Annotated in this window: 51 protein-coding genes and 2 tRNA genes (2 of these 53 only partly in view); 39 read left to right on the top strand and 14 right to left on the bottom strand. The window is 71.3% G+C overall.

What is annotated here, in order from left to right; all coding sequences use genetic code 11:
* The 3 genes in view from ABEA46_RS07110 to ABEA46_RS07100 are tightly spaced (at most 38 nt apart) and all read right to left on the bottom strand, a layout consistent with a single transcriptional unit that may run on beyond the window.
* On the bottom strand, positions 1-275 hold the 5' portion of the coding sequence (locus ABEA46_RS07110; RefSeq protein ID WP_345543680.1) for a YaeQ family protein. 265 nt of this gene lie to the left of the window's left edge; 275 of the gene's 540 nt are visible here — the first part of the coding sequence; the start codon lies at positions 273-275; the stop codon falls past the left edge of the window.
* Between the two features lie 3 nt (positions 276-278).
* Positions 279-854 (bottom strand): hypothetical protein, encoded by a 576-nt coding sequence (locus tag ABEA46_RS07105; protein ID WP_345543679.1) that lies wholly within the window; start codon positions 852-854, stop codon positions 279-281.
* A gap of 38 nt (positions 855-892) precedes the next feature.
* Positions 893-1,720: an inositol monophosphatase family protein gene (locus tag ABEA46_RS07100; protein ID WP_345543678.1), complete on the bottom strand. Its 828-nt coding sequence runs from the start codon at positions 1,718-1,720 to the stop codon at positions 893-895.
* A gap of 93 nt (positions 1,721-1,813) precedes the next feature.
* Between ABEA46_RS07100 and ABEA46_RS07095 the strand changes: the two genes are divergently transcribed.
* Positions 1,814-1,889, top strand: a tRNA-Lys gene (locus tag ABEA46_RS07095).
* A gap of 53 nt (positions 1,890-1,942) precedes the next feature.
* Here the strand turns inward: ABEA46_RS07095 and ABEA46_RS07090 are convergent.
* The 3 genes from ABEA46_RS07090 to ABEA46_RS07080 form a co-directional block, all read right to left on the bottom strand.
* Positions 1,943-3,088, bottom strand: coding sequence for a flavin-containing monooxygenase (locus tag ABEA46_RS07090; RefSeq protein WP_345543676.1), 1,146 nt, complete (start codon positions 3,086-3,088; stop codon positions 1,943-1,945).
* 81 nt (positions 3,089-3,169) lie between these two features.
* Positions 3,170-4,402 (bottom strand): MFS transporter, encoded by a 1,233-nt coding sequence (locus ABEA46_RS07085; protein ID WP_345543675.1) that lies wholly within the window; start codon positions 4,400-4,402, stop codon positions 3,170-3,172.
* Complete coding sequence (locus ABEA46_RS07080; RefSeq protein WP_345543674.1) at positions 4,399-4,845, bottom strand: MarR family winged helix-turn-helix transcriptional regulator; 447 nt, start codon at positions 4,843-4,845, stop codon at positions 4,399-4,401. The genes ABEA46_RS07085 and ABEA46_RS07080 overlap by 4 nt, the downstream gene beginning before the upstream one ends.
* A 197-nt stretch (positions 4,846-5,042) precedes the next feature.
* Here ABEA46_RS07080 and ABEA46_RS07075 point away from each other — a divergent pair, with 197 nt between their 5' ends.
* The 9 genes from ABEA46_RS07075 to ABEA46_RS07035 are packed head-to-tail and all read left to right on the top strand — an operon-like array spanning position 5,043 to position 13,754.
* The gene (locus tag ABEA46_RS07075) at positions 5,043-6,248 is read left to right on the top strand and encodes a substrate-binding domain-containing protein (protein ID WP_345543673.1); all 1,206 of its coding nucleotides are present in this window, start codon (positions 5,043-5,045) and stop codon (positions 6,246-6,248) included.
* Positions 6,249-6,267: 19 nt separating this feature from the next.
* Positions 6,268-7,080 carry an ABC transporter ATP-binding protein gene (locus ABEA46_RS07070; protein ID WP_345543672.1) on the top strand — a complete coding sequence of 271 codons (813 nt, stop codon included), beginning with the start codon at positions 6,268-6,270 and terminating at the stop codon, positions 7,078-7,080.
* Positions 7,077-7,832: an ABC transporter ATP-binding protein gene (locus ABEA46_RS07065; protein WP_345543671.1), complete on the top strand. Its 756-nt coding sequence runs from the start codon at positions 7,077-7,079 to the stop codon at positions 7,830-7,832. The genes ABEA46_RS07070 and ABEA46_RS07065 overlap by 4 nt, the downstream gene beginning before the upstream one ends.
* Positions 7,829-8,704: a branched-chain amino acid ABC transporter permease gene (locus ABEA46_RS07060; protein ID WP_345543670.1), complete on the top strand. Its 876-nt coding sequence runs from the start codon at positions 7,829-7,831 to the stop codon at positions 8,702-8,704. The genes ABEA46_RS07065 and ABEA46_RS07060 overlap by 4 nt, the downstream gene beginning before the upstream one ends.
* Positions 8,704-9,795, top strand: coding sequence for a branched-chain amino acid ABC transporter permease (locus ABEA46_RS07055; protein ID WP_345543669.1), 1,092 nt, complete (start codon positions 8,704-8,706; stop codon positions 9,793-9,795). Before ABEA46_RS07060 ends, ABEA46_RS07055 begins: the two co-directional genes overlap by 1 nt.
* The gene (locus ABEA46_RS07050) at positions 9,792-11,396 is read left to right on the top strand and encodes a class I adenylate-forming enzyme family protein (protein ID WP_345543668.1); all 1,605 of its coding nucleotides are present in this window, start codon (positions 9,792-9,794) and stop codon (positions 11,394-11,396) included. Before ABEA46_RS07055 ends, ABEA46_RS07050 begins: the two co-directional genes overlap by 4 nt.
* Positions 11,393-12,091, top strand: a complete 699-nt coding sequence (locus ABEA46_RS07045) for a TetR/AcrR family transcriptional regulator (RefSeq protein WP_425563165.1) — start codon at positions 11,393-11,395, stop codon at positions 12,089-12,091. The genes ABEA46_RS07050 and ABEA46_RS07045 overlap by 4 nt, the downstream gene beginning before the upstream one ends.
* Positions 12,088-12,840, top strand: a complete 753-nt coding sequence (locus tag ABEA46_RS07040; RefSeq protein ID WP_345543667.1) for a 3-hydroxybutyrate dehydrogenase — start codon at positions 12,088-12,090, stop codon at positions 12,838-12,840. Before ABEA46_RS07045 ends, ABEA46_RS07040 begins: the two co-directional genes overlap by 4 nt.
* Positions 12,837-13,754: an alpha/beta fold hydrolase gene (locus tag ABEA46_RS07035; protein WP_345543666.1), complete on the top strand. Its 918-nt coding sequence runs from the start codon at positions 12,837-12,839 to the stop codon at positions 13,752-13,754. Before ABEA46_RS07040 ends, ABEA46_RS07035 begins: the two co-directional genes overlap by 4 nt.
* 98 nt (positions 13,755-13,852) lie before the next feature.
* On the opposite strand, the gene ABEA46_RS07030 is transcribed toward ABEA46_RS07035, so the two are convergent.
* A complete protein-coding gene (locus tag ABEA46_RS07030) occupies positions 13,853-14,638 on the bottom strand; it encodes an IclR family transcriptional regulator (RefSeq protein WP_345543665.1) in 786 nt (261 codons plus the stop codon).
* 102 nt (positions 14,639-14,740) lie between these two features.
* Between ABEA46_RS07030 and ABEA46_RS07025 the strand changes: the two genes are divergently transcribed.
* From ABEA46_RS07025 to ABEA46_RS07015, 3 genes are read left to right on the top strand one after another with little or no spacing between them, the layout of a single operon-like run.
* Positions 14,741-15,526 (top strand): CoA transferase subunit A, encoded by a 786-nt coding sequence (locus ABEA46_RS07025; RefSeq protein ID WP_345543664.1) that lies wholly within the window; start codon positions 14,741-14,743, stop codon positions 15,524-15,526.
* A 1-nt stretch (position 15,527) separates the two neighbouring features.
* On the top strand, positions 15,528-16,193 hold the full coding sequence (locus tag ABEA46_RS07020; RefSeq protein WP_345543663.1) for a 3-oxoacid CoA-transferase subunit B: 666 nt from the start codon (positions 15,528-15,530) through the stop codon (positions 16,191-16,193).
* Entirely contained in the window at positions 16,190-17,374 is a 1,185-nt protein-coding gene (locus ABEA46_RS07015) for an acetyl-CoA C-acetyltransferase (RefSeq protein ID WP_345543662.1), read from the top strand. Before ABEA46_RS07020 ends, ABEA46_RS07015 begins: the two co-directional genes overlap by 4 nt.
* A 73-nt stretch (positions 17,375-17,447) precedes the next feature.
* Here ABEA46_RS07015 and ABEA46_RS07010 read toward each other — a convergent pair whose 3' ends face one another.
* A complete protein-coding gene (locus ABEA46_RS07010) occupies positions 17,448-17,699 on the bottom strand; it encodes a hypothetical protein (RefSeq protein WP_345543661.1) in 252 nt (83 codons plus the stop codon).
* Positions 17,700-17,784: 85 nt separating this feature from the next.
* On the opposite strand from ABEA46_RS07010, the gene ABEA46_RS07005 reads away from it, so the two are divergent.
* From ABEA46_RS07005 to ABEA46_RS06975, 7 genes are all read left to right on the top strand, one after another.
* Positions 17,785-19,224: an alpha,alpha-trehalose-phosphate synthase (UDP-forming) gene (locus ABEA46_RS07005; protein ID WP_345543659.1), complete on the top strand. Its 1,440-nt coding sequence runs from the start codon at positions 17,785-17,787 to the stop codon at positions 19,222-19,224.
* A complete protein-coding gene (otsB, locus tag ABEA46_RS07000; RefSeq protein WP_345543658.1) occupies positions 19,221-20,012 on the top strand; it encodes a trehalose-phosphatase in 792 nt (263 codons plus the stop codon). The genes ABEA46_RS07005 and otsB overlap by 4 nt, the downstream gene beginning before the upstream one ends.
* Positions 20,013-20,060: 48 nt before the next feature.
* Complete coding sequence (ilvD, locus tag ABEA46_RS06995; RefSeq protein WP_345543657.1) at positions 20,061-21,782, top strand: dihydroxy-acid dehydratase; 1,722 nt, start codon at positions 20,061-20,063, stop codon at positions 21,780-21,782.
* A 47-nt stretch (positions 21,783-21,829) separates the two neighbouring features.
* Positions 21,830-23,632: an acetolactate synthase large subunit gene (locus ABEA46_RS06990; RefSeq protein ID WP_345543656.1), complete on the top strand. Its 1,803-nt coding sequence runs from the start codon at positions 21,830-21,832 to the stop codon at positions 23,630-23,632.
* Positions 23,633-23,635: 3 nt separating this feature from the next.
* Complete coding sequence (gene ilvN / locus ABEA46_RS06985) at positions 23,636-24,145, top strand: acetolactate synthase small subunit (RefSeq protein WP_345543655.1); 510 nt, start codon at positions 23,636-23,638, stop codon at positions 24,143-24,145.
* Positions 24,146-24,196: 51 nt separating this feature from the next.
* Complete coding sequence (gene ilvC, locus ABEA46_RS06980; protein WP_345543654.1) at positions 24,197-25,222, top strand: ketol-acid reductoisomerase; 1,026 nt, start codon at positions 24,197-24,199, stop codon at positions 25,220-25,222.
* A gap of 148 nt (positions 25,223-25,370) precedes the next feature.
* Positions 25,371-27,206 carry a bifunctional metallophosphatase/5'-nucleotidase gene (locus ABEA46_RS06975; RefSeq protein ID WP_345543653.1) on the top strand — a complete coding sequence of 612 codons (1,836 nt, stop codon included), beginning with the start codon at positions 25,371-25,373 and terminating at the stop codon, positions 27,204-27,206.
* Between the two features lie 54 nt (positions 27,207-27,260).
* Here ABEA46_RS06975 and ABEA46_RS06970 read toward each other — a convergent pair whose 3' ends face one another.
* A complete protein-coding gene (locus ABEA46_RS06970; protein ID WP_345543652.1) occupies positions 27,261-31,544 on the bottom strand; it encodes an nSTAND1 domain-containing NTPase in 4,284 nt (1,427 codons plus the stop codon).
* A gap of 214 nt (positions 31,545-31,758) precedes the next feature.
* Here ABEA46_RS06970 and ABEA46_RS06965 point away from each other — a divergent pair, with 214 nt between their 5' ends.
* The 8 genes from ABEA46_RS06965 to ABEA46_RS06930 all read left to right on the top strand — a co-directional run bounded on the left by ABEA46_RS06965 (position 31,759) and on the right by ABEA46_RS06930 (position 40,238).
* Entirely contained in the window at positions 31,759-31,962 is a 204-nt protein-coding gene (locus ABEA46_RS06965) for a hypothetical protein (protein ID WP_345543651.1), read from the top strand.
* A 105-nt stretch (positions 31,963-32,067) separates the two neighbouring features.
* The gene (locus tag ABEA46_RS06960; protein WP_345543650.1) at positions 32,068-32,787 is read left to right on the top strand and encodes a copper homeostasis protein CutC; all 720 of its coding nucleotides are present in this window, start codon (positions 32,068-32,070) and stop codon (positions 32,785-32,787) included.
* Between the two features lie 113 nt (positions 32,788-32,900).
* Entirely contained in the window at positions 32,901-33,737 is an 837-nt protein-coding gene (locus ABEA46_RS06955; RefSeq protein WP_345543649.1) for a peptidoglycan-binding domain-containing protein, read from the top strand.
* A gap of 104 nt (positions 33,738-33,841) precedes the next feature.
* Positions 33,842-37,093 (top strand): lamin tail domain-containing protein, encoded by a 3,252-nt coding sequence (locus ABEA46_RS06950; RefSeq protein ID WP_345543648.1) that lies wholly within the window; start codon positions 33,842-33,844, stop codon positions 37,091-37,093.
* A 26-nt stretch (positions 37,094-37,119) separates the two neighbouring features.
* Positions 37,120-37,668, top strand: a complete 549-nt coding sequence (locus ABEA46_RS06945; protein WP_345543647.1) for a DNA polymerase III subunit gamma/tau — start codon at positions 37,120-37,122, stop codon at positions 37,666-37,668.
* Complete coding sequence (locus ABEA46_RS06940) at positions 37,665-38,030, top strand: bacitracin resistance protein (RefSeq protein ID WP_345543646.1); 366 nt, start codon at positions 37,665-37,667, stop codon at positions 38,028-38,030. Before ABEA46_RS06945 ends, ABEA46_RS06940 begins: the two co-directional genes overlap by 4 nt.
* A gap of 130 nt (positions 38,031-38,160) precedes the next feature.
* Positions 38,161-39,765 carry a phosphoglycerate dehydrogenase gene (serA, locus tag ABEA46_RS06935; protein WP_345543645.1) on the top strand — a complete coding sequence of 535 codons (1,605 nt, stop codon included), beginning with the start codon at positions 38,161-38,163 and terminating at the stop codon, positions 39,763-39,765.
* A 173-nt stretch (positions 39,766-39,938) separates the two neighbouring features.
* Complete coding sequence (locus ABEA46_RS06930; protein WP_345543644.1) at positions 39,939-40,238, top strand: hypothetical protein; 300 nt, start codon at positions 39,939-39,941, stop codon at positions 40,236-40,238.
* Positions 40,239-40,283: 45 nt separating this feature from the next.
* Here the strand turns inward: ABEA46_RS06930 and ABEA46_RS06925 are convergent, their stop codons facing one another.
* Positions 40,284-40,829, bottom strand: a complete 546-nt coding sequence (locus ABEA46_RS06925; RefSeq protein WP_345543643.1) for a TetR/AcrR family transcriptional regulator — start codon at positions 40,827-40,829, stop codon at positions 40,284-40,286.
* Positions 40,830-40,895: 66 nt separating this feature from the next.
* On the opposite strand from ABEA46_RS06925, the gene ABEA46_RS06920 reads away from it, so the two are divergent.
* The 6 genes from ABEA46_RS06920 (at position 40,896) to ABEA46_RS06895 (ending at position 47,589) form a co-directional block, all read left to right on the top strand.
* Positions 40,896-42,434: an MFS transporter gene (locus ABEA46_RS06920; RefSeq protein WP_345543642.1), complete on the top strand. Its 1,539-nt coding sequence runs from the start codon at positions 40,896-40,898 to the stop codon at positions 42,432-42,434.
* Positions 42,435-42,441: 7 nt separating this feature from the next.
* Positions 42,442-43,494 (top strand): 3-isopropylmalate dehydrogenase, encoded by a 1,053-nt coding sequence (locus ABEA46_RS06915; RefSeq protein WP_345543641.1) that lies wholly within the window; start codon positions 42,442-42,444, stop codon positions 43,492-43,494.
* Positions 43,495-43,530: 36 nt separating this feature from the next.
* Positions 43,531-44,643, top strand: coding sequence for a branched-chain amino acid aminotransferase (locus ABEA46_RS06910; protein ID WP_345543640.1), 1,113 nt, complete (start codon positions 43,531-43,533; stop codon positions 44,641-44,643).
* Between the two features lie 75 nt (positions 44,644-44,718).
* Positions 44,719-45,486 (top strand): fumarylacetoacetate hydrolase family protein, encoded by a 768-nt coding sequence (locus tag ABEA46_RS06905; RefSeq protein ID WP_345543639.1) that lies wholly within the window; start codon positions 44,719-44,721, stop codon positions 45,484-45,486.
* 14 nt (positions 45,487-45,500) lie between these two features.
* The gene (locus tag ABEA46_RS06900) at positions 45,501-46,811 is read left to right on the top strand and encodes an MFS transporter (RefSeq protein WP_345543638.1); all 1,311 of its coding nucleotides are present in this window, start codon (positions 45,501-45,503) and stop codon (positions 46,809-46,811) included.
* Positions 46,804-47,589: a class I SAM-dependent methyltransferase gene (locus ABEA46_RS06895; protein WP_345543637.1), complete on the top strand. Its 786-nt coding sequence runs from the start codon at positions 46,804-46,806 to the stop codon at positions 47,587-47,589. The genes ABEA46_RS06900 and ABEA46_RS06895 overlap by 8 nt, the downstream gene beginning before the upstream one ends.
* A gap of 21 nt (positions 47,590-47,610) precedes the next feature.
* On the opposite strand, the gene ABEA46_RS06890 is transcribed toward ABEA46_RS06895, so the two are convergent.
* The 4 genes from ABEA46_RS06890 to ABEA46_RS06875 form a co-directional block, all read right to left on the bottom strand.
* Positions 47,611-48,876 carry an alanine racemase gene (locus ABEA46_RS06890; RefSeq protein ID WP_345543636.1) on the bottom strand — a complete coding sequence of 422 codons (1,266 nt, stop codon included), beginning with the start codon at positions 48,874-48,876 and terminating at the stop codon, positions 47,611-47,613.
* A gap of 5 nt (positions 48,877-48,881) precedes the next feature.
* The gene (locus ABEA46_RS06885) at positions 48,882-49,268 is read right to left on the bottom strand and encodes a RidA family protein (RefSeq protein ID WP_345543635.1); all 387 of its coding nucleotides are present in this window, start codon (positions 49,266-49,268) and stop codon (positions 48,882-48,884) included.
* Positions 49,265-50,902 carry an N-acyl-D-amino-acid deacylase family protein gene (locus ABEA46_RS06880; protein ID WP_345543634.1) on the bottom strand — a complete coding sequence of 546 codons (1,638 nt, stop codon included), beginning with the start codon at positions 50,900-50,902 and terminating at the stop codon, positions 49,265-49,267. Before ABEA46_RS06880 ends, ABEA46_RS06885 begins: the two co-directional genes overlap by 4 nt.
* A gap of 76 nt (positions 50,903-50,978) precedes the next feature.
* Positions 50,979-52,049 (bottom strand): aminotransferase class V-fold PLP-dependent enzyme, encoded by a 1,071-nt coding sequence (locus ABEA46_RS06875; protein WP_345543633.1) that lies wholly within the window; start codon positions 52,047-52,049, stop codon positions 50,979-50,981.
* An 82-nt stretch (positions 52,050-52,131) separates the two neighbouring features.
* Between ABEA46_RS06875 and ABEA46_RS06870 the strand changes: the two genes are divergently transcribed.
* The 5 genes from ABEA46_RS06870 to ABEA46_RS06850 form a co-directional block, all read left to right on the top strand.
* Positions 52,132-53,136: a LysR family transcriptional regulator gene (locus tag ABEA46_RS06870; protein WP_345543632.1), complete on the top strand. Its 1,005-nt coding sequence runs from the start codon at positions 52,132-52,134 to the stop codon at positions 53,134-53,136.
* Positions 53,137-53,147: 11 nt separating this feature from the next.
* A complete protein-coding gene (gltX, locus tag ABEA46_RS06865; RefSeq protein WP_345543631.1) occupies positions 53,148-54,689 on the top strand; it encodes a glutamate--tRNA ligase in 1,542 nt (513 codons plus the stop codon).
* 70 nt (positions 54,690-54,759) lie between these two features.
* Positions 54,760-54,831 (top strand) — tRNA-Gln (locus tag ABEA46_RS06860).
* 255 nt (positions 54,832-55,086) lie between these two features.
* Positions 55,087-56,535, top strand: a complete 1,449-nt coding sequence (locus ABEA46_RS06855; protein WP_345543630.1) for an aldehyde dehydrogenase family protein — start codon at positions 55,087-55,089, stop codon at positions 56,533-56,535.
* Between the two features lie 188 nt (positions 56,536-56,723).
* Positions 56,724-57,152, top strand: the beginning of a protein-coding gene (locus ABEA46_RS06850) for an FAD-dependent monooxygenase (protein WP_345543629.1). It continues 1,452 nt past the right edge of the window; only the first 429 of its 1,881 coding nucleotides appear in the window; its start codon is at positions 56,724-56,726; its stop codon lies beyond the right edge, outside the window.

The raw sequence follows: 57,152 nt of genomic DNA, 5'->3' as shown, positions 1-57,152 counted from the left end.
AGGCGTGCGGCATCCGGAGCGCCCACCTCGATCCACGCGGTCAGTGCGCCGGTCAGGTCGCGCACAAGCACCGCGGGCTCGTCGGTCGCCGAGATGCCCTCGCTGAACGCGATGCCCTCCTCGTACTCCAGCAGGTAGGCCAGCACTCGCGTCATCATGAATGCGTCGGTCTCGGAGGGATGCCGCGCCACACGCAGCGACAGGTCCTCGTAGACGCCGCGGTCGACGTCGGCCAGCTGAACCGCGAACGTGTGCATCGTGGCGCCGGTGGCCACGGCTCAGCCCTTCGGCCACTCGATGAGGAGCAGCCCCTGCTTGGTGTCGGCCACCGTCACCTGTCCGTCGGTGAACAGGTACGTCATGCCGTAGCCGTCGTCGTCCGTGACGAGCGCCGTGTCGGGGCTCTCGGTGACGTAGACGCCGCCGTCGGTCTCTTCGAGCACCCAGCCCTCGTCGACCAGTTCGTCCTGCGCGTCCTTCGCCGCATCCTTGGTCAGCTTCGCCCAGCCGTAGATCTGGCCGGAGTCGCTCGCGGGCTGGTCGTAGTTCGCCCACATGCACAGCAGGCCGCCCTTGACCTCGGTGCTGCCGATGTACATCGGCGACTCCCGGGAGGTGACGCCGATGCTCTCGTAGCTGGCCACGACGTCGGCCGTGATGAGGGTCTCGCAGGTCGGGTCGGCATCCGCGGTGGGAGTGGGCTTCGCGGATGCCGTCGGTTCCGCGGCGACCTGGGTCGGTGCCGACGACGTCGTCGGATCGGGGGTCGTCTCGGGCGTGCCCGTGCAGGCCGACAGCGCCATTGCGGACAAGGCGAGGGCAGCAGCGGCGCCGAGAAGGCGGGGTGCGGTCATCGGGGGTTCTCCGTGGGGGATGGGAGGGGCGGGGTGGTTCAGGTCTGGTGGAGCAGATCGAGGTAGGCGTCGTGGAGCACGCGGTTGGTGGCCAGCGATGAGCGCTCCGACACGGAGTCGTTGCCGTCGAAGGAGGTGAAGCGTCCGCCGGCCTCGGTCACGATCGGGACGAGAGCCGCGATGTCGTACTCCTTGACGTCGAACTCGGCGACGAACTCGAGGCGGCCTTCCGCGAGCAGCATGTACGGCCAGGCGTCGCCGTACCCGCGGTCGCGCCACACCGAGGAGGTCAGGCGTTCCAGCGCGTCGAGCTTGCCGGCATCCCGCCATTGCCCGATGCTCTGGAAGCTCACGCTCGACGCGCCGATCGTGTCGACGGTCGAGACCGCGAGGCGCTTCGGCTCGCCGTCGGGTCCGTCCGTCCACGCACCGAGTCCGCTCGCCGCCCACCAGCGGCGGCCGATCGCGGGCTGACTGGCGACGCCCACACGGGGCACGCCGTCGATCGAGAGCGCGATGAGGGTCGTCCACATCGGGATGCCCTTGAGGTAGTTGGCAGTGCCGTCGATCGGGTCGATGATCCACTGCCGCGACGAGTCGCCGGTGACGCCGAACTCCTCGCCGAACACGCCGTCGCCGGGGCGCTCGGCCTCCAGCAGCGTGCGGATCGCGCGCTCGGTCGCGAGATCCGCCTCGGTGACGTGCGTCGCGTCCGCCTTCAGGCTCACATCGAGGTCGTCGGCGTCGAAGCGGGACATGGATGCCGCGTCCGCCGCGTCGGCCAGACGCATGGCGAGTTCGAGATCAGGCCGGAGGTCCCCGTCGTACGGCGCGTCGAACGTCGGGGCGGAGGATCGGGTGGTCACGGGACCAGGATACCGGGGCCTCTTCCGTCTCGATTTCATCTCCGGCGAATCCTCATGTAATGTGGTCCCTCGTGTTCGGGTCATCCGAACCGAGCGCCTCTAGCTCAATCGGCAGAGCAATTGACTCTTAATCAATGGGTTCAGGGTTCAAGTCCCTGGGGGCGCACCACCTGAGAAGGGCGGTCCGGAAGGACCGCCCTTTCTCGTATCCCGGACCGGCGCTCAGCGGCCGTTGCGCCGCTCGCGCGCGATCGCCCGTGCAGCGGATCGCGCATCGAGATTGATCTGCAGGAGGAGTCCCTTCAACGGGCTCCGGATGCCGACGAATCTCAGTCCGGGTGCCTCAGGATGCGCGCGGCCGCCCGTGAAGACCGGCGCACCACGGCCGTCGAGGACACCGAGATCGCCCACGAGCGGCGCCAGCCCTGTGGAGTATCCCGTCGCGGCGATCACCGCGTCCGGAGCGAGCCGCGTCCCGTCCGCGAGGATCGCGGAAGACCCTTCGAACCGCTCGAGGGCCGCCGCCGGCGTGACGGTGCCGGCGCGCAGCGCCGCGACGAGGCCGACGTCGATCGTCGGAGTGACGGCTGTCGCCCGTGCCTGCGCGACGACGCCGGCGCGTGCGGGCGGCATCCCGTACCGGGTGAGATCGCCGATCACCGCGCGCTGCAGCAAGCGGTTCACCGGATCGGTGCTCCACGCGGGGAGGAAGTCCATCGGGACCGCGAGCAGCGTCGCCGGGAACGGGCCGACTTGCCGGGGGATGATGTTGGGCGGTGTCCGGATCGCCAGACGCACCTCGGCCGCCCCCTGCTCGGCGAGATCCGCAGCGATCTCGGCGCCGGAGTTGCCCGCACCGACCACGAGCACCCGGCGCCCGACGAACGGCGCCGCGTCGCGGTATCGCGACGCGTGCAGGACCTGTCCGGTGTAAGTCTCCTGCCCCGGCCATCGCGGCTCGATCGGGCGGCTGCTGAACCCCGTGGCGAGGACCACCTGGTCGGCAGCGATCGTGCCGTCATCGGTGCGGACGCGCCAGCCCGTCCCGTCGGGCTCGACGCGGCGCACGGTCACGCCGAACCGGGGGCGGAGGTCGTGCACGTGCGCGTAGACCCGCAGGTAGTGCGCCATGTCGTCCTTGGCCACCCAGCGTCCGAAGCGGCGGGGCATCCGCAGGCCGGGGAGTGCGGACTGGATGCGCGGCGTATGAAGGTGCAGGCGCTCGTAGCGCCGCTGCCAGGTCTCGCCGACCGTCTGGCCGTCGTCGACGATCATCGCCGCGACGCCGCGACGTCGCAGGCACGCGCCGACGGCCAGCCCCGCAGGGCCGGCTCCGATAACAAGCACCTCGGTGTGCTGATCCGCCACGACTCAGACGCTAGTGAGCGCGGGGCCAAGACGCGAGTGCCCCGGGCCGACGACCGGGTCCGGGGCACTCGCGGGGGCGGCTCAGGCGGCGTCGCCGACGAGCACGGCGGCGGCCTCTTCGGCGGCATCCGCCTCCCGCAGGTCGATCCGGGCGAGTGCACGCTTGCCGATGGCGATCGTCGCGGTCGCGATGAGGATGGATGCCGCGGCGAACAGGTACGGCGCTGTCGCCCCGTAGGCGTGCCACAGCCACGCGGCCAGGGGCGGGGCGGCCGCGCCGCCGAGGAAGCGCACCGCGGAGTACGACGACGACGCGACCGAACGCGGCAGGTCGGTGGCCTCCATGACGGACTCGGTCAGCACGGTGTTCATCACGCCGAGGAGCAGTCCGCCGACGATGATGCACACCACGAGGGCGGCCGGGTTCTCGACGAGGATGCCGGCGATCACGAGGTCGATCGCCAGGAGCGGCAGCGTGAACAGCATGACCGTCGTGCGCGCGAAGAACCTCAGCAGGAACGGCGCCACCCACACGCTGGTGACGGCGAGGGCGACGCCCCAGCCGAAGAACGTGAAGCCGATGCCCATCGCGCCGAAGCCGAGCGGGAACGGCGAGAACGCCAGCAGCACGAAGAAGCCGATGTTGTAGAACAGCGCCGCCACCGCGAGCACGGCGAGCGAGGGGATGCGCAGCGCCTTGAACGGTGCCGACAGCGGCACGGGCACCGGCTTCTCGCTCGGTCCGCGCAGGAGCGCCAGCACCGCGACGAACGCGATCGCCATGAGCACCACGACGCCGAAGAACGGGCCCCGCCAGCTCAGCTCACCGAGAAGGCCGCCCAGGAGCGGCCCGACCGCGATGCCGAGGCCGAGTGCGGCCTCATAGAGCACGATGGCCGCACCGCTGCCGCCCGAGGCGGCGCCGACGATGGTCGCGAGCGCGGTCGAGATGAACAGGGCGTTGCCCAGACCCCAGCCGGCGCGGAATCCGATGATGGCGTCGACGCTGCCGCTCAGCGAGCACGCAAGGGCGAACACGACGATGAGGCCGAGGCCGATCAGCAGTGTCGCCTTCGCTCCGATCCGACTGGAGATCCAGCTCGTGATGAGCATCGCGAGCCCAGTGACGAGCAGGTAGCTCGTGAACAGCAGCTCGGTCTGCACCGGGGTGGCCTTCAGCGACTCGGCGATCGCGGGGAGGATCGGGTCCACCAGGCCGATGCCCATGAAGGCGACGACGCAGGCGAACGCGACAGCCCACACCTGCGCGGGCTGACGCCAGACCGAGACCTTCGCGGAGCCGTGCGCGCTCATCGGGCGGCCTCCGCCGTCGTGGCGGTGGCGCGGTCGAGGTTGCGCGTGAGCACCCGCGCGGTGGTGCGCAGCGCGTCCCACTCGTGCTCGGTCAGGTCGGAGAAGTGCGGCGCGAGCGCCGAGGTCAGATGGAGCAGCCACGTGTGCAGCGCCTCGACGCCGAGCGGCGTCACGTCGACCACCGTTGCGCGGGAGTCGGCGGAATCCGTCGTGCGCGTCAGCAGTCCCTGCTCGACCATCTGGCCGACCAGCCGGGTCATGCCGGGCTGGGTCACGCGGCTGAGCCGTGCGAGCTCGCCGATGCGGAGGGCACCGTGGTCGCGCAGGATCGTCAGCGTCCGCCACTGGGCGGCGGGGGTCTCGTTGGCTGTCTCGAGCGCCGCGAGTCGCGTGAGCGTGTGCGCGGCGACGATGAGGGTCTCGATGTCCTGATCGTGGGTCACGTCGCACAAGTATACCAGCGATATATAACACCGGTATCTAATTCTCGGATGCCCATGGCAGTCGTATCGCGATTCGATAACGCCGCCCCGCCGAAGTTGACCGCGCGTTGCGTTTGTTCCTAGATTGCAAATACCTGAATCGGATTTCATGTTTGGGTCCGATGCACCAGATCCTTCCAATGGGGAAAGGCACGCACATGCGGGTTACGAAGAAGTTGCTCCTGGGTTCCGTGGTCGTCACGGCAGCGCTCGCCATCGCGGCGTGCGCACCGACCGCCGAGACGCCCTCCGGCGAGGCGACCGACGGCGGCGGGCCCGCCGAGGTCACCGTCGGCATCGTCACAAGCGAGTCCGGTCCGCTCGCCGGGTACGGCAAGCAGTACCTGGACGCGTTCAAGGCCGGTCTCGACTACGCGACCGACGGCAGCGGCGAGATCGACGGCACGAAGATCGCGGTCGAGTACCGCGACGACGCGGGCGACCCCGACAAGGCCGTCACCGCCGTCAAGGAGCTCATCGGCGAAGGCGTCAACATCATCGCCGGCACCGCGTCCTCGGGCGTGGCGCTCGCCGTCGCCGAGCAGGCGGCACAGAACAAGGTGCTCTACATCTCGGGCCCGGCCGCGGCCGACGCGATCACCGGGATCAACGACTACACCTTCCGCTCCGGCCGCCAGAGCGCGCAGGACGTCGCGACGGCCGGGACGTTCCTCGACGACATCGAGGGCAAGACGGTCACCGTGTTCGCGCAGGACAACGCGTTCGGCCAGGGCAACGTGGCCGCGGTGCAGGCGATCCTCGGCGGCAAGGGCGCCACGGTCAACTCGGTGCTCGTCGCCGAGGACGCGACCGAGTTCACTCCCTTCGCCCAGCAGGTGCTCGCCGGCAACCCCGACCTCGTGTTCGTGGCATGGGCAGGAGCCACCTCGGGCGCCATGTGGCAGGCGATGAGCCAGCAGGGCGTGATGGACGAGATCCCCGTCGTCACCGGCCTGGGCGACTCGGCGACGTTCGGCGCCTACGGTGAGGCATCCGAGAAGATCAGCTTCCTCAACCACTACTTCCCAGGCGCCCCTGACAACGACGTGAACACCGCGATGGTCAAGGCCATCGAAGACGCCGGCGGTACGCCGGACCTGTTCAGCCCCGACGGCTTCAACGCGGCGATCATGATCGTCCACGCCGTCGAAGAGGGCAAGGGCGACGTCGACGCGATGGTCTCGTCGCTCGAGGGCTTCGAGTTCGAGGGCCCGAAGGGCACGATGACGGTGCGCGCGAGCGACCACGCCCTCCTTCAGGAGATGTACCAGGCCAAGCTCGTCGCGAAGGACGGCACGTTCGTGCCCGAGCTCGTCGACACGGTGTCGGCCGACGACGTCGCGCCTGCCGAGGCCACGAAGTAGTCCGGAGCGGCACCGAACGATGAGCACCCCTGTCCCGTCCGCGCCCGCCGCGGAGACCGCGCGCCGCGGCTCTCCGCTGAAGATCGAGGGCCTCGGCCTGCAGATCGGCGGCGCGACGATCCTCAAGGACGTCGAACTCGACGTCGCCGCCGGCTCCCTCGTGGGCGTCATCGGTCCCAACGGCGCGGGCAAGACCACGCTGTTCAACGTGATCTCAGGGCTCATGAAGCCCACCGCCGGACGCGTCCTGCTGGACGACCGCGACATCACGACGGCGTCGGTGCCCGCCAGGGCGCGGGCGGGACTGGGGCGCACCTTCCAGACGTCGAGCCTGTTCCCGAAGCTGTCCGTGCTCGAGAACGTACGGCTTGCTGCCCAGGTGTCGCTGGGCGGCTCCGGCTCGCTGCTGCGCTTCCCGACGCGGACCGATGCCGCGACCGAGCTCGCACGCGCCAAGCTGGATACCGTGGGGCTGACCCACAAGCTCGACGCCCTCGCCGGCGACATCTCGCACGGCGACAAGCGCAAGCTCGAGATCGCGGTGCTGCTGGCGACCGAGTCGAGCATCGTGCTGCTGGATGAGCCGATGGCCGGCGTCGCCTCGGGCGATGTATCGGGCCTCGTCGAGAACATCCGCGACATGCAGCGCGAGAAGGGCTGCACGCTGCTCATGGTCGAGCATCACATCGACGTGCTCATGGGCCTGGTCGACAAGGTGGCCGTGATGTATTTCGGCACGATCATCGCCTACGACACACCGCAGCTCGTCATGGCCGACCCGCTCGTGCAGAGCGCGTACCTCGGCACCGGCTCGGGGACGGAGGCGGCATGAGCGACACAGCCGGTCCCATCCTCACCGTCCGTGGCCTGCGCTGCACGATCGGCGGCCAGCAGGTCGTCGAGGACGTCTCGTTCGACGTCCCGGCGACCGGCATCACCGCCGTGCTCGGCCGCAATGGCGTCGGCAAGACCTCGACGCTCCGCGGCCTCCTCGGACTCGTCTCGCGGCGCGGCGAAGTGCGCCTCGACGGCGAGCGCATCGACGCGCTGCCGACGCACCGCATCGTCCGCCGCGGCGTCGGCTACGTGCCTGAGGACCGCGAGGTCTTCTCGAAGCTCACTGTCGCCGAGAACTTGGCGCTCGCCGAGCGGCAGCGCAACCCGCGCCGGGAGTTCGTGGCCGAGCTGTTCCCGGATCTCGTCGCACGGCGGGACCAGGCCGCGGGCACGCTCTCGGGCGGTCAGCAGCAGATGGTGTCGGTGGCGCGGGCGCTGCTCAACGACAACCGGCTGCTGCTGGTCGACGAGCCGACCAAGGGACTCGCACCCAAGATCGTGACCGAGGTCGCCGACGCGCTCGAAGAGGCGTCCAAGACCGTCCCCATCCTCCTCGTCGAGCAGAACCTCGAGGTCGTCCGTCGCCTCGCCGACGACGCCGTGGTGATCGCCGGCGGCCGGGTCGCGCACGTCGGCAAGGCGCGCGACATCCTCGACGACGAAGACCTCACCCGCCGCCTGCTGGGCGTCCACGTGGAGCACGAAGACGCACGCGATGCACTGAGCGAGCGGAGCGAGCCGAAGTGAGCACCCTCGTCCTCACCCTCATCACCGGCGTCGGACTCGGCGCCCTCTACTTCCTGGTCGCGAGCGGCCTGAGCCTCATCTACGGCCTCATGCACGTGCTGAACTTCGCGCACGGCGCGTTCCTCACCCTCAGCGCCTTCGTCGGCTGGATGGTCGCCCAGGCGCTCGGCACTGACTCGTGGGGCTCGTTCCTGCTGTCGCTGCTGGTCGGCGCGGGTGTCGGGGCGGTGTTCGCGACGCTCACCGAACTGGTGCTCATCCGCCCGCTGTATGAGCGGCACATCGAGCAGGTGCTCGTCACCGTCGGGCTCTCGTTCGCCGCGGTCGCGCTGTTCGAGGGCATCTGGGGCACCGACCCGGTCCACATCTCGGGTCCGTCATGGCTCAAGCAGACGACCGAGGTGCTCGGCGCCCGCATCCCGAACACCTATTGGGTGCTCATGATCGCGGCCGTCCTGGTGCTCGCCGCGCTCGTGCTGTTCCTGCAGAAGACGCGCTACGGCATGATCATCCGCGCCGGCGTCGAGAACCGGTCGATGGTGACGGCGCTCGGCATCGACGTACGGCGCTCGTTCACGCTGGTCTTCGCGATCGGCGGGGCGGCGGCGGGCATCGGGGGAGTGCTCGCGATGCACTACTCGACCTTCGTGTCGGCCCACCTGGGGCAGACGCTCCTCATCTTCGCGTTCATCGTGACGGTCGTCGGCGGCCTGGGCTCACTGACCGGCGCAGCGGTGGCCTCGGTGCTCGTCGCGGTGCTGCAGCAGTTCGCGAACTTCTACCTCGGCGGCACCGGCGACTTCATCGTCGTGATCCTGCTGGCACTCGTGCTGCTGGTGCGGCCGACCGGACTCCTCGGGAAGAAGGCCTGATGCGCAAGTACGTCCCCGCCGCCGCGCTCGTCGTGTTCATGGCGGTGCTGCCGCTGCTGAACCTGTCGCTTCCCGGCATCCTGCCCACCCCTACGTACATGCCGGGCACTCTCGCGCTGCTCTCGCTGTGCATGGTGTTCGCCGCGCTCGCGCTCTCGTACAACCTGCTGCTCGGATCGGGCGGAATGCTGTCGTTCGGCCACGCGCTGTACTTCGGGGCCGGCGCCTACGGGCTCGGCATCGCGCTCGAGCACTTCGGGGTTCCGCTGTGGCCGGGCGTGTTCATCGCCCTCGTCGGCGGCATGGTGATCGCCCTCGCGACCGGCGCGGTGTCGATGCGGGTGTCGGGCATCCCGTTCGCCATGGTGACGCTCGCCTTCGCGCAGGCAGGGTCGGTGCTCGTGCGCCGCAACTCGCAGGTCACCGGCGGCGAGGAAGGGCTGAGTCTCAACACTGATCAGGTCCCCGACTTCCTCATCGGCGTGATCAACACGCGCAACCTCTACTGGTTCACCCTGGCGGTGCTGGTGATCGTGTACCTCGTGACGCTGTGGGTCGACACGTCCCGGCTCGGCCACCTCGCGCGGGCGACGCGCGAGAACGAGCAGCGTGTGCGCGTGCTGGGCCTCTCGCCGTACCGCGTGAAGCTCATCGTCTTCGTGATCGCCGCGGGACTCGCGAGTCTCGCCGGAGTGGCCTACATGCTGCTGCAGTCCGGCACGGTGCCCCGGTCGGTCTCGGCCGACCTCACCATCACGGTGCTGGTCATGGTCGTGCTGGGTGGTGTCGGGTTCCGCTGGGGTGCCATCGTTGGCGGTGTGCTCTACACGCTGCTCGATCAGCGGCTCACCGTGCTCGCCGGCTCCGACGCGATCGCGGGTCTGCCGGACTGGCTGCGCGTTCCGCTGTCGGAGCCGCTGTTCCTGCTCGGCGTGCTGTTCATCGTCGTCGTGATGTTCCTCCCCGGTGGCATCGCCGGCACGATCGACTCCGCCGTGCGCCGCCGACGCGGTGAGAAGGCCCGTGGTGCGCTGCGGCAGCTCGACGACGCGGACGAGGCCGCCGAGATCCCCGTCGAGGTCCGCGCATGACGTGGACCGCCGACCCCGAGATCGACGACGGGCCGCACACGATCGGCCGGTGGCTCGTCGACCGTGCCGCACGCTCTGCGGAGCGGATCGCGATCGACGACCGCGGCGTGACCACTGACTACGCGACGCTGGCAGGCCGCGCGAGCGCGCTCGCCGGCGCGCTCCGCGACGCCGGGTACGGTCCGGGAGAGCGCATCGCGACGGTGTCGGGCAACTCGACCGACCATGTCGTGGCGTTCTTCGCCTGCGCGATCGCCGGGATCGCCTTCGTCCCGCTGTCGTGGCGGCTCACGCCGCGTGAGCTCGCCGACGTGCTGACGCGGTCGGATCCGGCGCTCGTGCTGGTCGAGGACGAATACGAGGCCCTCGCAGGTGCGGCGCTGCGGATCGCCGACCGGATGCCGCCGACCGCGATGCTCGGGACCACCGGGGTGGAAGCATCCATTCCGTCTTCCCGGCACCCCCGCGCACGGCGTCCCGTGCGTGACGACGATCCGCTGCTGATCATCTTCACGTCAGGGAGCGAAGCGGCGCCCAAGGGCGTCGTGCTGACCCACGCGAACTGCTTCTGGAACAACCTCGCCCTGGCGCAGGCGCTGCCGCTCACGCAGGAGGACGTCGTGCTCGCGATGCTGCCGCAGTTCCACGTCGCCGCGTGGAACTGCCAGCCGCTGCTGGCGTGGTGGGTCGGCGCGACCGTCGTGCTGGAGCGCTCGTTCCAGCCCGCGCGCGTGCTGCAGCTGATCGCCGATCGCGGAGTCACCGCCATGATGGGCGTGCCCACGCAGTATGCGATGCTCGCCGCCGATCACGATGTCGCCACGGCCGACACCTCGTCCCTGCGCCTCGCGCTCGTCGGCGGCGCCACCATGCCTGTCGACCTGCAGCAGACATGGACGGCACGAGGGGTGACCCTCACCCAGGGGTACGGCCTCACCGAGGCCGGCCCGAACGTGCTGCACCTGCCGGCCGACGAGGCCGCCGGGGCTCCGGGCGCCGTCGGCAGGCCGTACCCGCACGTGTCGGTCAGGGTCGTCGATCCCGCGACCGGTCTCACGCTCGACGGCGAGGCGACCGGTGAACTGTGGGTGCGCGGCCCGAGCGTGTTCGCCGGGTTCCTCGGCGACGAGGACGCGACCGCGCGCGCCATGAGCGGCGAGTGGCTGCGCAGCGGCGACCTGGTCTCGCGCGATGCCGACGGCGTGTACCGAGTGGTCGATCGTCTCAAAGACATCTACATCTCGGGCGGAGAGAACGTCGCTCCCGCCGAGGTGGAGTACGCGCTGTGCCTGCACCCGCTGGTCGAGGCCGCCGCCGTCGTCGGTGTGCCCGATCCCGTGTGGGGCGAGCGCGGAGTCGCGTTCGTCGTGCCGGTCACGGGCGCCGCGCTCTCGCCCGACGAGCTGCTCGCACATGCGCGGCGCAACCTCGCGGCGTTCAAGATCCCGGTGCACGTGGAGTTCGTGGCCGAGCTGCCGCGATCGACCATCGAGAAGCTCGCGCGGTCACGTCTGCGCGAGCAGGCCAGGGCGCTCCGTGCCCGGGCCGAAGGTTCCTCACGGGCCGCCGCCCGCGAGGGGAGCAGGGGGGAGTCCCGATGAGCATGTCCGACGAACTCGTCGAGCACGAAGAGGAGCTGGTGTCGTCCGCGACCGGGCGCCCGCTGACCAAGCGCGGCGAGGCCACGCGTCGTCGCCTGCTCGAAGCCGCGGAGCTCGTGTTCGCCGAGCAGGGCTACCACGAGGCATCCATCGTCAAGATCACCGAGCGCGCGGGTATCGGGCTCGGCACGTTCTACCTGTACTTCGACAGCAAGCAGTCGATCTTCGAGGCGCTCGTGCTCGACCTCAACCGTCGGGTGCGCCACTCGATGTCGGAGGCGATGACGGGGGCGTCCGGCCGCCTCGAAGCGGAGCGCGCCGGTTTCGCCGGCTTCTTCCGCTTCACCGCCGAGCACCCGGCGCTGTACCGCGTGGTGCGCGAGGCCGAGTTCGTCTCGCCCGAGGTGCTGCGCCTGCACTACACCCGCATCGTCGAGGGTTACGAGTCCGGCCTGCGGGCCGCGCAGGCGACCGGCGACGTGGACCGTGCGCTCGACCCCGAGACCACCGCGTGGGCGCTGATGGGGATGGGCGAGCTGATCGGCATGCGCTTCCTGCTGTGGGAGCGCGACGCCGACGGCCGCCCGCCCGCCGAGCTCGACCCGCGGGTGTTCGCCGGGATGACCCGCTTCATCGACAACGCGCTGGCATCGCGCCCGTCGACGAGCTCCGCAACCGAGGAGGAAGACCGATGACAGCCCAGGACCTGGCCGGCAGGCGCGCCCTCGTGACGGGCGGTGCGAGCGGCATCGGCCTCGCGTGCGCCCATGAGTTCGCCGGGCGCGGCGCGCACGTCATCATCGCGGACCTCGACGCGGATGCCGCGGCGGAGGCCGCCGGCGCCGTCGGCGGCGAGTCCTGGGTGGTCGACCTGTCCGACACACGGGCGCTCGACGACCTCGCCCTGGACGTCGACATCCTCGTGAACAACGCCGGCATCCAGCGGGTGTCGCCCATCACCGAGTTCGATCCCGACACCTTCCGGCTGCTGCTGCGGCTCATGCTGGAGTCGCCGTTCCTGCTGATCCGCGCGGCGCTCCCGGCCATGTACGAGCGCGGGTGGGGGCGCATCGTCAACATCTCCAGCGCGCACGGGCTGCGCGCCAGCGCCTTCAAGTCGGCCTACGTCTCGGCCAAGCACGGCCTGGAGGGGCTCTCGAAGGTGACGGCGCTCGAAGGCGCGCCGCACGGTGTGACGAGCAACTGCATCAATCCCGCGTACGTGCGCACGCCGCTCGTCGAGAAGCAGATCGCCGACCAGGCGAAGGTGCACGGCATCCCGGAGAGCGAGGTCGTCGAGAAGATCATGCTCACCGAGAGCGCGGTCAAGCGGCTCGTCGAGGCCGACGAGGTCGCCTCGCTCGCGGGCTGGCTCGTGTCGGACAAGGCCGGCATGGCCACCGGCGCGTCGTACACGATCGACGGCGGATGGACTGCACGGTGACGGCCGGCACGCGCGCCCACGAGTATCGCGAACAGGACGTCCCCGTCGAGGGAGGGATGCTGCACGTCGGAGTGTGGGAGCCCAGGGACTCCCGCCCCGACGCGCCGACCGTGCTGCTGGTGCACGGCGTCACGGCCTCACACCTGGCGTGGCCGTTCGTGGTCGACGGGCTGCCCGGCGTGCGCGTGGTCGCTCCCGATCTGCGCGGGCGAGGGCGCAGCAACGCGATCGTGGGCGCCGCGGGCATGGCCGCCCACGCCGCCGATCTCGCGGCGCTGCTCGACGCCCTGGGGATCGCCCGCACTCTCGTCGTGGGGCACTCGATGGGCGGGTTCGTATCGGTCGTGTTCACCCACCTGCACCCCGACCGCGTGTCGCGGCTCGTGCTGGTCGACGGCGGGCTGCCGCTCGATGTGCCCTCAGGTCTCAGCACCGACGAGCTGGTCGCCGGGATCCTCGGCCCCACCGCCGCGCGCCTGTCGATGAGGTTCGAGAGCCCGGCGGCGTACCTCGACTTCTGGCGCGCGCACCCCGCGTTCGCGGACGCCTGGACGCCCGAGCTGGAGCACTACCTCGTCTACGACCTCGTGCCCGATGGCCAGGGCGCGTTCCGTCCCGCGACGAGCTACGCCACGACCGCCGACGACACCGTCGACATGAACACCGGGACGGCCCTGCCCGACGCTCTGGCCGGGCTGCGGCATCCGACCCGTCTGCTGACGGTGCCCCGCGGGCTGCAGGACGAGCCGCCGGGGCTGTACGCGCCGGCGCACCTCGACCGGCTGCTGGCGGAATACCCCGACGTGCGCCATGAGCGCATCGACGGCCTCAACCACTACACGATCGTGATGTCGCCGGCGGGCGCCGAGGTCGTGGCCGCGGTCGTGCGCGAGGAGCTCGCCGCGGCGTCCTGACCGGGGGCGCGAAGCTCGGAGATCTCGCGAGGCTCGGACATTGCGGCGCGATCCGACCGAGTGCGGCGAGATCTCCGAGCTGGGTTCGGGCGGAACAGCTAGCGGGACGCCGCGATGCGCGTCGTCAGCTGGTGCGCGTGCGCCAGGAGCGTGCGGCCGAGTTCGGGCAGACGGTCGGGGCCGAAGCGGAACTCGACGCCCGTCAGGCTCAGCGCCCACTGCGGGTGGCCCTCGCGGGTGAACACGGCCGCGCCCAGGCCGTATGAGCCCTCGACGATGAGGCCGGGGTTGACGGCGTAGCCGCGCTCCTGCGTGTCGCGCAGCCGCGTGCGCAGCCGGGGCTCGCTGTGCGCGACGCCCCAGTCGTCGGCCAGCGAAGGATGCCGTTCGAAGTAGGCGTCCACATCGTGGGGCGGCAGGAACGCGAGGATCGCCAACCCCGCCGATGCCACGCCGAGCGGGAAGCGCACGCCCTCCGAGAGCACGAACGAGCGGATCGGGAAGCTGCCCTCCTCGCGCAGGAGGCACACCGTCTCGTCGCCGCGGCGCACCGATAGGAACGCGCTCTCTTCGGTGCGCACCGCCAGCGAGCGGACGATGTCGCGGGCGATCGCGGTGATGTCGTATCGGGATGCCGCCACCGTGCCCATCAGGTAGAGCTCGGGTCCCGGCATCCACCGTCCCGTCCGCTCGTCCTGATCGACGAGCCCCTCGTGACGCAGCGCCGCGAGCAGCCGATGCGTGGTCGGGCGGGTGAGGTCGGCGCGCCGGGCGAGCTCGGCCACCGGCATCCCGTCGTCTCCGGCCGAGGTGACAAGTCGCAGCAGCTGCGCGGCGCGCGCGACGGACTGCGCGCCGGGGATGCTGCGCTTCGTGGTGTCCACGATATGGACGCTAGGCGATGCGTCATCCACATGGCAAGCGACCGCTCGCGCGCGGGCCACCGCCGGAAGAGGATGAGAGGGATCCGGAACGAAGGAGTGCATGTGATCGACAAGACCTGGGGCTCGGCGGCCGAGGCCGTCGCCGACATCCCCGACGGGGCGTCTCTCGCGGTCGGAGGGTTCGGACTGTCGGGCAACCCCATCGCGCTCATCGAGGCGCTGCTCGCGCAGGGAACGAGCGATCTCCGCATCGTGAGCAACAACTGCGGTGTCGACGACTGGGGGCTCGGGGTGCTGCTGAACGCGAAGCGCATCAGCAAGATGACGTCGTCGTACGTGGGCGAGAACAAGGAGTTCGAGCGCCAGTTCCTCTCCGGCGAGCTCGAGCTCGAGCTCACCCCGCAGGGCACGCTCGCCGAGAAGCTCCGCGCCGGTGGGTCGGGCATCGCCGCGTTCTACACGCAGACCGGCGTCGGCACCCAGGTCGCCGAGGGCGGCCTGCCGCGCAAGTACGCCGCCGACGGCAGCATCGCCGTCGCGTCGCCCGTCAAGGACGTGCGCTCGTTCGAGGTCGACGGCGCGCCCCGCGACTTCGTCCTCGAAGAGGCCATTGTCACCGACTTCGCGCTGGTCCACGCGCTCCGCGGCGACCTCCACGGCAACCTCGTCTTCAACAAGGCCGCCCGCAACTTCAACCCGCTCGCCGCGATGGCCGGTCGCGTGTGCATCGCGCAGGTGGAAGAGCTCGTCGAGCCCGGCGAGCTCGACCCCGACGGCATCCACCTTCCCGGCATCTACGTGCACCGGGTCGTCCAGGTCGGCACCGGCATCGAGAAGCGCATCGAGCGACGCACCGTCGCCGCCCCCACCCCCACGGAAGGAGCCTGACATGGCGCTCACCCGCGCCGAGATGGCCGCCCGCGCGGCCCGTGAGCTCGCCGACGGCGCCTACGTCAACCTCGGCATCGGTCTGCCGACGCTCGTGCCCAACTACGTGCCCGAGGGTGTCACTGTCGTGCTGCAGTCCGAGAACGGCATCCTCGGCGTCGGCCCGTACCCGACCGAGGAGAACGTCGACCCCGACCTCATCAACGCCGGCAAAGAGACTGTCACCACCCTTCCCGGGGCGGCCTTCTTCGACTCGGCCACGAGCTTCGGCATGATCCGCGGCGGCAAGATCGACGCCGCGATCCTCGGCGCGATGCAGGTGTCGGCGAACGGCGACCTGGCCAACTGGATGATCCCGGGCAAGATGGTGAAGGGCCCGGGCGGCGCGATGGACCTCGTCCACGGCGCCGCGAAGGTCATCGTGCTCATGGAGCACGTCGCCAAGGACGGCTCCGCCAAGATCGTCGACGCATGCTCGCTGCCCCTCACCGGCCGCGGCGTCGTCGACCGCATCATCACCGACCTCGCCGTCATCGACGTGACGGATGCCGGACTCGTGCTGGTCGAGACGGCCCCCGGCGTCACCGTCGCCGAAGTGATCGCCGCGACCGAACCCGGGCTCCGCGTCGCGGACGCGCTCGCTGCGACCCTCAAGGAGGAATCATGAACCACGACGACATCGTCATCGTCGCCGCCGCCCGCACCCCGCAGGGGCGGCTGAAGGGCCAGCTCGCGCCGCTGACCGCGGTGCAGCTGGGCAGTGCCGCGATCCGCGGTGCGCTCGCGCAGGGGGGCATCCCCGCCGACGCGGTCGACGCCGTGCTCGTCGGGCAGGTGCTGGCCGCCGGCGCCGGGCAGAACCCCGCGCGACAGGCGGCAGTGGGCGCCGGCATCCCGTGGGACGTCCACTCCGGCTCGGTCAACAAGGTGTGCCTGTCGGGCCTCACCGCCATCATCGACGGCGCCCGGATGATCGCCGTCGGCGACGCGAGCGTCGTGGTCGCCGCCGGGATGGAGTCGATGACGCGCGCACCGCACCTGCTGATGGGCTCGCGCGAGGGCTGGGCCTACGGCTCGGTCGAGGTGCTCGATCACATGGCGTACGACGGGCTCACCGACGCGTACGACGCCGAGAGCATGGGCGCCTCCACCGAGCGTCACAACGAGCGCTTCGCGGTCACCCGTGAAGACCAGGACGCCGTGGCCGCACGTTCGCACCAGCGCGCCGCGGCCGCACAGGAGGCGGGTGTGTTCGACGCCGAGATCGTGGCCGTCGAGATCCCGCAGCGGCGCGGGGAGCCGGTCGTCGTGACCCGGGACGAGGGCATCCGTCCCGAGACCACGGTAGAGACCCTCGGGGGCCTGCGTCCTGCCTTCGCTGCGGGCGGGTCGATCACCGCCGGCAACTCTTCGCAGATCTCGGATGGGGCATCGGCCGTCGTGCTCACGACGCGCTCGCACGCCGACGCGAACGGCTGGCCCGTGCTCGCCGTCGTCGGGGCATCGGGCCAGGTGGCCGGCCCCGACAACTCGCTGCACGCCCAGCCGGCGCGCGCGATCGAGAAGGCGTGCGCCAAGCAGGGCATCGCCCCGGGCGACCTCGACCTCGTCGAGATCAACGAGGCGTTCGGCGCCGTCGTCGCCCGTTCGCAGCGTGAGCTGGGCCTCGCCGATGACGTCGTGAACCCGCACGGCGGCGGCATCGCGATCGGGCACCCGATCGGCGCGTCGGGCAACCGGCTGGTCGTGCACGCGGTGCACGAGCTGGTCCGCCGCGGCGGCGGCACCGCGGCCGTCGCGCTGTGCGGCGGCGGCGGTCAGGGCGACGCGCTCATCCTGACCCGCTGAGGATCGCGCTCAGACAGCGAGAGAGTGGATGCCGTCACCCGACGGCATCCACTCTCTTCTGGTCTGCGGGGCTTCAGCGATGCGCGCGGGCGGCGAGCTTGCGCTCCCGGCCCGAGACGGGGGAGTCCGCCGGCACGATCGCGCCGTGCCGGGCGCGGCGGACGTCGACGATCGCGCCGATCGCGAGGGTGAGCGTGATCGCCCAGCTGGCCCAGGCGAGGGCCGTGCGCCACGTGAACGGCTCGCCGTCGCGGATATCGCGCAGCAGCGCGATGCCGCTCGTGATCGCGGTGAGGATGCCGGTGCCGAAGAGGTACGTGCGCATTCGCCCACGCTATCGCGCGGCGGGCGTGCTGTCGCGGGGCGCGATAGCCTGAGCAGGCCGAGCCCGCCAACCGTCAGGAGGCCGCGTGCCCGATCCGGAACGTCTCGCCCAACTCGTCGTCGTCGCGAATCGCCTGCCTGTCGATCGGGTGACCGATCCCGAGGGCGACTCGGACTGGCGGCGCTCGCCCGGGGGGCTCGTCACCGCCCTCGAACCCGTCATGCGTCGTGCCGACGGTGCGTGGGTGGGATGGCCCGGCCAGCCCGATCTCCACGTCGAGCCGTTCGAGTTCGAGGGCACGCACCTCGTGCCCGTCGCGCTCAGCGCCGAAGAGGTCGAGCTGTACTACGAGGGCATGTCGAACGACACGTTCTGGCCGCTGTACCACGATGTGATCGCCGCACCGCGCTACCGGCGGGTGTGGTGGGACGCCTACGTGAAGGTCAACCGGCGGTTCGCCGACGCGGCAGCCTCGGTGGCCGCGCAGGGCGGCACGGTGTGGGTGCAGGACTACCAGCTGCAGCTCGTGCCGGCCATGCTGCGCGAGGCGCGGCCGGACCTCACGATCGGCTACTTCCACCACATCCCGTTCCCGGCGCACGGCCTGTACTCCCAGCTGCCCTGGCGTCGTCAGGTCCTCGAGGGACTGCTGGGCGCCGACGTCATCGGCTTCCAGCGCGTGGCGGATGCCGGCAACTTCGCACGCGCCGTGCGTCGCCAGCTGCGCTACCAGACGAAGGCGACCGGCATCACGGTGCCGCAGGCCGACGGCACGACCCGCAACGCGCTGGCGAAGGCGTTCCCGATCTCGATCGACACGGCGTCGTACGTCGAGATGGCCGAGCGGCCCGCCATCAAGGCGCGCGCCGCCGAGATCCGCGAGAGCCTGGGCAACCCGAAGAAGATCCTGCTGGGGGTGGACCGCCTCGACTACACGAAGGGCATCCGCCACCGGCTGAAGGCGTTCGGAGAGCTGCTCGAAGACGGTCGCCTCAACGTCGAGGACGTCACCCTCGTGCAGGTGGCCAGCCCCAGCCGCGAGCGCGTGGACGCCTACATGCAGCTGCGCGACGAGATCGAGCTCACCGTCGGGCGCATCAACGGCGACTACGACACGATGGGCCACACCGCCATCCGCTACCTGCATCAGGCGTATCCGCGCGAAGAGATGGTGGCGCTGTTCCGTGCCGCCGACGTCATGCTCGTCACCGCCCTGCGCGACGGCATGAACCTCGTCGCGAAGGAGTACGTCGCCACGCGCACCGACAACCGCGGCGTCCTCGTGCTGAGCGAGTTCGCCGGCGCGGCCGACGAGCTGCCCAGCGCCATCCGCATCAACCCGCACGACATCGGCGGCATGAAGGAGGCGATCATGCGGGCGATCGAGATGCCGGCCGCCGAGCAGGGACGCCGGATGCGGGCGCTGCGCAAGAAGGTGACCGAGTACGACGTCGACAGGTGGTCGCGATCGTTCCTGGACGCGCTGGACGAGGCGCGACGCGCCAAGAAGCGAGGACGCGCGTGACCGCGGCCGAACCGGCGACGGGCGACGCGATCGCCCGGCTGGCGGCATCCACCCGGCTGCTCGTGGCGCTGGACTTCGACGGGACGCTGTCGCCGTTGGAGGACGAGCCGATGGACGCGCGGATGCTGCCCGCCGCGCGCGACGCCGTCGAGGCGCTCGTCGCCGCCCCCGAGACCATGGTGGCGTTCGTGTCGGGGCGCAGCCTCGTCGACCTGCGCGTCATCGCCGAGCACCGGGACGGGTCGCGCGTGCTGCTGGCCGGGTCGCACGGGGCGGAGTTCTGGATCCCGGGCGAGGGGCTCGTCAGTCACGGCGAGGACGAGGCCGACGTGCGACTGCGCGACACGCTGCGCGCCCACGCCGAGCGCGCCACCGCCCACCTGGAAGGCGTCTGGATCGAGCCGAAGACGTTCGGGTTCGGCGTGCACACGCGCCGGGCCGACGCCGCCGACGCGGCCGAGGCGAACCGGATCGTCGACGGGATCGTGGCCGACGAGGCGCCGCACTGGCGTCGCCGGACAGGGCACAACATCGTCGAGTTCGCATTCCGGCACGAGGGCAAGGACTCCGCCGTCGCCGAGCTGCGCGAGCGCGTCGGCGCGACGGCCGTGCTGTTCGCCGGGGACGACGTCACCGATGAGGACGCGATCGCGAGCCTCGGCCCGGGCGACGTCGGCGTGCGCGTCGGGGACGGCCCGTCCTCGGCGGCCGTGCGGGTGCCCGACATCGCGGCGCTGGCGGGCCTGCTGAGCCGTCTCGCGGAGGAGCGCACCCGCGCCCTGGGCTGAGTCGTCATGCCGGACGAGGCGGTGCCGGAGCGGGAATAGACTGCAACAATGGCCCAGCCCGATTCACCCGCTGCTGATAACTCCATCGACATCAAGCCCCGAAGCCGCGTCGTCACCGACGGCATCGAAGCGACGACCTCCCGCGGAATGCTCCGCGCCGTCGGCATGGGCGACGAGGACTGGGACAAGCCCCAGATCGGCATCGCGTCCAGCTGGAACGAGATCACCCCCTGCAACCTGAGCCTGGACCGCCTCGCGCAGGGCGCCAAGGAGGGCGTGCACGCCGGCGGTGGCTACCCGCTGCAGTTCGGCACCATCTCGGTCTCTGACGGCATCTCGATGGGCCACGAGGGCATGCACTTCTCGCTCGTCTCGCGCGAGGTCATCGCCGACTCTGTCGAGACCGTCATCATGGCCGAGCGCCTCGACGGCTCCGTGCTGCTGGCCGGCTGCGACAAGTCGATCCCCGGCATGCTCATGGCCTCGGCCCGGCTCGACCTGTCGAGCGTCTTCCTGTACGCCGGCTCGATCGCGCCCGGCTGGGTCAAGCTCTCGGACGGCACCGAGAAGGACGTCACCATCATCGACTCGTTCGAGGCCGTCGGCGCGTGCCTCGCGGGCAAGATGAGCGAGGCCGACCTCAAGCGCATCGAGTGCGCGATCGCCCCCGGTGAGGGCGCGTGCGGCGGCATGTACACCGCCAACACGATGGCCTCGGTGGCCGAGGCGCTCGGCCTCTCGCTGCCGGGCTCGGCTGCGCCGCCGTCGGCCGACCGCCGCCGCGACTACTTCGCCCACCGCTCGGGCGAGGCCGTGGTGAACCTGCTGCGCCAGGGCATCACGACCCGCGACATCCTCACCAAAGAGGCCTTCGAGAACGCGATCGCCCTCGCGATGGCGCTCGGCGGCTCGACCAACGTCGTCCTCCACCTGCTCGCGATCGCGCGCGAGGCGGAGGTCGAGCTGAGCCTGCACGACTTCAACCGCATCGGCGACAAGGTGCCGCACGTGGCCGACATGAAACCGTTCGGCAAGTACGTCATGAACGACGTCGACCGTCACGGCGGCATCCCGGTGATCATGAAGGCGATGCTCGACGAGGGCCTGCTGCACGGCGATGCCCTGACCGTCACGGGCAAGACGCTCGCCGAGAACCTCGCCGACCTCAACCCCGACCCGGTCGACGGCACGGTCATCCACTCGTTCGACGACCCGATCCACGCCAAGGGCGGCATCACGATCCTGCACGGCTCGATCGCCCCCGAGGGTGCGGTCGTCAAGAGCGCGGGCTTCGATGCCGACGTGTTCGAAGGACCTGCCCGCGTGTTCGAGCGCGAGCGCGCCGCGATGGACGCGCTCGAGGCCGGCGAGATCGCCGCCGGCGACGTCGTGGTCATCCGCTACGAGGGCCCCAAGGGCGGTCCCGGCATGCGCGAGATGCTCGCGATCACCGCGGCCATCAAGGGCGCTGGGCTCGGAAAAGATGTACTACTCTTGACGGACGGACGATTCTCAGGCGGCACAACCGGCCTGTGCATCGGCCACATAGCACCCGAAGCGGTGGACGCAGGTCCTATCGCCTTCGTGCGCGATGGTGATCTGATACGGGTCGATATCGCGGCTCGCACTCTCGACCTACTCGTCGACGAGGCTGAGCTTGACTCCCGCCGCTCTGGCTGGGAGCCGCTTCCCCCGCGCTATACCCGTGGCGTCCTTGCCAAGTACTCCCGTCTCGTCCGCTCTGCTGCAGAGGGTGCGACGACCGGTTGAGTTCTGGCGTCCGACATCCCCTCCGACAGGAATCAGAGGATCCCTTCATGTCAGCCGACACCGCCGCCGTTCCACGGCCGCCAGCCCGCACCGCTTCGACGCCCGTGCTCACGGGCGCTGAGGCCGTCGTCCGCTCGCTCGAGCTCCTGGGCGTCACAGACGTCTTCGGGCTCCCGGGCGGCGCCATCATGCCCGTCTACGACCCGCTCATGGACGCCGAGTCGGTGCGCCACATCCTGGTGCGCCACGAGCAGGGCGCGGGCCACGCCGCCCAGGGCTACGCCTCGTCGTCCAACAAGACCGGTGTCGCGATCGCGACCTCCGGCCCCGGTGCGACCAACCTCGTGACCGCGATCGCCGACGCCTACATGGACTCTGTGCCGATCGTGTGCATCACCGGGCAGGTGTTCTCGACCCTGATGGGGACGGACGCCTTCCAGGAGGCCGACATCGTCGGCATCACGATGCCGATCACGAAGCACTCGTTCCTCGTCAAGCGCGCCGAAGACATCCCCGGCGCGATCGCGGCGGCCTTCGAGATCGCGTCGACCGGACGCCCCGGCCCCGTGCTCGTCGACATCACGAAGGACGCGCAGCAGACCGAGGCGCCGTTCGTGTGGCCGCCGAAGATCGACCTGCCCGGCTACCGTCCGGTGACCAAGGCGCACGGCAAGCAGATCCAGGCGGCAGCGCAGCTGATCGCCGAGGCCAAGAAGCCCGTGCTGTACGTGGGCGGCGGAGTCATCCGCGCGCAGGCGTCGGACGAGCTGCGCACGCTCGCCGAGGCGACCGGCGCCCCCGTGGTGACGACGCTCATGGCACGCGGCGCCTTCCCGGACTCCCACGCGCAGCACCTCGGAATGCCGGGCATGCACGGAACGGTGCCGGCGGTGCTCGCGCTGCAGGAGTCCGACCTCATCGTCGCCCTCGGCGCGCGGTTCGACGACCGCGTCACAGGCAAGGCCTCGCAGTTCGCTCCGCACGCGCAGGTGGTGCATGTCGACATCGATCCCGCCGAGATCTCGAAGATCCGCACGGCCGATGTGCCCATCGTGGGCGACCTGAAGGACGTGCTGGTCGACCTCGAGGCGGCATACCGCACCGCGGCGGCGGGGCAGCCCGCCGACATCGCCGAGTGGTGGTCGTTCCTCGACGGTCTGCGCGACGAGTTCCCGCTCGGGTACTCGCAGCCCACCGACGGCCTGATGGCGCCGCAGTACGTGATCCAGCGCATCGGCGAGCTGACCGGACCCGAGGGCGTGTACGCCGCGGGCGTCGGCCAGCACCAGATGTGGGCGGCGCAGTTCATCAAGTACGAGCGGCCGAACGCCTGGCTCAACTCCGGCGGCGCCGGCACGATGGGCTACGCGGTGCCCGCGGCGATGGGCGCGAAGGTCGCCGAGCCCGACCGTGCGGTGTGGGCGATCGACGGCGACGGATGCTTCCAGATGACCAATCAGGAGCTCGCGACCTGCGCGATCAACAACATCCCGATCAAGGTCGCGATCATCAACAACTCGTCGCTGGGCATGGTGCGCCAGTGGCAGACCCTCTTCTACGACGGCCGCCACTCGAACACCGACCTCAACACCGGCCACGGCACGGTGCGCATCCCCGACTTCGTGAAGCTGGCCGAGGCGTACGGGTGCCTCGCGCTGCGCGTCGAGAAGGAGGAGGACGTGGATGCCGCCATCAAGACCGCGCTGGAGACCAACGACCGCCCTGTCGTGATCGACTTCGTCGTGAGCGCCGATGCGATGGTCTGGCCGATGGTGCCGCAGGGCGTGAGCAACAGCTACGTCCAGTACGCACTGGACCACTCGCCCGCCTTCGCCGAGATGGAGGACTGAGCCATGACGAGTCACGTGCTGAGCCTCCTCGTCGAGGACAAGCCGGGTCTGCTCACCCGCGTCGCCGGGCTGTTCGCCCGCCGCGGCTTCAACATCGAGTCGCTCGCCGTGGGCGTCACCGAGGTGCCGGGGCTCTCGCGCATCACGGTCGTCGTGGACGTCGACGAGCTGCCGCTGGAGCAGGTCACCAAGCAGCTGAACAAGCTGATCAACGTGATCAAGATCGTGGAGCTCGACCCGGCCGGGTCGGTGCAGCGCGAGCACATGCTCATCAAGGTGCGCGCCGACAACCAGACCCGCTCGAACGTGCTCGAGGTCGTGAACCTCTTCCGCGCGCAGATCGTCGACTACGCCCCGGACGCGGTCGTCGTCGAGGTGACCGGCGACAAGGGCAAGGTCGAGGCCTTCCTGCGCGCCCTCGAGCCGTTCGGCATCAAAGAGCTCGCCCAGTCGGGCCTGGTCGCGATCGGCCGAGGCGGCAAGAGCATCACCGAACGGGTCCTGCGCGGCTGAGCCGCGGCATCCCGATTTCCCAAACCGCAACATCAAGGAGAAACAACGAAGATGGCTGAGATCTTCTACGACGCCGATGCCGACCTGAGCATCATCCAGGGCAAGAAGGTGGCGATCGTGGGCTACGGCTCGCAGGGCCACGCGCACGCCCAGAACCTTCGCGACTCGGGTGTCGAGGTCGTCATCGCCCTCAAGGAGGGCTCGAAGTCCACCGAGAAGGCCCAGGACGAGGGCTTCGAGGTCAAGTCGGTCGCCGACGCGGCCGAGTGGGCCGACCTCATCATGATCCTGGCGCCCGACCAGCACCAGCGCTCGATCTACGCCGAGTCGATCAAGGACAAGCTGACGGCCGGCAAGACGCTCGCGTTCGCGCACGGCTTCAACATCCGTTTCGGCTACATCCAGGTGCCCGAGGGCGTCGACGTGATCCTCGTCGCGCCGAAGGCTCCGGGCCACACTGTGCGTCGCGAGTACGTCGCCGGGCGCGGCATCCCCGACATCATCGCCGTCGAGCAGGATGCCTCGGGCACCGCGTGGGCGACCGCGCTGTCGTACGCGAAGGCGATCGGCGGCACGCGCGCCGGCGTCATCAAGACGACCTTCACCGAAGAGACCGAGACCGACCTGTTCGGTGAGCAGTCGGTGCTGTGTGGTGGCATGTCGCACCTCGTCGAGTACGGCTTCGAGACGCTGACCGAGGCGGGCTACCAGCCCGAGATCGCCTACTTCGAGGTGCTGCACGAGCTGAAGCTCATCGTCGACCTCATGTGGGAGGGCGGCATCGCCAAGCAGCGCTGGTCGATCTCCGACACCGCCGAGTACGGCGACTACGTGTCGGGCCCCCGCGTCATCGACCCGTCGGTGAAGGAGAACATGAAGGCCGTGCTCGCCGACATCCAGTCTGGCGCGTTCGCCAAGCGCTTCATCGACGACCAGGACGCCGGTGCTCCGGAGTTCCTCGCGCTGCGCGAGAAGGAGGCGCAGCACCCGATCGAGAAGACCGGCAAGGAGCTGCGCGCCCTGTTCGCGTGGAAGCAGCAGGACGAGGACTACGTCGAGGGCTCAGCCGCGCGCTGATCCCCGCGTCGAAGACCCGGCTCCCGTTCGCGGGGGCCGGGTCTTCTGCATGTCACCTGCCGTTCTCCGGTTGCTGAGAGTTTCCTCATCGTCCGGCTCTTGTCGCGGGGATCGCGCCCGTGGTGTGATCCTCGCCATGGGAGAACACATGCCTGACAACGCATCCGACGACCTCACCCCCCGGACGGAGGATCCGCCGCGGTCGGGCCTCAGCCGCCGCACACTCCTCACCAGCGCCTCCGCCGCGAGCGTGCTCCTGGCGGCGGGATGGGCAGGCGCACCCAAGGCGACTGCCGCGCCGCCCGCGAAGACCGTCAAGATCGCCATCCTCGGCACGTCCGACCTCCACTCGAACGCGCTGAACTGGGACTACTACAAGGACGCGGCCTACGCGGACAGCGGCAAGAACGCGATCGGCCTGGCGCGCGTCTCGACTCTGGTGAACCAGGTCCGCGCCGAGGTCGGGGCGCAGCGCACGCTGCTGTTCGACGCGGGTGACACGATCCAAGGCACGCCGCTCGGCTTCTACTACGCCACCGTCGACCCGGTGACGACGTCGGGTGCGATCCACCCGATGGCCGCCCAGTTCAACGCGATCGGCTACGACGCCGTCGCGCTCGGCAACCACGAGTTCAACTACGGCCTGGACTTCCTCGACAACTGGATCTCGCAGCTGGAGGCGCCGGCGCTGGCGGCCAACGCGGTGCACGAGGGAACTGTGGTGCCGCGGTTCGAGCCGTTCGTCATCAAGAACATGCACGCGGGCCCGGGGCTGCCGGTCATCCGGGTCGGGGTGCTCGGACTCACGAATCCGGGTGTCGTGATCTGGGACAAGGCGAACGTGAGCGGGCGCGTCGACGTTCTCGACGTGATCGAGTCGGCGGCCCGCTGGGTGCCCGTGATGCGACGCCGCGGCGTCGATGTGATCGTCGTGAGTGTGCACGCGGGTGACAGCGGCCTGTCTTCGTACGGCTCGGATCTGCCGGTGGAGAACGCGTCCGCGCTGCTGGCCGAGCAGGTGCCCGGCATCGACGTGATCCTCTTCGGCCACGCTCACAACGACGTCCCGCAGCGGATCGTCGCCAACGCCACCACCGGCGACAACGTGGTCATGAGCGAGCCGGGCAAGTGGGGGCAGCGTGTGAGCCGCTTCGACCTGGATCTGGCGTTCCGGGCGGGCAGATGGAGCATCGTGAGCGCGACCGCGAAGACGCTCAACTCCAACACGGTGGAGGACGACCCGGCGCTCGTGGCGGTCGTGAAGGCGCAGCACGACGCCGTCGTCGCGTACGTCAACACCGCGGTCGCGACCTCCACCGAGGTGCTGTCGGCCGCGGAGTCGTGCTGGAAGGACACCGCGATCCTCGACTACGTCAACCACGTCCAGGTCGAGACCGTCGCGAAGGCGATCGCGGGCACGCCCGAGGCATCCCTCCCGGTGATCTCGATCGCGGCGCCGTTCAACCGCGCCGCGACGTTCCCGGCCGGGCAGGTCACCATCAAGGACGTCGCGGGCCTGTACATCTACGACAACACGCTGATGGCGTCGGTGCTCACGGGAGCGCAGATCAAGGAGTACCTCGAGTATTCGGCGAAGTACTTCATGAAGGTCGCCCCCGACGCGGCGGTGACGCCCGAGGCGTGGACGAACGCGCTCGGCACCCCCGACTACAACTACGACCAGTTCTCGGGCGTGACGTACGACGTCGACATCTCGCAGGACCAGGGCTCGCGCATCGTCAACCTCAGGTACGACAACGCCGATGTCGCGCCGGACCAGCGCTTCGTCGTCGCGGTCAACAACTACCGCCAGTCGGGCGGCGGCGGCTTCCCGCACATCGCGACGGCGCCGGTCGTCTACAACGCGCAAGTCGCGATCCGCGAGGCGATCGTCGCGTTCGCGGCCGCCGCCGGTTCGATCGACCCCGCCGACTTCCACGTCGTGAACTGGCGTCTGGTGCGAGCCGGCGCACCGGTCTTCTGATCGCGCGGCGACGGCCCGGTCCCGGTGGCGGGCCGGGCCGTCGCCGTGTCCGCGTCAATCGCTGGGCGTCGGCTGCGGGTGGGCGAGCAGGGCTTCGCAGAGTGGATGCCGCGTCCCGAGGTCCGCGAGGAAGCTCTGCCATTCCTCGGGCGTGAGCTCGCGACCGGCCAGCCGGCAGGCTGCGGCGGCCTGCTCAGCGGGATCGAGCGTCCAGTACTGCGCGGCGCGGTCGCCGGAGTCCACGAATCCTCGGCCGTCCGCGTCGATCGTGGCCGGCTGCGAGTAGCGGTAGACGTCGATCGGCTGGCCGAGCATCCGGCCCGACGGGAGATCCATGACGGTCAGTCCGTCACGCCCGCCGGCGGTGGTCAGCAGCGTGCGCCCGCGGTCGTCGACGCTCAGATCCAGGAACCAGGCCGCCTTGGAGGTGATCGACTCCGCCGGCTTCAGGTCGAGGGTGAGCGAGAGCAGTCCCGACACGTCGGAGGCGATGACGCGGTCGCCCGAGACGACGGTGCGGGTGGTGTCGCCGAGTCCTTCGGCCACGACCCGGCCGTCGGCGTCGAACACGCGCGTCTGCCACGGCCGCTGCGCCGGCGACCAGCTCGTGATGACCACGCGGGACCCGTCGGCGCTGGCGGAGACGGTCTGCGGCAGGCCGTCGATGTCTATCGGGGCGCCGACCCGGCGCATCGTGACCTGGTCGTAGCGGACGATTCGGGATCGCGGGGTCCCGTCGTCGACGGTGATGAGCGCGTACAGGCGCCCGCCGGTCGCGAGGAAGAACCGCTCGACGGTGTCGTCCAGAACGGCCCGCGTCAGGATGGCGTTCGCGACGTCGTACAGCGCATAGTGCTCGGTGTCGGTCCGCGGGTCGTGGAACACCAGGAACAGGCGTGCCGGCGCGATCCACGAGGCACTGACGACGACGGAGCGCGTGCGCCACGGATCGGGGTCGCCGAGCGCGGTCAGGTCCGTCGCCGCCTTCGCGGTGGCCGTGTCCCACACGGTGAGAGGTCGTGGGTCATCGTCGGGGGCGCGGTCCTTGGCGGCGCGGGAGCCGAGCACGACGTAGCGCCCCGACGGGTCCGTGCCGGTGAGCGCATACGCATCGGGGCCGCCGAACGACGTCGCGGCGGGGCCGCCGCCGTCGATCCGCATGCGGCCGATGCTCGGCGAGAGCGCGTTCATGAACCAGACCTCGGTCTCGTCCGCGGTGAGCACCGGCTCGCCGGCGTCACCGAGCTGGTAGGCGAACGGGTCTGAGGCCAGCGCGCCCGTGTCGAGCGAGCGGATGACGATGCGCCCCGAGGGCGTCCCGCACACCACGAGTCGCTGTACTGCCGACGCCGTCAGACGGCCGCACTCGTCGCCCACCGACGGGACGACCCGCCACAGCGGGGTCCCGATCGGGCTGACGCCGGCGATGATCGAGTCGCCGGCGACCACGACGGTCCCGTCGGCCGCGACGGCGAGTTCGATGCCGCCCGTGTCGGCCGGCACCGTCCCGGTCCGCGAGGCCGTGCCTGTCGCCGGGTCGATGACGAAGAGGGCGTCGTCGATGTTGGTGGCGACGATGCTGCCGTCTGGCCGGAAGGCAGAGGCCGCGAAGGACGACGTGGGCCGATCGGTCGGTGCGGGGACCGTGGCGGCCACCCGGGTGAGCGAGCCCGTGTCGCGGTCGACGATGACCGTGGTGCCCGCCGACGCCCACGTCGCGTACCGTCCATCGCGCGAGAGGTCGACTGTCTCACCCCACTCGGCGACGTGCACGGGGCTCCCGACCGCCGCCCCCGTGGCGGCGTCGAAGAAGTAGACCATCTCATCGCGGTCGACCGGCGGGTCGGGGTCCTCCCACACGGGCATCGGGAGCTCGTCGATGTGCTGCATCACGAGGATCGTGCTGCCGTCGGCGCTCACCCGGATCCAGGGGCGAACCTCCTGTCCGGTTCGGGGGAAGTCGGTGGGGATGGTCCGCACGAGAGCGCCGTCGTCCACATCGCGCACTTCGAGCGTGTAGTAGTCGCGCACAAGGGCGACGGTCCGGGTCCCGGGGATCGGCGCTGCGGCGACACGCTGGGTCGTGTCGGGGATGTAGGTGGTGCCCACGAAGCCGGCGGCGGCAGTCATCGTCCCGAGCAGCGCGGCTCGGGTGCGGGCGTCGTCGGGCCAGCGCTGCCAGGCGGCGACGGCCATCAGCGCGGCGACGGCGCGGTCGGTGCCGGTGAGGTCGAGGGATCTGCTCGTGGTCGCCTCGATGAGCTGGTCCTCGGCGGCCGCGGTCGCCTCTCGTCCTCGCACGACGGCGAGTCCACCGGTGACGAGCACGCCCACCATGAGCACGGCTGCTCCGCCGAGGGTCCACCGCAGCCGCCTGTTGCTGCGCGCCTCGTGGGCGGCATGGTCGGCGAGCGTGCGCATCTCGTTCTGCTCGTGCGCGGCCGACTCGTCGATGAGCGCCCGCTCCGAAACGGTGAGATCGGGATCGGATGCCTCCGCCCACTCGACCGCAGCCTGCAGACGGGCACCTCGCAGCAGGTCCTCCTCACGCCGGCCGTCGGCATCCCACAGCTCCGCCGTCGACGCGACCAGCGCCATGACGCGTGCGCTCGCCGCATCGCGCTCGAGCCAGCCGTCCAGCCGTGGCCATGCCCGCGCGATCGCCTCGTGGGCGACCATCACCGTGTCGCCGTCGACGGTCAGCAGGCGTGCGGCCACCAGGCGGTCCAGCACGCGCCGGCGTGCGGTGTCGTCGACGAGCGGTTCGAGATGGGCGATCCGTCGCACTGTCGCGCCGTCGGGACCGCGCTGGACGAGCCGCAGCAGCAGGGCGTGACAGGCGTCGGCCTGCTCGGGTTCGAGCGAGCGGTACAGCGTCTCGGCGGACTGCGCGATGGCGCCGGCGATCCCGCCCGACGCCTCGTAGCCGGCGACAGTGAGCGTCGCACCCTCGCGTCGGATCCAGGTCTCGACCAGTGCGTGCGAGACATGGGGGAGCGTGGCGCGCCGGTCACCGGCATCCCGCAGGATCAGCTCGACCAGGCCCGCCTCCAGCCGCAGCCCGGCGCGGGCGGCGGGCTGTTCGATCGCCTCGCGCAGACCTTCGGCCGACAGTGGGCCGATCGCGTAGACGCCGCGGCCGATCACGCCGCCGATGTGGGGGAGGCCGGTGGCCCGATCCAGGAAGTCGCTGCGGAGGGTCATCAGCACGGTCGCCCCCGCGGCGACCGCGTGGGCGACGAGCGCGCAGAGCTCCTCCTGCTCGCGCTCGGCGAGCTGGAAGACCGTCTCGACTTGATCGACCACGACGATGTCGGCCACGCCGCTCTGCGCGATGCGCGCGCGCAGCACCGCGGCGACGTCGCGTCCGGCGGTGACCGTTGCGACGCGCCGGCCGTCCGAGACGCGCGGGACGACACCGGCGAGCACGAGTGAGGACTTGCCCGAGCCGGACGCGCCCACGACGGTGGTGAGCGTGCCGGGGCGGGTGCGGTCGCGGATGGCAGCGATGTCGTCCTCGCGCCCGAAGAACACATCGGCGTCGTCGGGCGAGTAGGCCGAGAGACCGCGATAGGGGCAACTGTCGCTCACCCGATGCAGCGTCCGCACGGGTGCCAGCGCCGGGTCCTGGTTGAGCATGGCCGCCTCCAGCGAGCGCAGGCGCTCTCCGAGGTCGATGCCGAGCTCGTCGGCCAGCCGTTCGCGCGCGCCGCGCACGGTGGCGAGAGCCTCGGCCTGGCGTCCGGCGCGGTAGTTCGCCATCGCGAGGATCGCCCACCGGTTCTCGCGCAGCGGACGCGCCCGCACCAGACGCTCCGCGTCGGCGATCACGGCGCGGTGCTCGCCCTCGGCCAGGCGAGCCTCGAGCAGTTCCTCCTCGGCGCTGTCGCGGATCTCGGCGAGCCGCTCGGACTCGACCGCGGCCGGCTCCCAGTCCGGGAGCTCGGGGTACGGCCGTCCGCGCCACAGCGCCAGCCCCCGCCGGTAGGCGTCGATCGCGCGGTCGTGCTCCTCGTGGAGCGAGTGCATCCGGGCTGCCGAGACGAGCCGCTCGAACTCGAACGCGTCGATCGTCGCGGGATCGAGCCCCAGTGCGTACTCGGAACCGCGGGTGACCACGGCGCGGGCGCCCAGACCGGAGCGGATGCGGGCGACCGCGGTCTTCACCTGCTGCGGCCACGTGCGCGGCGGGGTCTCGCCCCAGCACGCCTCGGCGAGCTCGCCGGGCGCGACCGCGCGACCCGCACACACGATCAGTGCCGCGAGCACCGCCCGCTCTCGCGGGCTCAGGGCGTGCTCGCTCCCCGTATCGAGCGGCCCCAGCACCCTGATGGCCATGCAGAAAGTGTGAGTTCACCCGCGCGCCGCGTCAACGGGCTCGTCGTGCGCGAGTACCGGATGAGTACCGGGCGGTCACGGCGCGGATACCGGAGGTGGCCAACGTGGTGTCACGGCACGCTGATCCGGCCGCGCACGTATCACCGCGGACTCCGGTCCGCTCCCTACTGAGCACAACGCCGAGACCCGGCGAACCCGAAGGAAAGGAAAGGCCATGGACGCCAGCACTCTGACCCTGGCCGACCGCATTCACCGCGAGCGGACGGCCACGCTGTACCGCGAACACGAGAACCGGCGCACGGTCGCCGACCGCGGCGTCGGCATCACGCCTCAGCGCCCCGAGGTGCACGCGCACACGGGCCTGGGCGTCTGGCTGCGCGAACACTTCGCCGCACCGCGCCGGCCGCGCTTCTCGTGATCGGCGGGACCTGCCGCCGACGGGGCGCGGCGGGTCCCACGGCCGGCGGACCCGGTGCCGTCCTCCGACGCGGAGCGCGGCGACGCCGACGGTAGGCTTCACGGCATGTCTGCACTTCGCCCCGTCGAGATCGCCGTCCAGGACCCCGCAGGGGCCCGCATCGCGATGGGCGCCGGCGCGACCCGGCTGGAGCTCTGCCAGGCGCTCGAAGCCGGCGGTCTCACCCCGTCGCTCGGGCTGCTGGAGGCCGTGCTTGCGGCCGTCGACCCGTCGGCGGTCAACGTCCTGGTCCGCCCGCGCGGCGGCGGGTTCGTCTACGACGCCGACGAGGTCGCCATGGTGACGGCCGACATCCGTGCCGGCGTCCAGCGCGGCGCCGGCGGCGTCGTGGTCGGAGCGCTGACCGCGTCGGGCGGACTCGACGTCGACACGCTTCGGCGGTGGCGGGATGCCGCGGGCCCGGCGACCCTCGTCTTCCACCGTGCGATCGACGCATCAGCCGATCCCGCGGCGGTGTTCGATGCGCTGGTGGCCGAGGGCGTCGATCGCGTGCTGACGTCGGGAGGCGCGCCGCGCGCCATCGACGGGCTCGAGGCGCTCGCCGCCTTCGCATCGCGCTCGGGTGGGATCGAGGTCATGGCGGGCGGCGGCGTGCAGCCGGCCGACATCCCCGCGCTCTTCGCGGCAGGTGTCGACGCCGTCCACCTGTCGGCCCGCTCCCGCGCGGGGCACGATGCGCCGTCGGGCCCCGGCGGCGGCTCGGCCGGACACGACGTCACGGACGCGGCGACGGTCACCGAGGCCGTGGCGGCTGCTGTGCGCTGAGGCGCGGCATCCATTCACTCCCCGACGGGGAGGTATCACCCGCCGTGCGCGACGACTCTGCCCTCAGGGAGCCTCCGCTCCCGCCGACTGCAGGGCCGAATGAGGGAGTCGCCATGAACGTCGAACCGTGGAGCACCATCGCCAGCGGGTCCACCGCGGCGCTCGTGCCCGGAATCCAATACCTGCTGCGCGCCCGCGGGCACGTCGTGGCGCCGGACGGCGTGTACGGACCCGCTACCGCGGCGGCCGTCTCCGCGTTCCAGACCGCGCAGGGCCTCACCGCGGACGGCGCCGTCGGACCGGTGACGTGGCCGCGCCTGGTCGTCCCGGTCCACGCCGGATCGTCGGGCGATGCCGTGCGCGCCGTGCAGCAGCTCGGGCTCGTGCCCTCGCCCGGCGTCGACCCGCTCGTCGTGGACGGCAGCTACGGCCCCGTGACCGCCGAGCGTGTGCGGTTCTTCCAGGAGTCGTGGGGCCTCACGCAGGACTCGGCCGCGGGGCGGGAGACCTGGTCGTTCTTCAGCACCTTCACGCCCGGGCCGCGGCCGTGGGCGCTCGTCAAGGTCGGCGCGACCCAGGACACCAACTGGCGCGTCCGCGCCGCACAGCACCTGCTTCGCGCGCACGGCGCGACGATCGTCGCGGACGGCGTCTTCGGCCCGCTGAGCGGCCAGGCCGTCCGGGTCTACCAGCAGACGCTGCGGGCGACCGAGATCTCGACGACGGTGGGGCAGCTCGACTGGCCGCACCTGATCGTGACGGTGCGTCAGGGCGACCATGGTGAGGCGGTGCGCGCGGCGCAGTCGCTTGTGGGAGCCACGATCGACGGGGACTTCGGGCCGCTCACCGACGCGGCGGTGCGCCGCTTCCAGCAGCTGGTGCTGCCGCCGGCCGACGGTATCGTCGGCCCCGAGACCTGGCACGCGCTGATGGAGCGGCTGTTCGACTGAGCCGACCGGGCGACGCTCCCGCGGGGGCGGATCGACGGATGGCCGTCACCGGGTGATCCTCGGACGGTCCCTCGGGGTTCACCTGCGCGCGGGAGCGTCGCGACGTGCGCGATGCGAGCCGCCTGACGGCGATCCTCACGACGACCATCCTGATGCTGGGCGCTGCGGCGCTGGCGGGGAGCGCGGCACAGGGTGCCGACAGGCCCGCGGCGGCGCTCACTGCCGACGGGAGCGTGATCCTGACCGAGGTGGTGCCGGCCGGGTCCCGCGGCGCGGACGGCGGCTTCTTCGAGTTGACCAATCTCTCGGGCGAGGCCGTCGATCTGAGCCCCTTCACGGTGTACCGCTGTTCGGCCGAGGGCCTTCGGGCCGCACGCGGCGACGCCGAGGGCTCGCTGCACGGCGTCGTGCTCGCGGCGGGGGAGCGACGCGCGTTCCCGACCTCTCGCCTGGACGCGCGCGGCTACGGGCTGATCGTGATCGGTCCCGGTGAGACGGCGATCGATGCGATCGCGGTGTATCCAGACGATCCGGCGCCGACGATGTCGGAGTGCGGCGGGCGCACCGAGCTGCCGGTGACCACGGCGGCCGCGATCGACGAGAGCTGGCAGCTGCTGGGCTCGGACCCCGACGGCGCGTGGGTGCGTGCGACGGCGACGCCGGGAGCGCGCAACCGTGTGGCCGAGGACTCGACGGCGACGGTGCGGATCGACGAACTCGCCGCCGCCGGCCCCGGCGGTCACGGCGACGACTTCGTCGAGCTGCGCAACACCGGGGCGGCAGACGTGTCGCTGGCCGGCTGGCGCGTGTACCGCTGCACCGCCACCGGCGCGGCGCCCTCCGAGGCGCTGCAGCACGTGTTCGCCGACGATGCGCGGCTCGTGTCGGGCGCTCGCCTGGTGATCGGCGGTCCGGGGTTCACCGCTGCCGGCAGGAACGACGTGCGCACCGCGACCTCGCTCGCCGACACCGTCTCGGGGGTGCTGCTGGTGGATGCCGGGGGGCGCCGCGTCGACGGCGTCGGCGTGTCATCCCACGAGGACACCGCTTGCCAGAGCGGGCGCGACAAGCTCCCCGCCGTCTTGGACTACCGCACCGGTGAGAGCTGGCAGCGTCAGGCGGACGGCGCCTTCGCGATCGCGTCCCGCACGCCAGGCGCACCCAACGCGGCGGGCACCGACGACGTGGCGGCCGTGTTCACGTACTCGTCCGGGCCGGGCGTGGCTGTCAGCGAGATCGCGACCGACCCCCGGATCGAGGGGACGCCGCGCCGCAACTTCGTCGAGATCGCGAACTTCTCGGACCACGACGTCGACATCTCGGGGTGGACGCTCGTGCCGTGCGGCGCCGACGGCTTCCGCCGCACCGACGACCTCGCGGTGGTCGCGCACGACACCGTGCTGGCGCCCGACGATACGTACACGGCCGCGCTGTCGGGAACCGCGGCGGCGAAGGCCGCCGATGCGCGCTACGTCGTCCCGCTCGAGCTCGCCGGTGCCGGCGTGTGGCTGCAGGATGCCGCAGGCAGGCGCATCGACAGCGTCGGCGTGTACCACCGCAACGAGATGGACGACAGCGTCGACCGCGACAGCGCCTGCACGAAGGGGCTCGCGCTGTCGACGTTCGCCGTCGACAGGCTGCGTGGCGAGACCTTGCAGCGGGTGGCCTTCACCGGCGACGACGCGAGCGACTTCGCGCCCGCGGCGGCCACGCCCGGCGTGCTCGCGCACGTGCCGCGGGACGACATCGACCATGAGATCTCGCTGGCGCTCGACACGGCGCGCGCCGAGCTCGCCCGCACCGTCGCGGCGCAGCCTGCGGCGCTCGGGACGGGCCCCGCGCCCGGCACGACGGGCGATGCGGTCGAGGTGCTCGCCGCATACACGGGCTCCTCCGCCCGGCCGCTCGCGACCTTGGGCGTCGCGGGGGAGCGCGCGACCGACGGCACCGCGCTCGTCGCCCGTGACGACGGCTACGACCTGCCGTACCTGCGGCTGCGCGCGCGCATGCCCGCCGACGGCGTCGAGGTGACCTGGCAGGGACGCACCGTCGGACGCGCGGCGGTGCGGCTCTCGGTCTGGGCGCCGGCATCCGACGACCGGCCCGCCGGCTGGCGATCCCTCGATGAGGCGTGGGGCAGCACGACAGCCGACGCGGCCGGCAGCGCGTCGAGCGGCGTGACGCTGGCGGGGGCGGTGCACGCCGACGAGGCCGCAGGCGGCGTGGCGGAACTGCTCGTGCAGGTCGTGCCGCGCGCCGAATCCGCAGCCGCGAAGAGCGACGGGCTCGCCGATCCCGCCGACTACGACGTCGCGCTCGGGCATCTGACCGACACGCAGTACTACACCGAGCAGTACCCCGAGGTGTACGCCGGCGAGGTGGCGTGGTTCGCCGAGAACGCGGCCGCGCGCAAGATCGCCTTCGTGACCCACACCGGCGACCTCGTGCAGAACTGGGTGGATCCCGACCAGCCCGAGGAGCGCGCTCGCCGCGAGTTCGCGACGGCATCGCGGCTGCAGGAGGTGCTCGACGAGAGCGGCATCCCGAACAGCGTGCTGCCGGGCAACCACGACAGCAAGCGGGGCGTCACGCGCGACCTGTTCAACGAGTACTTCGGCCCCGACCGCTACCGGGACGCCCCCTGGTACGGCGGCTCGCTGACACCCGACGACAACGGCGCCAGCTGGTCGTGGATCGAAGCGGGCGGCGCACGCCTCGTGATGATCTCGCTGCCCTACGCCTACGGCGAGCCCGAGATCGCGTGGGCCGAGCAGGTCGTGGCGTCGCATCCTGATGCCAACGTCGTCATCTCGACCCACGAGCACCTGACGCCTGCCACGGCCGACGACGACGCAGAGCGCTCGACGACCTCGCGATGGGTCTCGCACGGCGATCAGCTGTGGGAGCGCGTCGTCGCACCCCATCGCAACGTCGTGCTCGTGCTGTCGGGGCACTTCCACGGCATCGGAGCGATCGTCACCGAGAACGCCGGCGGCATCCCCGGCCACACGGTGCTGGAGGCGCTCGCCGACTACCAGGAGTTCCGCACGCCGTCGGGGGAGCGGGCCACCGGGTTCCAGCGGCTGCTGCAGGTCGACCTTGCGGCGGGCATGCTGGCCGTCGACACGTTCTCGGTGCCGCTGGCCGCGACCTCGAGCCATCCCTACGACTACGAGCAGTTCCTCCCTGACGACGGCGACGACGCCACGCCGTCGAACGAGCGCCCGTGGCGCATCCTCGCCGACGGGCTGCAGCAGCGCTACACCGACGCGGACGACGAGTTCGCGGTGCCGCTCGCGCTGCAGCACGCGAAGGCCGTCGAGACCGACGCCCTGACCGCGCGCCCACTCGGCTGAGCGCACGGCGGCACTACGCTGGGACCGTGACCAAAGGCCGCGACGACGACGCCCTCTCCTGGGGCGGCGACGACGACCCCACGCTCGACCTGGGCGCGTCCGCCGATCCGGACGACAAGACGGACGCCGATGCCGATGCCGCCGACGAGGCGGAGACCGACGCCACCCCCGAACTGCCCGAGGGCTTCACGGCGGTCGGCAGGGGCAGCGAGACCGTGGCCGCGGCCGCAGCGGCGGGTGCGGCACCCACCTCGGGGGCGACGACTGCCGAACGCGGGCCGATGGGCAACGGCGAGCTGATCGGCGTCGGAGTGCTCGGCGGCGTGTACGCCCTCTTCGCGATCGGCTGGATCATCGGCGGACTGCGCCTGCAGGGCACCGCCGCCTTCCTGGTGTCACCGGTGGGCTATCAGGTCAGCCTGTGGCTGGCGATCCTCGCCCCGGTGGTGTGGTTCGCGACGGTGTTCGCCCTGACGGCGCGATCGCGCGCATGGGTCCGGCTGACGTGGCTCGTCGCGGGCGCCGTGCTGCTGCTGCCGTGGCCGTTCATCATGCTGGGGGCGATCGGACAATGAGCGACGAGATCGTGGATGCCGCGCCGGCCGCGCGCCCGTCCCGCTTGCGGATGCCCGTCTGGGGCCTCGTGACCGTCTCGGTGGTGTTCGGGCTCTTCTACGCGTATGCGCTCTGGAACGCGCTCGCGTTCCTGATCGAACAGGCGAACGGGCCGCTCGGGCTGAACGGGTACGGCTGGTTCGTGCTGCTTCTTGCCGTGGTGTTCCCGGTGATCATCTTCGGGGTCGCCTTCGCCCTCGGATGGCGCCGCACCTGGTGGCAGTTCGCGCTCGTGCTCCTCACCGGCCTCTGCGTGGTGTCGGTGTTCTGGCTCAACGTGATCGCCTATGCGGCCGTCTACGGGGCATCCTTCCTCGGCTGACCGCGGCGTCATACGGTCAGAGGGGCACATACACCCGCGATAGGCTGGCAGACAGGCCTCGCCCCCGACGGCGTGCGGCGCGGCATCCGATCCTCCTCGCGTGCTCGCGCGCTGTCACCGAAGGAACACCGTGACGAAGCCTGTCGTTCTGATCGCCGAAGAACTCTCTCCCGCCACGATCGACGCCCTGGGTCCCGACTTCGACGTCCGCAACGTCGACGGCACCGACCGGCCCGCGCTGCTGTCGGCCCTCGCCGACGCGAACGCCGTGCTGATCCGCTCGGCGACCAAGATCGACGCCGAGGCGATCGCGGCGGCCCCCGTGCTGAAGGTCGTGGCCCGTGCCGGCGTCGGCCTCGACAACGTCGACATCAAGACGGCCACCACCGCCGGTGTCATGGTCGTCAACGCGCCGACCTCCAACATCATCTCGGCCGCCGAGCTCACCGTCGGCCACATCCTGAGCCTCGCGCGCCGCATCCCCGCCGCGCACGCGTCGCTCGCGGGCGGCGCGTGGAAGCGCAGCTCGTACACCGGCACCGAGCTCTTCGAGAAGACTGTCGGCATCATCGGCCTCGGCCGCATCGGCGCGCTCATCGCGGCCCGCCTGCAGGCGTTCGACATGCGCGTCGTCGCGTACGACCCCTACGTCACGAGCGCCCGCGCCCAGCAGCTCGGCGTGCAGCTGCTCTCGCTGGACGAGCTCCTCGAGCAGAGCGACTTCGTCACGATCCACATGCCCAAGACGCCCGAGACGACCGGCATGATCGGCGCCGACCAGTTCAAGATCATGAAGCCGACGGCCTATGTCGTGAACGTCGCCCGCGGCGGCCTGATCGATGAGGCGGCGCTGCACGACGCGCTCACCGCCGGTGAGATCGCCGGCGCCGGCCTCGACGTCTTCACGTCCGAGCCGCCCGCCGAGGGCGGCACGGCAGCAGCGCTGCTGAGCCTGCCGAACGTCGTCGTCACGCCGCACCTCGGTGCCTCGACCGAAGAGGCGCAGGAGAAGGCGGGCGTCTCGGTCGCCAAGTCGGTGCGCCTCGCCCTCGGCGGCGAGCTCGTGCCGGACGCGGTCAACGTCGCGGGCGGCATCATCGACCCGTACGTGCGTCCCGGCATCCCGCTCGTCGAGAAGCTCGGCCAGATCTTCGCCGCGCTGGCGCGTTCGCCGCTCACGAGCCTCGACGTCGAGGTGCACGGCGAGCTGCAGGCGTACGACGTCAGCGTGCTGAAGCTCGCTGCGCTCAAGGGCGTCTTCACCAACATCGTGAGCGAGACTGTCTCGTACGTGAACGCGCCGCTGCTCGCCGAGCAGCGCGGCGTCGAGGTGCGGCTGCTCGTGGACGACGACAGCCCCGAGTACCGCAACGTCATCACACTGCGCGGCGCGCTGTCGGACGGATCCCAGCTGTCGGTGTCGGGCACGCTCACCGGCACCAAGCAGGTCGAGAAGCTCGTCGCCATCAACGGCTACGCCATCGAGCTGCCGATCGAGACGAACCACGTCGTCATGCTCTACACCGACCGCCCCGGAATCGTCGCGGTGTACGGCCAGCGCTTCGGCGAGGCCGGCATCAACATCGCCGGCATGCAGATCGCGCGTCAGGCCGCCGGCGGCCAGGCGCTGTCGGTGCTCACTGTCGACTCGCCGGTCCCCGACGAGCTGCTCGACGAGGTGCGCGAGGCGATCGACGCCGACCTGTTCCGTCAGATCGAGATCACCGAATCCTGATCGGAGCGGATGCCTCGCGCCTGAGCCGCAGCCGGCTCGGCGCGAGGCATCCGTCATGCGCCGCAGTTTCCACGGGTACGCGGTGAGTACCGGCGGAACCCGGCTCGGTATCGCCCCTGCCCACCCTGGACTCATCCACCCCTTCCGGGTGGCGGAGATCAGGAGGAACGGCCATGGACGCACGAGGCTGGGCGGGCACGGTGCTGGTCGCCGGAGTGGTGCTGGGGCTGACGGCGTGTCAGACCCCGGGCGGAGGATCGGCCGAACCGCAGCCCGCGCCGCTGCCGGCCGTCGCGTTGCCGGGGGCGGAGGAGTCGGTGACAGAGCGACCGGCCTGGGCCGCCGACATGACGGCGGACCGCATCGAGCGGACCTTGCAGCAGGACGCCGCAGCCACCGCGGACGGTGACTGCGAGTGGGTCGCGGTGATCCTCACCACGCTCCGTGTACGCGAGGTCTGCCGGACCTGGTGAGGCCGGGCACCGGCGGAGACCGTCGGCGAGGTCGGCGCAGCGGCGTCAGCCCGAGACGGCGCGCTCGACCAGCGCGACGAGCGCGTCCAGGGCGGCGCCGTTCGGCACGACGGTGAGCGGGGCGTCCCCGCCCAGAGCGTTGTTGAAGTACAGTCCGTCGCTCACGAGCATGACGAGGTCGAGTGCGGCGGCATCGCGGGTGTGGGGGCGCAGCGCGTCCTCCCAGCGGGAGCGCATCTCGTGGAGCGCCGTGATCGCGGGTGCGTTGCCGGACTGCGCGAGGCGTGAGGCCGCGATGATCGCCCGGTCGAGGGGCTCGTCGTCCATGACCGACGAGCGAAGGAAGTAGGCGACCGGGCCCTCGGGCGCCGCGGCGATGGCGGCGAGATCGGCGTCGACGAGGTCGGAGAGACGTGCGATGAGCGCCGCCTCCATGGCCTCCTTGGTGCCGAAGTGGTAGAGCAGACCGCCCTTGGAGACGCCGGCGGCGCGGGCTGCGGCATCCATCGTCGCGGCGCGTTCGCCATCCTCGATGAGGATCCGCTCGAAGGCGTCGAGCACCCTCTCGCGGGCGAGGGGAGGGCGGCTCATGGCCTCGATGCTATCGACAGCGGCTGCGGCATCCTGATACTATACCGGCTGGACGGTATAGAAATAATGACTCTCACTCAGGAACTCTCCCTCGCCGAAGCCCAAGGCCGGAAGGTCGGCTGGCGCGGCTGGGCGGCCCTTGTCGTGCTCATGCTGCCGGTGCTGCTCGTCTCGGTCGACAACACCGTGCTGAGCTTCGCCCTGCCCGAGATCGCGCTCGACCTGGAGCCGTCGAGCACGCAGCAGCTGTGGATCATCGACGCGTACCCGCTGGTGCTGGCGGGACTCCTGGTCACGATGGGCACGCTCGGCGACCGGTTCGGCCGCCGCCGCATGCTGCTGATCGGCGCGACCGGGTTCGCCGCGGTCTCGGTGCTGGCCGCCTTCGCACCCACCGCCGCGCTGCTCATCGCGGCGCGCGCCGGCATGGGTGTGTTCGGCGCGATGCTGATGCCCTCGACGCTGTCGCTGCTGCGCAGCATCTTCACCGACCGCGACCAGCGGCGTCTCGCGATCGCCGTGTGGGCCGCCATGTTCTCGGCGGGCTCCGCGCTCGGACCCATCGTCGGCGGCATCCTGTTGGAGCACTTCTCGTGGGGCTCGGTGTTCCTGCTGTCGGTGCCCGTGCTCATCCCGCTGCTGATCCTCGCGCCGCTCCTCGTGCCCGAGAGCCGGGACCCGAAGCCGGGCCGCATCGACCCGCTCAGCATCCTGCTGTCGATGGCGACGATGATCCCGATCGTCTACGGGATCAAGGAGCTCGCGGCGCACGGATTCGGCGTGAGCGCGTGGCTGCCGATGCTGCTCGGCCTCGGCTTCGGCCTGCTGTTCGTCCGCCGCCAACTGCACGCCGAGAGCCCGATGCTCGACATGCGCCTGTTCGGCCTCGGCACGTTCACCGGAGCGCTGCTGGTCAACCTGCTGAGCGTCATCGCGCTGGTGGGCTTCCTGTTCTTCGTCGCGCAGCATCTGCAGCTGATCGTGGGGCTCACTCCGCTGCAGGCCGGCCTCGCCCTCGTGCCGGGCCTCGTGATGATGATCGTGTCGGGCCTCGCGGTCGTGCCGATCTCGAAGAAGTGGCCTGCCCGCGTGGTCATCCCGATCGCCCTGGCGTTCTCGGTCGCCGGCTACGTGACAGTCGCGTTCGCGACCGGGCCCGAGAGCATCGCGGCGCTGGTGGCCGCGTTCGTGTCGCTGGGCATCGGCATCGGCGCCGCCGAGACGGTGTCGAACGAGCTCGTGCTCGCGAGCGCTCCGCCCGCGAAGGCGGGTGCGGCCAGCGCTGTGTCCGAGACCGCGTACGAGCTGGGCGCGGTGCTGGGGACGACCGTGCTCGGCGGCATCCTCACCGCCCTGTATCGCAGCAACCTGGTGATCCCGGCGGGAGTCCCGGATGCCGCGGCCGACGCCGCGTCCGAGACGCTCGCGGGCGCCGTCCACGCCGCAGACGGGATCGGGGGGCCGACCGGCACCGCGCTGTTCGACGCCGCGGCCTCTGCGTTCGACGCCGGGGTGACGGTGACGGCGCTCATCGGCGCCGCCCTCGTCGTGATCGCCGGGGTCATCGCGGCCACTACCCTGGGAGAGTCCCGCCAGAAGTCGTAGGAGCCACATGTCTCGTGTCGTGAAACTGGCCGTCATCCCGGGTGACGGCATCGGTCCGGAGGTCATCGCCGAGGCGGAGAAGGTGCTGGATGCCGCCACCTCCGGCAGCGATGTGCAGTTCGAGCGGACGCGGTTCTCGCTCGGCGCCGCGCGCTTCCTCGAGACCGGCGAGACGCTCACCGACGCCGACCTCGAGGCGATCCGCACGCACGACGCGATCCTGCTGGGCGCCGTCGGCGGCGTGCCCGGCGACCCGCGTCTGAAGAATGCGAACATCGAGCGCGGGCTGCTGCTGAAGCTGCGGTTCGAGCTCGACCACTACGTGAACCTGCGTCCCTCCAAGCTGTACCCGGGTGTGCCGGGGCCGCTCGCGGCACCCGGCGACATCGACTTCGTCGTGGTGCGCGAGGGCACCGAGGGGCCGTACGTCGGCAACGGCGGCTCCATCCGCACGGGCACACCGCACGAGGTGGCCAACGAGACGTCGGTCAACACCGCCTTCGGCGTCGAGCGCGTGGTGCGCTACGCGTTCGAGCTCGCCGAGCGCCGCCGCAAGAAGCTCACGCTCGTGCACAAGACGAACGTGCTGGTCCACGCCGGCGGGATCTGGAAGCGGCTCGTCGACGAGGTGGCGCGGGAGCACCCCGACGTCGCCGTAGACTATCTGCACGTCGACGCGGCAACCATCTTCCTGGTCACGAACCCGGGCCGTTTCGACGTGATCGTCACCGACAACCTCTTCGGCGACATCCTCACGGACCTGGCCGGCGCCGTCACCGGTGGCATCGGCCTCGCCGCTTCGGGCAACATCAACCCCGACGGCGCGTTCCCCTCGATGTTCGAGCCCGTGCACGGTTCGGCGCCCGACATCGCAGGCCAGCAGAAGGCCGATCCCACGGCCGCGATCCTCTCCGTCTCACTGCTGCTCGACCACCTCGGGCTGCAGGACGAGGCCCGGCGCGTCACCGCCGCCGTCGAGGACGATATCGCGACCCGCGGCTCGGCAGTCCGAACGACGACCGAGATCGGCGACGCCATCGCCGCACGGCTCTCGGCTTAACCTGTATACGTCGCCGCATCGACGGAGGATCCACTCATGACCACAGAACTCCACCTTCAGGCGCCCTCGGCTTCCGGCCTCGTCTGGAACGTCCTGCCCGACGCCGAGCCCACGCCCGACGCCGAGCGCGAGGCGATCCTCGCCGACCCGGGCTTCGGTCAGCACTTCACCGACCACATGGTCGACATCTGCTGGTCCGAGAAGGGCGGCTGGCATCGCCCCCGCGTGCAGCCGTACGGCCCGATCCCGCTCGACCCGGCGGCGGCCGTGCTGCACTACTCGCAGGAGATCTTCGAGGGCCTGAAGGCGTACCGTCATGCGGACGGCTCGATCTGGACCTTCCGTCCTGACCGCAACGCCGCCCGCCTGCAGCGCTCGGCGCGTCGCCTCGCCCTGCCCGAACTGCCCGCCGAGTACTTCCTCGAGTCGCTGCGCGAGCTCGTGGCGGTCGATGGCGCCTGGGTGCCGACCGCTCCCGAGACGAGCCTGTACCTCCGGCCGTTCATGTTCGCGAAGGAGGCCTTCCTCGGTGTCCGTGCGGCGAAGAAGGTCGCGTATTACCTGATCGCCAGCCCCGCCGGCGCCTACTTCACGGGCGGCGTGCAGCCCGTGAACATCGCGCTGTCGACGCGCTACTCGCGCGCCGGCCACGGCGGCACCGGCGCGGCGAAGACGGGCGGCAACTACGCGTCGAGCCTGCTGCCGCAGGCCGAGGCGTACGAGAAGGGCTGCCAGCAGGTGCTCTTCCTCGACGGCGAGTACATCGAAGAGCTCGGCGGCATGAACCTCGTGCTCGTGACGAACGACGGCCGGCTCATCACGCCCGAGTCCGACTCCATCCTCGAGGGCATCACGCTCGCGTCGATCCTGCAGCTCGCGAAGGACCGCGGCCTCACCGTCGAGCAGCGCAAGGTCACGATCGACGAGTGGCGCGAGGGCGCGGCATCCGGTGCGATCGTCGGAGCCTTCGCGTGCGGCACCGCCGCCGTCGTCGTGCCGATCGGCAAACTGATCGCCGACGAGTACGAGATCGTGCACGAGGGCGAGGCCTCGTCGGAGCTGGCACTGTCGCTGCGCGAAGAGCTGACCGGCATCCAGTACGGCCGCGTCGAGGACCGCCACGGCTGGATGGTCCGCCTCGACAGCTGATCGTCACACCGCACGAAGCCCCCGCGGGTCACCGTGGGGGCTTCGCGCGTCGGAGGGGACGGCTAGGGTGAATCCGTGAGGATCGCGCGCTTCAGCCACAACGACGCCATCAGATACGGGATCGTCGACGAGGGCGAGCTGGTCGTCCTCGCGGGCGATCCGCTGTTCGCCGGCTACGACACGACGGGCGAGCGCGTGCCACTGGCCGACGTGGCGCTGCTGGCCCCGGTGATCCCGCGGTCGAAGGTCGTCGCCGTCGGCCGCAACTACCGCGACCACGCCGCCGAGCTCGGCAACGACGTGCCGACCGCGCCGATGCTGTTCTTCAAGCCCAACACGTCGGTCATCGGCCCGGGCGACGCTGTCGTGCTGCCGTCGGGCTCCGACTTCATCAGCTTCGAGGGCGAGCTCGCGGCGGTCATCGGCCGCATCGCCAAGAACGTGCCCGCCGAGCGCGCGCTGGACTACGTGTTCGGCTACACGATCGCCAACGACCTCACCGCGCGGGACTGGCAGCGCTCGGACGGACAGTGGGCGCGGGCCAAGGGCTTCGACACCTCCTGCCCGCTGGGCCCTGCGATCGAGACCGAGTTCGACCCTGCCGGCGACGCCGTCATCACCACGCGGCTGAACGGCGAGGTGCGCCAGCAGGGGCCGATCAGCGACATGATCTTCTCGCTCGCCGACGTCATCGCGTTCGCCTCAGCGGCGTTCACGCTGCTGCCGGGCGACGTCATCCTCACCGGCACCCCCGCCGGCGTCGGGCAGATCGTCGCCGGCGATACCGTCGAGGTCGAGATCACCGGCCTGGGCACCCTGCGCAACAGTGCTCGCGACGCGTGACCTCGGGGGGATCGATGCCTGATCCCGGGCCGACGGCGCCCGACATCGACGTCGCCCCGACCGCCGCCGACGTCGCGCGCGTCCAGCGCCGCACCGTCTGGGTGCTCTCGCTCGGGCAGGTGCTCGGCGGCCTCGCGTTCGGTGCGACGCTGTCGCTGGGGGCGGTGCTCGCCGCCGAGCTGTCGGGCAATGACTCCCTGTCGGGGCTGGCTGCGGCATCCATCACCCTCGGCACCGCGCTGACCGCCGTCCCGCTCGCCGCCATCGCCCGTCGTCGCGGCCGCCGGCTGTCGCTGACCACCGGCATGGCCGTCGCGCTGGCCGGCGTGGGGCTCGTGATCCTCGCGGTCGCGCTGCAGGCGTTCCCGCTGCTGCTGATCGGCTTCGCGATCATCGGCGCGGGTCAGGCGGCGAACCTGCAGTCGCGCTTCGCCGCGGCCGACCTCGCGACGGATGCCTCCCGTGGCCGCGACCTGTCGATCGTGGTGTGGGCGACGACCATCGGAGCCGTGCTGGGTCCGAACCTCGTCGGACCGGGCGAGGTGCTCGGCGACGCCGTCGGCATGCCGCCGATGACCGGGCCGTACCTGTTCACCGTCGTGGCGCAGCTGCTCGCGATCGTGCTGTACGCGACGATGATGCGCCCCGATCCGCTGCTGCTCGCACAGCGGGTGACGGCGAGCACGCCCGCGGCCGCGCGCGGCATCGCGCGCGCAGACCGGCCTGTCGCGGCGCGCTACGCGATCTTCGCCGTGGCGGCCGCGCACGGCACGATGGTGTCGATCATGGCGATGACGCCCGTGCACCTGACCCACTTGACGCACGGCGAGTCCGACGCCGCGACGCTGTCGATCATCGGCCTCACCATCAGCCTGCACATCGCCGGCATGTACGCGCTGTCGCCGGTGTTCGGCATCCTCTCCGACAGGGTCGGGCGCGTGCCCACGATCCTCGTCGGCCAAGTGCTGCTGGCGGCCGCGCTGCTGACGGCGTCGTTCGGGCAGAACTCCACGGTCGCCGTCACGTTGGCCCTGGTGCTGCTCGGCCTCGGCTGGAGCGCCTCGACGGTGGCCGGCGCGACACTGCTCGTCGAGTCCTCGTCCGAAGAGCTGCGCACACGCCGTCAGGGCATCAGCGACTTCACGATGAGCATCGTCGGCGGCGCGGGCGCGATCGCCGCAGGCGCGATGCTCGGCTGGATCGGGTACGGCGGGCTCGCACTGGTCGTGATGGCGCTGGTGGTGGCATCCGTGCTGATGGCCCCGCTGGGATGGCGCGCGTCGCGTCGCCCGGCGGTCTCGACCGACACCGGCGCCGATGGCTGACTGGTCGCACGTCGGCGACGCCTACGCGGCGTCGTTCGCCGCGCTGTGTGCGGGCGCGGTCGACGCAGTCCTCGATGAGGCCGAGGCGCGCACCGACGGGCGCGTGCTGCTCGACGTGGGCACCGGGCCCGGCACCGTGGTGATCGCGGCCACGGAGCGCAACTGGGATGCCGCCGGCGTCGACGCCGAGGAGTCCATGGTGGCGACCGCCCGCCGACAGCGTCCCGATCTGCCGTTCTTCGTCCGCGCCCTTCCCCACCTGGGACTCGAGGACGACACCGCCGACGCCGTCACCGCCAACTTCGTGCTGAACCACGTGCCCGATGCCCGGATGTCCGCCCGCGAGCTGGCCCGGGTGGCGAAGCCGGAGGGGATCGTCGTCGCGACGGTCTGGCACGGTGTCACGAGTCCGCTGCGGCCGATGTGGGACGCCGTGCTCGACGCGGCCGCACTGGATCGCCCGGCCGAGAAGACGCTCCCGCCCGACAAGGACTTCGCCCGCGACGCCGACGGCGTGGCGGGTGTGCTGCGCGACGGCGGGTTGAGCGGGGTGCGGGCGCGTGTGGTGTCGTGGGACTTCGCGTTCGAGCCCGAAGCGCTGTGGGCCGGCGTCGAGGGCGGCGTCGCGACCGTCGGCGGCATCTACCGGGCTCAGGATGCCGGCACCCGCGCCCGCATGGCCGACGAATACCGTCGGTACACCGGCGAACGCGCCGGCGCCGACGGGCGGGTCACCGTCGCACACCGCGCGGTGCTGGTGTCGGGCCGGCCGGGCTGAGCCGCGGGCGCCGGCCCGACCTCAGAACCGGGTCTCGATCACGTCGGCGACGATCGCCGTCGAAAGGTCGAACGCGTCGTCGTCGAGTGTGTCCACAACGGGCACGAGTCGCCACTTGTCGAACATCGTGCACGGGTGCGACAGCCCGAAGACCACCACGTCGCCGAGCCCGAGTCGGGAGTCGGCGGCGACCCGCACGAAGCCGTGCTGATCGTTCAGCTTGGTCAGCTCGGCGCCGGGGAGCGGCATCCGGTCCCCGTCCGAGGCGATCGCATACAGCGGAATCGGCATCCCCTCGTCGTAGGGGAAGTCGCGCTTGCCGGCGTCGACCAGTGCCAACCCCGGCTCGGGGCGCGAGACGACCCGGGCGAGTCCCCGCGCGGCCGGGCGCAGGCCCGCGTGCTCGAACGGCGAGTTCTGCCGGTAGTACCCGTGATCGTGCACGACGTAGGCGCCCGAGCGCAGCACGAAGCGCGCGCGATCGCCGCTCTGCGCGGCCGCCGCGAAGGCGGTGCCGACCACGTCCGGGTAGGCGCTGCCGCCGGCGGTGACGATCACGTCGCCGTCGTCGTAGAGCGGCGCGAAGGCGTCGTGCGCAGCGAGGATCTCGTCGACGAACGTGCGGGCCGCCGCCAGCCCCTCGGGTCCCCGGCCGTGTGCGACGGCGCCCTCGTACCCTGCGACGCCGGCCAGGCGGACGGCGGGTGAGGAGGCGATCCGCTCGGCCAGCGCGATCGCGCCCCCGACCGAGCGCACGCCGGTGCGACCGCCTGGGCGACCGAGGTCGACGAGCACCTCCAGCGGCTGCGCAGGATCGTTGCCCAGTGCGCGCTCGACGAGATCGATCGCGGCGGGGTCGTCGACCCAGCTCCAGATCCGCGTGCCGGACGCCGCGGCGCTCGCCGCCCAGCGGATCGTCTCGGGCTGTGCGAGCTGGTTGGCGAGCATCACGGCCGGGATTCCGGCCTCGAGCGCCACCCGCAGCTGCGACGGCGTGGCGACCGTGATGCCCGTCGCCCCGGCGTCGAGCTGACGCCGCCACAGCGCGGGAGCCATCGTGGTCTTGCCGTGCGGCATCAGCTCCAGGCCCCGTTCGGCGACCCAGCCGGCGAGGAAGGCGATGTTGTCGTCGACCGCGCCCTGGTCGAGGACGAGCAGGGGCGTCCACAGCTCGGCGAGCCGCGGCTCGCGGGCGAGGAACTCCGCGACGGTGCTGCCGGCGGCATCCGCCGGCAGCCCCTTGTCGTCCGCGCCGAGGACGCGGTCGCCGAACGCTGCGGACGACACCGGCGTCACGCTTCCGGCAGCACCGCGACGACGTCGATCTCGACGAGGATGTCGTAGAGGTCGGAGCCGACGGTCGTCCGCACCGGGTACGGCTCGGCGAAGAACTCGCCGTACGCGCGGTTGTACTCGGCGAAATCCCGCTTGAGGTGCTGCAGGTGGGCGGTCACCTTCACCACATCGTCGAACGACGCGCCCTTGGCCTCGAGCACGCTGCGCACGTTGCGCAGCACCTGCTGCGTCTGCTCGTACACGCCTCCGGGCACGACCTCGCCGGTCGCCGGATCCTGCGGGCCGAAGCCTGCCGTGAAGAGCAGCCCGTTCGCGGCGACGCCGTGGCTGTAGGGCCCCGCGGGCTTGGGGGCGTTCTGGATCATGACGGCTTCCTTGGTCATGGCGTTCCTTTCGTGGAGGTCTGGGAGGGGGAGTGGATGCCGGCGGCCGAGGCCGCACGTCGCAGTCCGCGTCCGGCCAGAGCGCCGGTGAGCGCGCCCCCGCGCAGCACGTGCACCCCGTTGACGAACACGTCGTCGATCCCGCGGGCGAGTGCGCGCGGGTCGTCGTAGGTGGCGGCGTCGGCGGCCGTGAGCGGGTCGATGATCGCGAGGTCTGCCGCGGCGCCGGGGCGCAGGACGCCGCGTTCCGCCAGCCCGAAGCGCTCGGCCGTGCGCCCGGCGAGGTGCACGGCGGCGCCCTCCCATTCGAACGAGCGGCCGATGTACGTGCCGAGGAACCGCGCGAACGACCCGGCGGCACGGGGGTGCGGCACGGTGCCGACGAAGATGCCGTCCGAGCCGCCGGTATGCCCGTCGAGAGCGAAGAGCCGCGCGAGGTTCTCGATCGGCCGCTCGTCACGCACGGCCATGACCGCGTTGACCTCCATCCGCCCGGCGACGAGCAGATCGAGTGTCGCGTCGACGACGTCGGTCCGGCGCTCGTTCGCGATCTCGGCGATGCTCAGCCCGGGGGCCCACGCCCAGTCCGCTGCCGGCGTGTGGCCGACGCGGATCATCGACGGCCAGTCCGGCCCGAGGCTCGGCTTGTCGGCGACGGCCGGGAACCAGTCGTCGCGCAGGCGTGCGCGTTCGGCGGGATCCGCGAGGCGTTCGACAGCGTCGTCGACCCCGAGCGTGCTGTACTCGGGCGGCAGCACCGCCATCGCCACCAGCGTGCAGCCGCGGGTGTACGGATACATGTCGAACGACAGATCGGCGCCGGAGCCGGCGGCCTCGGCGAGCAGGCGCGCGGCATCGGCCGCGTCGACGTGGAGGTGCGAGACGTGCCCCCGCACGCCGTGGTGCGCCGCACCGGGGGCGCAGATCGCGGCCACCTCGGCGAGGCCGGCGGCCGTGTTGGTCTCGTACCCGCCGCGCATGTGCGTGACGTACAGGGCATCTGCGGCCGCGACCGGCGCGCACAGCTGCGCGAGCTCATCGGCGTCGGCGAAGATCCCCGGCACGTAGTCGAGGCCGGTCGACAGCCCGAGCGCACCGGCCTCGAGTCCCTCGGCGACGAGCCGTCGCATCTCGGCCAACTCGACGGCATCCGCCCGCGCCTGCGCCATCCCCATCACCTCGTGGCGGACGGTGCCCGCCGGGACGAGGTAGCCGACGTTGAGCGGCGTCGCACCGTCGTACGACGCGAGCAGCTCGGCCACCCCGCCGCCCGCATACGTGGGATGCGGGCCGTTGATCGCGGCGAAGTACCGGCTCGCCCACACGCCATCGCCGGGCGCGTACGACACGCCGTCCTGACCGCCGATCACGGTGGTCACGCCCTGGCGCAGCAGCGCGAGCTGCACCTCGGGGTCGAAGACCAGTCCGTCGACGTGCGCATGCGCGTCGATGAAGCCGGGCAGCACGAACCGGCCGCGGCAGTCCACGACGGTGTCGCCGCCACGCTCCTCGACCTCGCCGATCACGCCGATGCGGCCGTCGATGATCTCGACGTCGGCGGTGCGTCGAGGCCCGCCCGTGCCGTCGACCACGACACCGCCGCGCAGCACCGTGCGGTCGGGGTGGGGGGTCATGAGGCCTCCGTCATCGCAAGGGCCGGCTGACCCGCGTCAGCAGTCTACGCAGTCGGGCGAGAGCGGGTGCGGGCCGTCAGCGGCCGAGCGCCGCGAGGGCGAGATCGACGTCGTCGCCGTCGTTGAACACGTGGAACGCGACCCGGGCGCGTCCCGCCCGGCCCGACGCGGTGATGCCGGCGGCGGTGAGCCGGGCGAGGTCGCACCCCTCGGGGTCGTCCCAGGTCACGATCGCCGAAGCGCGGACGGGCTCGGGCAGTCCGAGTCCTTCGCGGAACGCCGCAGCCAGCCCCGTCGCATGGCGGTAGAGCTCGCCGGGGTCGAGGGCGGCGAACAGCTCCAGCGCGGGCGCGGCGCCGACGAAAGCCTGCCACGCGGGCGAGACGTCGAACCGTCGCGCGTCGGTGGCGAGCTCGACGTCACCGCCGTAGCACGACGACCACGGGTCGTCGCCGGCGTACCAGCCGGCGTGGATCGGCGTCATCCGGGAGGCCAGACGCTCCGACAGGGCGAGGAACGCGACGCCGCGAGGGGCGCACAGCCACTTGTAGGCGTGGCAGACGACGGCGTCGTACGCGGATGCCGCGACTGGGAGCCAGCCGACGGCCTGCGTCGCATCGCACAGGGTGAGCGCGTCGTGCCGGGCAGCGGCGGCGACGACGGCCGCGGCATCCGCCACCTCGCCCGTGGCCGACTGCACGATCGAGAACGCGACGAGTGCGGTGTCGGCCGACACGTGCGCGGCGAACTCGGGCAGCGGCGCGGTGCGGACGTGGATGCCGCGCCCGGCGTGCACGAACGGCAGCACCATCGACGAGAACTCGCCTTCGGGCACCAGCACCTCGGCGTCGTCGGGCAGCGAGGCGGCGATGAGACCGGCGGCGACGGAGGTCTGCGAGCCGATCGCGACACGTTCGGCGCCGACGCCGACGAGTGAGCCGAACAGCGCCCGGGAGCGCTCGACCGCGGCGCAGTACGACGAGAGGTCGACGCGTCCGGCGGAGGCGGCGTCCAGATCGGCGATCAGCGCGTCGCGGGTGGCACGCAGGGGCAGGCCGGCGGTGCACGCCGCGAGGTAGTCGCGCGCGCCCGGGAACTCGCGCTGCGCGGCGCGGATCGCGGGGGAGGAATCGACCAGTGCGGACATGTCCTCCAGCCTGAAGCGAACGAATGCTCACGTCTAGAACAGGTATTCGATGAAACCCATAACGAACACTTATGCTCGGATCATGACGGACGTGTTCGACGACGATCCCGGGTTCGACGCCCGCGAGCTGCGCCTGGTGAAGGCCGTCGCCGACGCCGGCTCGATCACCGGCGCCGCCCTCGAGCTCGGCTACAGTCAGCCCGCCGTCAGCCAGCAGCTCAAGCGCCTCGAACAGCGCCTCGGGGTCGCGATCATCGAGCGCGTCGGACGCAGCGTCCGCCTCACCGACGCCGGCCGGGTGCTCGCGCGTCACGCGCCGGCCGTGACGACGGCACTGGATGCCGCGGCCGGCGAGCTCGCCGAGCTTCAGGGCCTGCGCGCCGCGCGGGTGCGCCTCATGGCCTTCCCGTCGGCCTCGCCCACGGTCGTGCCGAGGCTGCTCGCCGAGCTCGCGGTGCGGCATCCGGGGATCTCGCTCACCTACGTCGAGGCCGAGCCGCCCGAGGCGGTCGACGCCGTGCGCGAGGACCGCACCGACATCGCGCTCACCTTCAGCTACCCCGGCGACCGCGAGGATCCGCACGGGACGAGTGCACGCGGGCTCGACGTGCGCTCGATCGGCGTCGACGAGATGCTCGCGGTGCTGCCGGCCGGCCACGTCGGCGCACAAGGCCCCGTCGTAGACGTCTCGACGCTCGCCGGCGATGCGTGGATCGCCGGCTGCCCGCGCTGCCGCGGACACCTGCTGGAGCTGTGCGGCCGTGCAGGGTTCGCGCCCCGCATCGCCTTCGAGACTGACAACTTCGTGGCGGTCGAGGGTCTCGTCGCGCAGGGGATCGGCGTTGCGACGCTGCCGCGCATGGCGGTCGAGTCGTTCCCGCAATTGCCGGGGCTGGCGATCGTGCCGCTGCCGGCGGGGGAGCAGCGCACGATCCACACCGTCACCGCGCGCGGCGCCGACCGCGTCCCGGCGGTGCGGGCGACGCTCGCGGCCCTGGCGCGGCTCGTGGCCGGGCCGGCCGCAGACCCCGGCGGCGAGGCATCCGCGCACCGGGAGGCGCCGTCGCCCGCGGCCTCGGGCAACTAAACTCTGCGGTGATGTCCTCTTCGCCTGATCCCCGCACCACGACCGCCACCGGCGCCGACGTCCGCGTCCGCTTCTGCCCGTCGCCGACCGGCCTCCCGCACGTCGGACTCATCCGCACGGTGCTGTTCAACTGGGCCTACGCCCGCCACAACGGCGGCAAGCTCGTGTTCCGCATCGAAGACACCGACGCCGCGCGCGACAGCGAAGAGAGCTACCAGCAGCTCCTCGACGCGCTGCGCTGGCTCAAGATCGACTGGGACGAGGGCGTCGAGGTCGGCGGCCCGCACGCGCCGTACCGTCAGTCGCAGCGCCACGACATCTACCGCGAGGTGCTCGACAAGCTCATCGCGGTGGGCGCCGTGTACGAGAGCTACTCGACCGCCGAAGAGATCGACGCGCGCAACGAGGCGAACGGCCGCGCCAAGCAGCTCGGCTACGACAACTTCGACCGCCACCTCACCGACGAGCAGAAGGCCGCGTTCCGCGCCGACGGCCGCGAGCCCGCCTGGCGTCTGCGCGTCCCGGACGAGGACCTCACCTACGTCGACCTGATCCGCGGCGAGGTCACCTTCCCGGCCGGGTCGTTCCCCGACTTCGTGCTCGTGCGCGCCGGAGGCGTGCCGCTGTACCCGTTCGTGAACCCCGTCGACGACGCGCTCATGGGCATCACGCACGTCATCCGCGGCGAGGATCTCATGCCGTCGACGGCACGCCAGCTCGCGCTGTACGGCGCGCTGGCGGATGCCGGGGTCACGACGTTCGTGCCGCGCTTCGCGCACATGCCGCTCGTGCTGGGCGAAGAGGGCAACAAGAAGCTCTCGAAGCGCGACCCGAAGGCCGACCTGTTCCTGCAGCGCGACAAGGGCTTCATCCACGAGGGCCTCCTCAACTACCTCGCGCTGCTCGGCTGGTCGATCGGCCCCGACCGCGACGTCTTCTCGCTCGAGGAGCTGGTGGCCGCGTTCGACATCGTCGACGTGAACCCCAACCCGGCGCGGTTCGACCAGAAGAAGGCCGAGTCGATCAACGGCGACCACATCCGCATGCTGGCGCCCGAGGACTTCGCGGCACGCCTGGTGCCGTACCTGGCCGCGGCCGGCGTCGTCGACGAGACGCCCACGCCCGCTCAGCAGGCGACGCTCGCGGCGGCCGCGCCCCTCGTGCAGGAGCGCATGCAGCTGCTCGGCGATGCGCCCGGCCTGCTGGGCTTCCTCTTCAGCAACGAGATCGACTACCAGGACGACGCGCTCGCGTCGCTGCCCGCGAACGCCGACGAGGTGCTGGTCGCCTCGGTCGGCGCGCTCGAGCTGGTGCCCGACACCGACTTCTCGGCCGCGGTCGTGCAGGACGCGCTCGCGGGCGCCCTCATCACGCCCGTCGACGAGGGCGGGCTGGGTCTCAAGCCCCGCCTCGCCTACGGTCCGCTGCGCGTGGCCCTGAGCGGCCGCCGGGTGTCGCCGCCACTGTTCGAGTCGATGGAGCTGCTCGGCAAGACCGAGACGATCCGACGCCTCGGAGGGCTGGTCTCGCACCGGTCCGACGCGCGCGGGTAGCGCCCCGGTTTGGAGCAGGTGCCGGGGTGACGTAGACTCTATCCTCGGCACCGCTTCGGCGGAAACGCCTTGGGGTATGGTGTAATTGGCAACACGGCTGATTCTGGTTCAGTTGTTCTTGGTTCGAGTCCAGGTACCCCAGCAAGACGAAAACCCCCGGTTCCCGGGGGTTTCGTCATTTCCGGCCGATGCGGTCGTGCGAATCGACCGACGGGTGCGCGGTGAATGTCCCGGCGACGCGGGCACGGCGCCACGCCGGGCCGCCGTCGCGCGACGGCGACCGGCGTTGCGACATGGTGTCGCTGCGCGGCGGCCCGGTTCGCGACGATCCGCGGATGCCCGGCCGGCCGCCGGCGACTAGCATCGCAACGACTTTCGCAACGGACAGGAGGGCGCGATGACGCGTTGGGACCGGGGACCGGCTGACGGGCGCATCTACTCCGATGGCTGGCGCACCCCGGGTGGGGGCGTCCAAGAGGTGCGCTCGCCCGGCGACGGAGGGCTGATCGGTCGGACCGGGCTCGCCGACGACGCGGACGTGGACCGCGCCGGTGCCCGGGCGGTGTCGGCGCAGGCCGCCTGGGCGCGCACCTCGTACAAGGAGCGCTCCGGAGTCCTCACCAGGGCGGCCGACGCCCTCCGCGACATCCGCCAGGATGCGGAGCACGTCCTCGTCCGTGAGAGCGGCTCATTGCCCGCCAAGGCTGCGCACGAGGTGGGCAAGGCCATCGACGAGCTCGAGGAGGCGGCGCGTCTCGTCACGCTGTCGCAGGGCGACGTGCTGCCCGTCGAGGACCCGTCCACGCTGGGCATCGCACGCCGCATCCCCGTCGGCGTCGTGGGCGTCATCTCTCCGTGGAACGCGCCGCTGATGCTGGCGATCCGTTCGGTCGCCCCGGCGATCGCCCTCGGCAACGCAGTGATCGTCAAACCCGACGTGAAGACCGCGTTCTCGGGGGGAGCTCTCATCGCCGAGATCTTCGCGCGCGCGGGTCTTCCGGACGGGCTGCTGCACATCCTCCCCGGCGGGCCCGCGACCGGCGAGGCAGTGGTGCGCTCGCCGCACACCGACGTCATCGCATTCACCGGCTCATCGGCGGCGGGCAGGCGTGTCGGAGAGGTGGCGGGCGGTCTGCTCAAGCGCGTCATCCTGGAACTCGGGGGCAACAACGCGCTGGTCGTCATGGCCGATGCCGACCTCGACCTGGCCGTGGCCAGCGGGATCGGCGGAGCCTTCCGCCATCAGGGACAGATCTGCATGGCCACCGGGCGGCATCTCGTGCACGAGAGCGTCGCCGACGAGTACGTCGAGCGCCTCGCATCCGCCGCTGCGGCGATGCGGCTGGGCGACCCCCTCGTGGCCGGCACCACCCTGGGGCCGCTGATCACGGCAGGCCAGGCGGAGCGCGTGCAGGGCATCGTGGACGCGGCCGTCGCCGACGGGGCACGGGTCGCGCAGGGTGGGACCCACGACGGCGCGTTCTACGCGCCGACCGTGCTGGACGACGTCGCTGCCGACAACGCGGCGTTCCGCAACGAGATCTTCGGCCCGGTCGCCCCGGTCACCCGCTTCGCGACCGAGGAGGAGGCGCTGGAGCTCGCCAATGCGAGCGACTACGGGCTGTCTGCGGCGATCCACACCCGGGACATCGCCCGGGGGCTGGGCTTCGCCTCCCGGCTGCGGGCCGGGATGGTGGCGCTCAACGGCCAGACGATCTACGACGCCGCGCACATCCCGATGGGAGGCCTCGGCGCCTCCGGGAACGGCGGCCGCCACGGCGGGCACTGGAATCTGGACGAATTCACCTACTGGCAGTGGGTGACCGTCCCGACGATCTCCGGCTGAGACCCGGTCGGAGAGAGGGAGGGCGTGCTGCTCCGAGGGGGACGGCACGCCCTCTTTCGACATGTCCGGCGGCACCCGGCCGTTGCGACATCGTGTCGGAATGCGGCGCGTGCTTTCACGCCGCGGTCACGTATCGGCCCTGGCCGGGCGATTCCTAGCCTGGGAGTCCCGTAGCCGAGGAGGAGTACGTGTCCGCATCCGAGATCAGCCCCCGCGCCCCGCTGCCGCCGATCAGCGAGGACGAGTGGCCCGCCGCCACGCAGGTCCTCATCATGGGCGGGGGCCCCGTCGGGCTCTCCTGCGCGATCCTGCTCGCCCAGCGCGGAGTCGATGTGCTGCTCGTCGAGCGCCGCGACTTCGTGTTCCGCTTCCCCCGCGCGCATCTGCTCAACCCGCGGACCATGGAGGCCTTCAGCGACATGGGCGTCGCGGCCGACATCTACGCCGCGACGCCGACGCATGACCGGTGGCGCAAGGCCGTCTGGTACACGACGGCCACGGGGCCGGGACGATTCGACGGAATGAAGATCGGTGAGGTGCCCGCATGGGGCGGGGGTCCCGACGCCGAGCGATACCGCGCGGCCAGTCCTCGCACGTTCGCCAACATGCCGCAGATC

It is taken from the genome of Microbacterium jejuense, assembly GCF_039544225.1.
Classification (GTDB): Bacteria; Actinomycetota; Actinomycetes; order Actinomycetales; family Microbacteriaceae; genus Microbacterium; species Microbacterium jejuense.
This window is presented reverse-complemented; position numbering and strand designations above follow the sequence as displayed.

Coding starts and splice junctions, on each gene's coding strand:
- ABEA46_RS06920 (WP_345543642.1), top strand. CDS start 40,896: ATGACTCTCACTCAGGAACTCTCCCTCGCCGAAGCCCAAGGCCGGAAG.
- ABEA46_RS06875 (WP_345543633.1), bottom strand. CDS start 52,049: ATGTCCGCACTGGTCGATTCCTCCCCCGCGATCCGCGCCGCGCAGCGC.
- ABEA46_RS06930 (WP_345543644.1), top strand. CDS start 39,939: ATGGACGCACGAGGCTGGGCGGGCACGGTGCTGGTCGCCGGAGTGGTG.
- ilvN (WP_345543655.1), top strand. CDS start 23,636: ATGACGAGTCACGTGCTGAGCCTCCTCGTCGAGGACAAGCCGGGTCTG.
- ABEA46_RS06870 (WP_345543632.1), top strand. CDS start 52,132: ATGACGGACGTGTTCGACGACGATCCCGGGTTCGACGCCCGCGAGCTG.
- ABEA46_RS07040 (WP_345543667.1), top strand. CDS start 12,088: ATGACAGCCCAGGACCTGGCCGGCAGGCGCGCCCTCGTGACGGGCGGT.
- ABEA46_RS06975 (WP_345543653.1), top strand. CDS start 25,371: ATGCCTGACAACGCATCCGACGACCTCACCCCCCGGACGGAGGATCCG.
- ABEA46_RS07065 (WP_345543671.1), top strand. CDS start 7,077: ATGAGCGACACAGCCGGTCCCATCCTCACCGTCCGTGGCCTGCGCTGC.
- ABEA46_RS06990 (WP_345543656.1), top strand. CDS start 21,830: ATGTCAGCCGACACCGCCGCCGTTCCACGGCCGCCAGCCCGCACCGCT.
- ABEA46_RS06970 (WP_345543652.1), bottom strand. CDS start 31,544: ATGGCCATCAGGGTGCTGGGGCCGCTCGATACGGGGAGCGAGCACGCC.
- ilvC (WP_345543654.1), top strand. CDS start 24,197: ATGGCTGAGATCTTCTACGACGCCGATGCCGACCTGAGCATCATCCAG.
- ABEA46_RS07105 (WP_345543679.1), bottom strand. CDS start 854: ATGACCGCACCCCGCCTTCTCGGCGCCGCTGCTGCCCTCGCCTTGTCC.
- ABEA46_RS06895 (WP_345543637.1), top strand. CDS start 46,804: ATGGCTGACTGGTCGCACGTCGGCGACGCCTACGCGGCGTCGTTCGCC.
- ilvD (WP_345543657.1), top strand. CDS start 20,061: ATGGCCCAGCCCGATTCACCCGCTGCTGATAACTCCATCGACATCAAG.
- ABEA46_RS07055 (WP_345543669.1), top strand. CDS start 8,704: ATGCGCAAGTACGTCCCCGCCGCCGCGCTCGTCGTGTTCATGGCGGTG.
- ABEA46_RS06965 (WP_345543651.1), top strand. CDS start 31,759: ATGGACGCCAGCACTCTGACCCTGGCCGACCGCATTCACCGCGAGCGG.
- ABEA46_RS06900 (WP_345543638.1), top strand. CDS start 45,501: ATGCCTGATCCCGGGCCGACGGCGCCCGACATCGACGTCGCCCCGACC.
- ABEA46_RS06880 (WP_345543634.1), bottom strand. CDS start 50,902: ATGACCCCCCACCCCGACCGCACGGTGCTGCGCGGCGGTGTCGTGGTC.
- ABEA46_RS07070 (WP_345543672.1), top strand. CDS start 6,268: ATGAGCACCCCTGTCCCGTCCGCGCCCGCCGCGGAGACCGCGCGCCGC.
- ABEA46_RS07020 (WP_345543663.1), top strand. CDS start 15,528: ATGGCGCTCACCCGCGCCGAGATGGCCGCCCGCGCGGCCCGTGAGCTC.
- ABEA46_RS06915 (WP_345543641.1), top strand. CDS start 42,442: ATGTCTCGTGTCGTGAAACTGGCCGTCATCCCGGGTGACGGCATCGGT.
- ABEA46_RS06925 (WP_345543643.1), bottom strand. CDS start 40,829: ATGAGCCGCCCTCCCCTCGCCCGCGAGAGGGTGCTCGACGCCTTCGAG.
- ABEA46_RS07050 (WP_345543668.1), top strand. CDS start 9,792: ATGACGTGGACCGCCGACCCCGAGATCGACGACGGGCCGCACACGATC.
- ABEA46_RS07015 (WP_345543662.1), top strand. CDS start 16,190: ATGAACCACGACGACATCGTCATCGTCGCCGCCGCCCGCACCCCGCAG.
- ABEA46_RS06910 (WP_345543640.1), top strand. CDS start 43,531: ATGACCACAGAACTCCACCTTCAGGCGCCCTCGGCTTCCGGCCTCGTC.
- ABEA46_RS06955 (WP_345543649.1), top strand. CDS start 32,901: ATGAACGTCGAACCGTGGAGCACCATCGCCAGCGGGTCCACCGCGGCG.
- ABEA46_RS06940 (WP_345543646.1), top strand. CDS start 37,665: ATGAGCGACGAGATCGTGGATGCCGCGCCGGCCGCGCGCCCGTCCCGC.
- ABEA46_RS06855 (WP_345543630.1), top strand. CDS start 55,087: ATGACGCGTTGGGACCGGGGACCGGCTGACGGGCGCATCTACTCCGAT.
- ABEA46_RS06960 (WP_345543650.1), top strand. CDS start 32,068: ATGTCTGCACTTCGCCCCGTCGAGATCGCCGTCCAGGACCCCGCAGGG.
- ABEA46_RS07010 (WP_345543661.1), bottom strand. CDS start 17,699: ATGCGCACGTACCTCTTCGGCACCGGCATCCTCACCGCGATCACGAGC.
- ABEA46_RS07045 (WP_425563165.1), top strand. CDS start 11,393: ATGAGCATGTCCGACGAACTCGTCGAGCACGAAGAGGAGCTGGTGTCG.
- gltX (WP_345543631.1), top strand. CDS start 53,148: ATGTCCTCTTCGCCTGATCCCCGCACCACGACCGCCACCGGCGCCGAC.
- ABEA46_RS07085 (WP_345543675.1), bottom strand. CDS start 4,402: ATGAGCGCGCACGGCTCCGCGAAGGTCTCGGTCTGGCGTCAGCCCGCG.
- ABEA46_RS07075 (WP_345543673.1), top strand. CDS start 5,043: ATGCGGGTTACGAAGAAGTTGCTCCTGGGTTCCGTGGTCGTCACGGCA.
- ABEA46_RS06885 (WP_345543635.1), bottom strand. CDS start 49,268: ATGACCAAGGAAGCCGTCATGATCCAGAACGCCCCCAAGCCCGCGGGG.